The sequence below is a fragment of the Streptomyces sp. NPDC002130 genome (genome assembly GCF_040296465.1).
Lineage (GTDB): Bacteria > Actinomycetota > Actinomycetes > Streptomycetales > Streptomycetaceae > Streptomyces.
This window is the reverse complement of the sequence record NZ_JBEOXI010000032.1, coordinates 1-46,345: the sequence shown is the minus strand read 5'-3', so window position 1 is coordinate 46,345 and position 46,345 is coordinate 1. Positions and strand designations below refer to the sequence as shown.

Sequence of the window (46,345 nt, the reverse complement as noted above, 5' to 3'; positions counted from 1 at the left end):
CGCGGGCGGGGGGGCGTCGGGGGGGCGGGGTGGGCGGGGCCACCCGCGGCCGGGAGTTGCCGGGGCGCCGGGGGCGCGCCCTGCCCCGCGACCATGGTGGGCAGATGGTTGACCGGGGTGCCCTCGCCCGGCAGGCCCGGCGGGGGCGGGCCGGGGGTCGCCGCGGGCGCCGTCGCGGGGGCCGGGGGCAGCGCCGGGCGCGGTGACGACTCGTCGGCGGCGGGGGCGTGTTCGGGGGTGGGGCCGGGGCCAGGGTTCTCGTCAGGGCCGGAACCCTGTCGACCCGCGGGCGGCTCGGGAGCACCGGCTTCCTCGGCGGAACCGGCCCCCTCGGGGTCCTCCGCGTCCAGCAACCGCACCGCGTGCCGCCCCAGTTGGGCCACCAGTGCGCTCGGCAGCCACGGGTCGAGGGCGCGGCCGTCCGCGACGGTGTCGTCCACACCCGTGCGCTGCAGGACGCGGTCCAGGGAGGGCCGGGCGGCGGGGTCCTTGCGCAGGCAGTCCCGGACGAGGTCGGCGATGCCCTCGGGGACGCCCTCCAGGTCCGGCTCCTCCTGGGCGATGCGGAACATCAGGGCGTGCACGCCGCTGTTGGCGGTGCCGAACGGCAGGGCGCCGGTGGCGGCGTAGGCGAGGACCGAGCCGAGGCAGAAGACGTCGCACGCGGGGGTGATGCGGTCGCCCCGCACCTGCTCGGGCGCCATGAAGCCGGGCGACCCGACGAGCGCGCCGGTGCGCGTGAGCCCGCCGTCCGTCACGGTCTCCAGGGCGCGGGCGATGCCGAAGTCGATGACGCGCGGGCCGTCGATGGTGACCAGCACGTTGGACGGCTTGAGGTCGCGGTGGACGATGCCGGCCGCGTGGATGTCCTTGAGCGCGTGCGCGAGCCCGGCCGCGAGGATGCGGACCGTCCGCTCGGGCAGGGCACCGTGGTCCTGTCCGACGACCTGCTGGAGACTGGGCCCGGCGACATACCCGGTGGCGACCCACGGCACGGCCGCCTCGGTGTCGGCGTCCAGCACCGGCGCCGTCCAGTACCCGCCGACCCTGCGCGCGGCCCGCACCTCCTGCCGGAACCGCTCCCGGAACTCCTCCTGCGCGGCGAGTTCCTCACGGACCAGCTTCACGGCGACCGTACGGCCCCGCTCGGAGCGGGCCAGGTACACATGCCCCATGCCCCCCGCACCGAGCCGCGCCAGCAACCGGTACGAACCGATCTGCTGCGGATCCCCGGGCCCCAGCTTCTCCATCGCTCAGCCGCCTTCCCCCCACACGCGAGCAACAGACCGAGAATAGTGCCGGGCCGGGGGCGGGTGGCCTGGGCGATGTCTACGGTTCCGTAACAGGCGGAGGCGCCGTGCCGGGCGTCCCGACCTGGTCGAGCACCGTCGACAGCCGTTCGAGGATCCGTACCGCCTCCGCCAGTTCCGCCTGGCCGAACGCCTCGGCCAGCCGGTCGGCGAACTCCGCGTGCCCGGGGTCGATCCGGGCGATCGCCGCACGCCCCGCCGCCGTGGGCGTGAGGAACTTGGCGCGGCGGTGCGCCGGGTTCGGCCGGTACTCGGCGAGTCCCTTGTCGACGAGCAGGTCGGCGATGCGCTGGACGCTCTGCCGTGTGATGCCCATGGCGCGGGCGATGCCGGAGACGGGCAGCGGCTCCCCGAGGACCGCGCCGAGCACCTGCCACCAGGCGGCGGTGAGCCCGGCGGGCCGGGCCAGCTCCTCCGCGACGGCGAGGAACTGGCCGTTGAGCCGGAACACCCCGAGGGCGCTGCGGCTGAGCAGGTCCTGACGCTCCCGGCTCACAGCGCGCCGGCCTTCTCCAGCACCCCGTACGCCGCCGCGTCGGAGTCGTGGAACAGCCGGTACCAGGCGTCCAGCACCTCTCCGTCGTAGACCCCGAGCAGCCGGAGGATCTCCCGGGCGAAGGCGACGGGTTCGGTCGGGCCCGCGGTGACCAGGGTTCCGTCGGTGACGGCGTCGGTGTCGATGTAACGCCCGCCGCCCGCGTAGCCGGTCGCGGCCAGGTAGAAGGAGACCGCGCTGGTGTGGTCGCGGTCGTCGAGCAGGCCCTCGCGGGCGAGTCCGGCGGTGGCGCCGCAGATCGCGGCGACCGGGACGCCCGCGTCGAGGAAGGCCCGGGCGGTGCGGGCGAAGGGGGCGAGGCCGTCCGAGGTGTCCCAGAGGTCGGCGCCCGGGAGGATCAGCAGCGCGCTGTCCTCGGGGCGCAGGTCCTCCAGCGCCAGGTCGGGCCGGATGCGCAGTCCGCCGGTACTCCGCACCGGGGCGGTGGACGGGCCGACGGTGCGGATCTCGTGGCCGGCGCGGGCGAGATGGGCCGTGGCGTGGCCGGTCTCCCAGTCGGCGAGGGTGTCGTAGACGGCGAGATGGACGGGCTTGCGGCTCATGGCTCCTCCTCGGCTTCCTTGTATGACAACATACTGTCGAATAGACAGCATGTTGTCAATAGGTCCGTCGTGCGACACCTTCCCGTCGACAACCTGTCGCGGAAACCCCCGGACCTCACACACGACGCCGATTTCCCGCCACCGCCCCCCATGCCTACGCTCGCCCGCATGACCCCTCAGCCGAACCCCGAAGCCGGCGCCGCCGTCAAGGCCGCCGACCGTGACCACGTGTTCCACTCCTGGTCCGCTCAGGAGCTCATCGACCCGCTCGCCGTCGCCGGTGCCGAGGGGTCGTACTTCTGGGACTACGACGGCCGCCGCTACCTCGACTTCTCCAGCGGGCTCGTCTACACGAACATCGGCTACCAGCACCCGAAGGTCGTCGCCGCGATCCAGGAGCAGGCGGCGAAGATGACGACCTTCGCGCCCGCCTTCGCGATCGAGGCGCGCTCGGAGGCGGCCCGGCTGATCGCCGAGCGGACCCCGGGCGACCTGGACAAGATCTTCTTCACCAACGGCGGCGCCGACGCCGTCGAGCACGCCATCCGGATGGCCCGTCTGCACACGGGCCGCCCGAAGGTGCTCTCGGCGTACCGCTCCTACCACGGCGGCACCCAGCAGGCCGTGAACATCACCGGCGACCCGCGCCGCTGGGCCTCCGACAGCGGCACGGCCGGGGTCGTGCACTTCTGGGCGCCCTACCTCTACCGCTCGCGCTTCTACGCCGAGACCGAGGAGCAGGAGTGCGCCCGGGCGCTGGAGCACCTGGAGACGACGATTCGCTTCGAGGGGCCCTCGACCGTCGCGGCGATCATCCTGGAGACCATCCCGGGCACGGCCGGGATCATGGTCCCGCCGCCCGGCTACCTCGCCGGGGTGCGGGAGATCTGCGACAAGCACGGGATCGTCTTCGTCCTGGACGAGGTCATGGCCGGCTTCGGACGGACCGGCGAGTGGTTCGCGGCGGACCTGTTCGACGTCACGCCCGACCTGCTGACCTTCGCCAAGGGCGTGAACAGCGGTTACGTGCCGCTGGGCGGTGTCGCGATCTCCGGCGCGATAGCGGAGGCGTTCGGGAAGCGGCCCTACCCCGGTGGTCTGACGTACTCCGGACACCCGCTGGCGTGCGCGGCGGCGGTGGCGACGATCAACGTCATGGCGGAGGAGGGCGTCGTCGAGAACGCTGCCCGGCTGGGCGCCGACGTCGTCGGGCCGGAACTGCGGGCGCTCGCCGAGCGGCACCCGAGCGTCGGCGAGGTGCGCGGCACCGGCATGTTCTGGGCGCTGGAGCTGGTGCGCGACCGCGAGACGCGGGACCCGCTGGTGCCGTACAACGCGGCCGGTGAGGCGAACGCCCCCATGGCCGCCTTCGCCGCCGCCGCGAAGAAGGGCGGGCTGTGGCCCTTCGTGAACATGAACCGGACGCACGTCGTGCCGCCCTGCAACATCAGCGAGGCCGAGCTCAAGGAAGGCCTGGCGGCGCTGGACGCGGCGCTCTCGGTGGCGGACGAGCACACACGGTAGACACCGAGCACGCGCGGTAAACACCTGTAAACCCGTCAGTAACCGACATCCTCGGGCCTCATTCGAACGCGTAAGGTGGCGTGCTCGTAGACCTACACATACGCGCACGCCACCCGAACGCGACGAGGGAGACGCCCTGACCATGCCCGCCAGCTCCGGCAACGGCGCCGTGACGCGCAGCACCCTGCGACAGCAGATCGCCGACGCGCTTCGTGACGAGGTGCTGGCCGGGCGGCTCCAGCCGGGGCAGGAGTTCACGGTCAAGGAGATCGCCGAGCAGTACGGGGTCTCCGCGACGCCGGTGCGCGAGGCGCTCGTCGACCTCTCCGCGCAGGGGCTCCTCGACGCCGACCAGCACCGCGGCTTCCGGGTCCACGAGTACTCGGTCGACGACTTCCGCGGCATGATCGAGGCGCGCGGGCTGGTCATCGAGGGCATGTTCCTCGCGCTGACCGAGGGGCGTCCGGGCGCGGTGCGGCCCGACGATCCCGGGGCCGCCGCCCTGGTCGCCGGGGTCCGCAGGCGCGGCGAGGAGGCGCAACGGGCCGCCGCGGCCGGTGATCTCAGCGTCCTCATCGGTTACGACCTGCGCTTCTGGCGCGAGCTCGGCGCCTGCTTCGGCAACCCCTACCTCGCCGACTTCCTGAACCGGCTGCGCGTGCAGACCTGGGTCTGCGCGGTGCCGCACCTGCGCCGGCTCACCGATCTGCGCGGCGAGCTGTGGGCCGGTCACACCCAGCTGGTCGACGCCCTGATCGACCGCGACAACGACGCCGCCCGGGCGATCATCGCCGCGTACAACACGCACTCGCTCACCCTGATCGAGCGGCTCGCCACCGGATGACCCGCGTCGCCGCTGTCCGGATGGGTATGGGACATGCACGGCGGGAGCCGTGACCACGGCGCACCGCTACCCTTCTTGACCACCGCGCTACCCGACGACCGCGCTGAGCGAGGAGCCTTCTTTGGCCTGTGACCTGTGGCTGGTACCGCTCGTCGACGTGTTGTGCCACACGCCGGACAACCCCTTCGCCGAGGAACTCGCGCAATACAACAAGGTGCTCGCCGAGGCCGGTCTGCCACCGGTGCCGGTGTACCAGTACATGCCGGGCCTGACCGGTGACGTCGCCCCGGTCGCGGGCTTCGACTACGACGCGCTGCACTTCCTGCGCCGCGCCTATCTGCTCCAGGTGTGCGGCCTGCCGGTGACGCCCGTGGACGAGCTGGGCGGCGACTACGAGCAGTTGCTGGAGATGTTCGAGTCGACGGCCCAGCAGTCGCACCTGGTCTGGCACTACGACCACGCGGGCGCCTACGTCCCCGTCGACTTCCCCGGGCCGCTCGCCGACGACGATCTCCTCGCCGGCGGCGGCCCGCTGGGCTCCTCGCACGCCCTGCTGCGGGAGCTGGAGGTGGTCGCCCCGGCCATCGGGATCGACCCGGCCAACCCGCCGGCGGCCCCCCAGCCGCCGCTCGCCCCGACGGAACTGGAGGAACCCGCCGTTCCCGCCCCGTACGATCCGAGCCCGTTCGCCCGCGAGCGGCACGTCTGGCTCGGACTGCACGCGGCCGTGACCCGCAGTCTGGCCCAGGGGTCGATGATCGTCTTCAGCTGAGGCTCACCGTCCCAGCTGCGAGAGGCCCTTCTGCACGTCCTCCATGTTCATCACGGGCGTGTAGGAGATCTCCGCGCCCAGCTGGAGGAAGTAGGGCTCGCTGATGACCGGCATCTGCCAGCTGTCCTGCATGTCGAAGACCACGTAGGCGGTGCGCTTGCCGTGGTCGGAGGTGAAATAGGCCGCTTCGGGCTTGATCTGCTCCATCGACTCCTGGATCAGCTTCCCCAGGGTGCCGTTCCGGATGGCCTCGTTGGCCTTCTCCGTGTCCATGGACGCTTTGAGCAGTACGCGCATCGCACTCACCTTCTCCTGGCCGACGCGCATGGGGGTGTGGCTTCAGCGTATGCCCGTTCACGGGAAGTCTCCCGGCGGCAGAAAGCGGGCCGCCCCCCGTGTGCACGAGGGGCGGCCGGCGGACGTCGGGGCGGGTCAGAGGAACGAGTTGATCTCGATCGTCTCGTCCCGGCCCGGACCCACGCCGATCGCGGAGATCGGGGCGCCGGACATCTCCTCCAGCGCCTTCACGTACGCCTGGGCGTTCTTCGGCAGGTCGGAGAAGGACTTGGCCTTGGAGATGTCCTCGCTCCAGCCCGGCAGCATCTCGTAGACCGGCTTCGCGTGGTGGAAGTCGGTCTGCGAGTACGGCAGCTCCTCGACGCGCTTGCCGTCGATCTCGTAGGCCACGCAGACCGGGATCTGCTCCCAGCCGGTGAGGACGTCGAGCTTGGTGAGGAAGAAGTCGGTCAGGCCGTTCACGCGGGTCGCGTAGCGGGCGATGACCGCGTCGAACCAGCCGCAGCGGCGGTCACGGCCGGTGGTGACACCGCGCTCGCCGCCGATCCGGCGCAGCGCCTCGCCGTCCTCGTCGAACAGCTCCGTCGGGAACGGGCCGGCGCCGACGCGGGTCGTGTACGCCTTGAGGATGCCGATGACCCGGCTGATCTTCGTCGGGCCCACGCCGGCGCCGGTGCAGGCGCCGCCCGCGGTCGGGTTCGACGAGGTGACGAAGGGGTACGTGCCGTGGTCGATGTCGAGCAGCGTGCCCTGGCCGCCCTCGAACAGGACGACCTTGTCGTCCTCCAGCGCCTGGTTGAGCACCAGGACAGTGTCGGAGACGTACGGCGCGAGCTTGTCGGCGTAGGCCAGCAGCTCCTCGACCACTTGGTCCACGGCGATCGCGCGCCGGTTGTAGAGCTTGGTGAGGATCTGGTTCTTGACGTCGAGGGCCGCCTCGACCTTCTGCGTGAGGATCGACTCGTCGTACAGGTCCTGCACGCGGATGCCGACGCGGTTGATCTTGTCGGCGTAGGTCGGGCCGATGCCGCGGCCGGTGGTGCCGATCTTCCGCTTGCCGAGGAAGCGCTCGGTCACCTTGTCCACCGTCACGTTGTACGGGGTGATGATGTGCGCGTTTCCGCTGAGGAGGAGCTTGGACGTGTCGACGCCACGCTCGTTCAGACCGCTCAGCTCGGAGAGCAGGACCGACGGGTCGACGACGACACCGTTGCCGATGACCGGCGTGCAGCCGGGAGACAGGATTCCGGAAGGGAGGAGGTGCAGTGCGTACTTCTGGTCACCGACGACCACCGTGTGGCCGGCGTTGTTGCCGCCCTGGTAGCGCACTACATAGTCCACGGAGCCACCGAGAAGGTCGGTGGCCTTTCCCTTGCCTTCGTCACCCCACTGAGCACCGAGCAGCACAAGTGCGGGCACGCGCGTACACCCCTTCCGGGCGGGGCATGTCCATGGTCGAGGGCGAACGCGGATAATCGCAGCCGCGTGCACCGCGACCGCCGTTGGCCGCCAACCGTCGGACCGGATGCCCCGGAATAGACGAAGCCCCTGGCGCAATAGCGCAAGGGGCTCTTGCACAAAGATGCTACCCGAGGAAGCGAGGCATGGCCGAGGTGGCGACTTCCGCGACGTCCGAGCAGCTGCTGGTGGTGGTCGACCCGGTCGCCCGTAGGTCGGACGGCGAGTCCGTACGGATCGCGAAAGACGTGCTCGGCGCGGGTGCGGGCATGAAGCTGTGCCTGCCGGACGGGCCGGAGGAGTTCGCCCGGGCGCTGGCCCGGCGGGGCTCGCGGCGGCCGGTGGTGGTGGGCGACGACCGGACGCTGATCCGGGCGGTGGCGCTGCTGCACCGTCACCGGGAGCTGGCCGGATGCCCGCTGTCGGTGGTGCCGGTCGGGGGCGCGCTGTCCCTGGCCCGGTCGCTGGGGGTGCCCACGGGGACGGTGGCGGCGGCGCGGGCGGTCCTCGACGGGGTCGAGCGGCGCATGGACCTGATGGTCGACGACAGCGACGGGGTGGTGCTCGGCGCGCTGCGGATACCGCCGCTGCGGCCCGCCCGGGCCGGGGCGGTCCCCGAGACCGCGCCGGATCCGGACGACGTGCCGTACCGCCCCTGGCTGCGGACGTGTCAGTCCCTGGTCCGGACGCTGGTTCCGGCGGGCCGCCCGTCCCGGCTCGCCGCCGTGCCCGAGCCGGGCCCGTCCCGGCTGCGGGTCGAGGTGGACGGGGAGACCCTCGTCGATCTGGACCAGCCGGTGGAGGCGGTGTCGGTGGCACCGGCCGCGGCGGGGGTGGCGTCGGTGGAGGTCAGACCGGTGTCGGTGGGCGCGGAGGCCTCACCGCTGCTGGCCCAGGGCCGGACGGTGACGGTGTCCGGGGCGCACTTCCGCTACCGCGCGGACACGGTGGTGTCGGGGCCGGTGCGGACCCGGACGTGGGTGGTGCGGGAGGGGGCGTGGGGGCTGACGGTGCCGGCAGTGTCGTGAGTCAGTTATCGGGGGCGAGGAATCCGGCGGTGTCGAGGGTGCAGCCGAACGGGTCGGGGATGTCGAGCTTCTCACCGAAGGGCTTGGAGAGGCGCAGCTCGTACCCCTTCGCCGACGGGGACCCGTAGACGACCGCCTGCTGCTCCTGCATGTCGAGGATCAGGTAGACGGGGACACCGGCCTTGGCGTAGACCCCGACCTTGTCGGTCAGGTCGTCGGAACGGGTAGAGGGGGAAGTCAGCTCGGCGACGAGGGACAGGGCTTCGCCGTCGAGGTGGGTGCTCGTGGTCTCGAAGACACGCTCATGCGCCGCGTGGATGTCCGGCCCGAAAGCCCGCTCGTGCTCCGGGAAGACGTAGAGGAACGGCGAACGCTCGATCACGTGCTCTTCGGGGAGATGCGGCTCCAGTTGGCTGCACACCAGCCGCATGACGCGGCGGTAGTACCCCTTCGACCACGGCGAAGCGACGATGCTCCCTCTGACGATCTCGGCCTTGTAGCCGTTGGGCACGTTCAGCTCGTCGAGGAGGCCCAGGAGCTCCTCGAAGTCGCCTCGGGGCTCGGTGCCGTACATCACCGGTCGCTCTGCCATGAGTGTCATGATGCGCCCTCCCCTTGGATGCGAGCCATCCGCCACCCAGCGTAGTCAGTCGATCACCCCGGGCCAAACGGTCGTAGCGCTCCCGGCGCAAGCCCGGTTCCCGCTCGCGCGAGACCATGTGCGTCTGGGCCGGGCAACGCACCTCTCCGAACACCGCCGCGGGGCTGATCCGCAGCTGTTCCCCCAGCTCGGCGCAGGTCATCAAGCCCTCGTCGGAGGACAGCAGCGCGGCGAAGACGTACCGCAGGCGGTGCTGGACGTCTCACCGTTCGGGCACCTGCCGAAGCTGCCGGGCGGGTCCATGGAGTGGGGGCCGGTGCTGACCCTGACCGGCCCGGCGGTCGTGCTTGTGGCCGGAGGGCTCGCGGCCTTGCGGCGGCGGGACGCGGTCGCGTGATCAGTCCAGCTCCACGGTCAGCCCCTCCAGCCCCCTGATCACGAAGTTCGGCTTGCGCACCGGCTCCTCGGCCAGGCGCAGCGTCGGCGCCCTCTCCAGCAACGCCCCCATCGACGCCGCCAGTTCGATACGGGCCAGGGGTGCGCCGATGCAGTAGTGGATGCCGGCGCTGAAGGAGATGTGGGGGTTGTCGGCGCGGGTGAGGTCGAGGGCGGACGGGTTCCGGAACACCGCGGGGTCGTGGTTCGCGGAGCCGAACAGCATCGCGATCTCCGCGCCCCGGGGAATCGTCGTGCCGTCGATCTCGATCTCGTCCAGGACCCAGCGTTCGAAGAGCTGCAGCGGGGTGTCGTAGCGCATCAGCTCCTCGATCGCGGACGGGACGAGCGTGTGGTCGGCGCGCAGCAGCTCCAGTTGCGCCTCGTTGCGGAACAGCGCGTACCAGCCGTTGACCGTGGCGTTGACCGTGGCCTCGTGACCGGCGTTGAGCAGGAGGACGCAGGTGGAGATCATCTCCTGCTCGGTGAGCCGGTCGCCCTCGTCGTGGGCCTCGATGAGACCGGAGACGAGGTCGTCGCCGGGCTCCTTGCGGCGCGCCGCGATCAGCTCGCGCAGGTAGTCGGAGAACTCGACCGACGCGCGGACCGCCTTGGCCGCGGTGTCCTCGGACGGGTTCAGCTCGTACATCCCGCAGATGTCCGCCGACCAGGGGCGCAGCGGGCCCCGGTCGGACTCCGGGATGCCGAGCATCTCGGCGATCACCGCGACGGGGAGGGGCTCGGCGACGTCCTTCAGCAGGTCGCCGCCGCCCGCGGCGACCAGCTCGGACACCAGGTCGTCGGCCAGGCCCCGCACGTACGGCTTCAGCCGCTCCACCGTGCGCGGTGTGAACGCCTTCGACACCAGGCGGCGGATCCGGGTGTGGTCCGGCGGCTCCAGGTCGAGCATCCCGTGGTCGTTGAGCGTGTGGAACGGCTCCTGCTCCGGCGGGGGCGCCGTGCGGCCGAACTCCTCGTGGGTGAACCGGTGCTGGTACGTCCGCCCGAGGCGCCGGTCGCGCAGCAGGGCCGAGACGTCCGCGTGGTGCGGGACGAGCCACTGGTTCGTGGGCTCGAACCAGTGCACGCGGCCCTGGGCACGCAGGTCGGCGTAAGCGGGGTACGGGTCGGCGAGAAACGCCGGGTCCCACGGGTCGAACCCGAGGTCGGAAACAGCTGCCATGAACGGACGCTAGCCCGGCACCCCCCACTCTGACCAGGGGCGGCGCCCCCTGGTCACCCCGGGGTCACCAGCCGCGCCTCGTAGGCGAACACCGCCGCCTGCGTCCGGTCCCTGAGGCCCAGTTTCACCAGGATCCGGCTGACGTGCGTCTTGATCGTCGACTCGGCGACCACCAGCCGCTGCGCGATCTCCGAGTTCGACAGTCCCTGTGCGATGAGCACCAGCACCTCCGTCTCCCGGTCGGTGAGCTCCCCGTAGGCCGCCTGCGCGGAGGGCATCAGGCGCGGGGCCTCGGAGAGCTTGGAGAACTCGGTGATCAGCCGCCTGGTCACCGACGGGGCCAGCAGCGCCTCCCCCGACGCCACGACCCGCACCCCGTCGGCCAGCTGACGGGCCGAGGCGTCCTTGAGGAGGAAGCCGGAGGCACCCGCGCGCAGCGCCTGGTACACGTACTCGTCGAGGTCGAAGGTGGTGAGCACGAGCACCTTCGCCGCGCCGTCGGCGGCGACGATCTCGCGGGTCGCCTCGATGCCGTTCAGCTCGGGCATGCGGATGTCCATCAGCACCACGTCCGGGGCGAGCTCGCGGACCTTGGTGACGGCTTCCCGGCCGTTCACCGCCTCGCCGACGACCTCGATGTCCGGCATCGCGTTCAGCAGGACCGAGAACCCCTCGCGCACCATCATCTGGTCGTCCGCGATCAGGACGCGGATGGTCATACGTCACCCTCGTCCGGCAGGGCGACCGGCAGGAACACCGCCACCTCGTAACCTCCGTCGTCCGTGGCGCCCGCCGTCATCTCGCCGTTCAGCATCGACACCCGCTCCCGCATGCCCGTGATGCCGTGCCCGGCGCCCGGCGAGGGCTTGATCAGGCTCGGGTTCGGCGGCGGGCCGTTGACGATGCGCAGGCCCAGGCCGCCGAGAACGTACCCGATCTCGACGCGGGCCGTCGCGCCCGGCGCGTGCCGCAGGGTGTTGCTCAGGGCCTCCTGCACGATCCGGTACGCCGACAGCTCCACGCCCTGCGGCAGCTCGCGCACCGCGCCGGTCACCACCTTGTCGACCCTCAGACCCGCTTCCCGCACGTTGGTCAGCAACCCTCCCAGGTCGGCGAGCGTCGGCTGCGGGGCGTCCGGGACCTCGTAGTCCTCGGCTCGGACCACGCCCAGCACGCGGCGCAGTTCGGTCAGGGCCGCCACCGCGTTCTCCCGGATCGTGGCGAACGCCTTCTCCAGCTCCGGGGGCGGGTTCTCCACCCGGTAGGGCGCGGCCTCGGCCTGGATGGCGACCACCGACATGTGGTGGGCCACCACGTCGTGCAGCTCACGGGCGATCGTGGTGCGCTCCTCCAGCAGGGTGCGCCGCGAGCGCTCGTGCGCGGTGACCGTCTGCTGGGCGGTGACCTCCTGCACGGCGTCCCGGCGTGTGTGCCAGACGGTGACGCAGAGCAGGATCATCGCCGAGATGATCATCATGGCGCCGGAGTTGGTGCCGTACGTGCTGGTCGGGCCGATGCCGGAGTCCGCGAGGATGGCGTACACCCCCGTCAGCAACCACATCCACCCGGCCGCACGCGGCCTGGTGCGCATGGCCACGACCGTCAGCACGGTCAGGTGGCAGGCGAAGCCACCGGGCGCCCAGGGCCATTCGCCCCAGCGACTGCCGAGCACGGCGACTATCGGGGTGGAGACCATGGACACCCAGAACGCTCCCACCGGCCGCACCATGGTCAGCAGGACGGGAACCGCGCAGAACAGCCCCGTCAGCACGGCCGGTCCACCGGTGTCGACGGTGGCGAGTGCCAGGCTGATCAGGGCGGCCGCGACGATCAGGGCGTGCGGCGTCCAGGCCGTGTACTCCCGCAGCCGGCCGGGCAGTCGCCGGGCGAACCGCCCGTCCGTGCGCCGGCCCGGCAGCGGCCGGTAGGCGAAGGCGTCATGGATCAGGTCCTCCCGCAGCCCGCGCAGGGAGTCCACCGCCACCCGGTACTCGGGGCTGTGCTGCTTGGCCCCGTCGCCCGGCGGCATGGTCTGGATGTGAGTGGTCTCGGTCACGTACAGAACGGTAAGCGCGTCCCCGGCCCCGGTCGTCCCCAGTGAGAGGGGTTCCACAGGGTCCCTCTCAGGTACTACGGGGACCCGCCGCGCCGCCCCTCAGTAGCCCGACGGCCGCACCAGCCCCGATTCGTACGCGAACACCGCCGCCTGTGTCCGGTCCCTGAGGCCCAGCTTCACCAGGATCCTGCCGACGTGGGTCTTCACCGTCTGCTCGGCCACGAACAGGTGCCGGGCGATCTCCGCGTTCGACAGTCCCTGCGCGATCAGCGAGAGCACCTCCGTCTCCCGCTCGGTCAGATCGCCGATCCGTTCCTTCAGCGGGGCGCGGGGCTTGCCGTCGAGCCGGGAGAACTCGGCGATCAGCTTGCGGGTGATGACCGGGGCGAGCAGCGCCTCCCCGGCCGCGACCACCCGGACCGCCTCGGCGAGCTGCTCGGACGAGGCGTCCTTCAGCAGGAACCCGGAGGCTCCGGCGCGCAGCGCGTCGTACACGTACTCGTCGAGGTCGAAGGTGGTGAGCACCAGCACCCGCATGTGCGGGTGTGCCGCGGTGATGTGCTGGGTGGCCTCGATGCCTCCGATGCCGGGCATGCGGATGTCCATCAGGACGACGTCCGGGGCGAGCTCCGCGGCCAGGGCGATGCCGCCCTCGCCGTTCTTGGCGTCGCCGACGACCTCTATGTCGGGCTGGACGCCGAGCAGCACGGTGAAGCCCTGCCGGACCATCGCCTGGTCGTCGACGATCAGAACCCGGATGGGTTCGCCGGTGCCGCTCGTCATGAGGTTCTTCTCCGGGGGGCGGTGGATGGGTGGGTGCCCGGGGTGTCGGCGGGCGGGGTGTCCGGGAGGAAGGCGGTGACCTTGAAGCCGTCCCAGTGCCACGGGTGGGCCGTCATCGTGCCGCCGAGCATCGCGACCCGCTCCCGCATGCCGAGCAGTCCGTGTCCCGCGCCGGTCGACGGCGGGGGCGGGGCGGTCGGGCGGCCGTTGACGATCTCGACCTCCAGGCCGTCCGGTTCGTAGGCGAGACGGACCGTGATCCTCGCGCCGGGCGCGTGCCGCAGGGCGTTGCTCAGCGCCTCCTGCACGATCCGGTACGCCGACAGCTCCACGCCGGGCGGGAGCGGGCGCCGCTCGCCCCTGATGTCGGTGACGACCTCGCGGCCGACGGCCCGGGTGTTCTCCACCAGGGCGTCGAGCCGGTCGAGCGTGGGCTGGGGGGCGTGCGGTGTGGTCTCGTCACCCGCGTCGCCGAACGGCACTCCCGGCCCGGGGTGCTCCGAGCGCAGCACGCCGAGCACGCGGCGCAGTTCGGTCAGTGCCTCCAGCGCGTTCTGCCGGATGCCCGCGAGGTTCTCCCTGAGCTCGTCGGGCGGGTTCTCCACGAGGTGCGGGGCGACCTGCGCCTGGATGGAGATGACCGACATGTGGTGGGCCACCACGTCGTGCAGCTCCCGCGCGATGCGGCTGCGCTCCTCCAGCAGGGTGCGGCGGGTGCGTTCCTCGGCGGTGAGGGTGGTCTGCTCGACCAGTTCCGCCCGGGCCTCGCGGCGGCCGCGCAGGGCGGTGCCGAGGACCACGACGACGGCGGACAGGGAGACGGCGATCGTGCCTGTGGCGTCGTAATCCACCCCCCTTACCAGGCCATCGAGGACGTACGTGACCAGCGCGGTGACGACCAGTGCCGCTATCGCCGCCCGGGTGGGCACCCGCAGGGCGAGCAGCAGCAGCACGAGCAGCAGGCCGATGATCCCGGCCGCGGTCCAGGGCCATGTGTAGGTCTCCAGGTCGAAACCCAGTCGCCCGCGCAGCGTGACGGCGCCCACGAGGAAGGCGCCCAACGCCACCCACCACGCCAGAACGGGCCGCCAGAGCCCCAGCACCACGGCGCCGCCCTGCGCGACCGCGATCAGGAGGGCCAGACCGGCGGCCAGATGGCCGTTGTCGTTCATGTCGCCCGTGCCGCCCAGGATGATCCCGAACGCGGCCATGCACAGCACGCCGTGCGGCAGCCAGCGCAGCCAGGTGGAGGGCGGCAGCGGATCGACCCGGACGGTCCACAGGTCCTGGCGCAGCATCCGCAGCCAGCCCCCGACGCGCGCCCGCAGCGCGCGGCCCACCCCCGTGTCCGTCACACGGCCCAGCCTAGACATGACGCGCCTCCGTCGCCGCGCCTCGGTCGGACGGACGGTGCGCCCGCACCACCCGCGTCCTGCGGCCCCGGCCGCCGCCGCCTCGCTCGAAGGAGCGGAAGGCGGCCCAGCAGGCCGCGAGGGCCAGCGCGAACACGGGCAGCCAGAGCAGCCGGGCCCCGACCCAGCCGAGGTCGTCGGGCCGCGTGTGCAGCCCGGGGAGCCGGCCGACGAGGAGGCCGCTGGCCGTGGTGGCCATCAGGGCCGTCTGGTGCCAGAGGAAGACGGTCATCGCGGAGAGGTTGACGAGCGCCACCGCCGCCCACGCCACGGGCCGGCACATCGCCCGCCGCAGCCGCTCGCGCAGCAGCAGGGCGCCACCGCACTGGGCCAGGCCGAACGTGACGACGGCCAGAGTCGGCGGATACAGGTTGGACATGGCCTCGCCCGGGACGCCGACCATGGCCGCCGGATAGCCCGCCCACGCCACGAGCGCCGCGGTCGCCGCCGCCCCGGCGCCCAGCAGGACCCAGCCCGCACGCCGGTGCTCCAGTTCGCCCCGGGTCCAGGCCGCGCCCAGCGTGTAGGGCACCGCCCAGGCGGCCGCCACGTTCACCCAGCCCAGCCAGGAGGGGCCGCCGAGGCCGAAGCGCAGCAGGTCCACGTGCAGGACGACGGCCAGCGGCCAGAGCGGGCTGAGCCGGGTGAGCAGCGGGGTCGCCGCCGTCAGGCCCGCGAACACCACGAGGAACCACAGGGGGGACAGGGCCAGCTTCACCAGTGTGCGGACCGTGCCGAACTCGGTGCCCGACAGCAGCAGCGCGACGGCGGCGACCGTCCACAGGGTGACGACGGCGGCGACCGGCTTGAACAGCCGGGACAGCCGGGCCGTCAGCCACTGGTGGTACGGGATTCCCCGGGCCCGGGCCGAGGCATGACTCCGGGTGGCGACATGGCCCCCGACCAGGAAGAACACGGCGAGTGTCTGGAACATCCAGGAGACGGGCGTCAGCCAGGGCATGTGCTGCAGCGGGCTCGCCGTGCGCAGGACGCGGCCGTCGGAGACCAGGGCCGTGACCAGCCAGTGCCCGAGGACGACACCGAGGACGGCGACGGCCCGCAGGGCGTCCACGGCCCGGTCGCGGCCGGGCGGGGTGGCCGCGCCGACGCGACCGGCGCCGCGGCGCACTGTCTGCCGCAGGGCGCGTACGCCGATGTCAGTCATGGGTCACCGCCTTGGTCTCGCCCAGGACGATCCGGGCCAGGTTGGTCAGGGAGGCCGTGCCGGGTCTGAAGTAGTCGCTGTGGCCGCCGTCGCCGGCCGTGAAGACCCGGGCGCCGAAGGCCGGGGAGACGGGGTCGGTGCCGAAGCCGACCGTGGTGCCGAACAGGTCCAGGTCGACGTGCGGGACGTTCTCCACCCAGTCGTCGCCGCCCCGGGCCGCCCAGACGCGGGCGCGGGTGCGCAGGCCGGCGGCGGTGTCGGCACCCGTGCCCGGGCTGCCGACGAGCGCTATGTCGTCGACGGCGAGCCCGGCGGCGGCACGGCCGCAGACCACCGAGCCGTAGGAGTGGCACAGCAGCGAGATGCGCGATCCGGTGCCCGCTATGGCCCGCAGGTCGGCGACGAGCGTCCGCAGGCGCGGGGCCGCCTGCTCCGCCCTGCCGGTCGTCGTGACCGTCGTGCTGACCGTGCCCGGCGTCTCGTAGCCCAGCCAGGCCACGACCGCGGTGCGGGTGCCCGCCGGTGCCTGCCGGGAGAGCTGCCGGTGCAGGGCGGCGGCCGCCGTGTGGAACCGGCCGTAGGTGTCGAGGCTCGTGTCGGATCCGGGGACCAGGACGGCGATGCGGTCGGCGTGGGCGAGGTCGCCGAGGACCTCCGTCACCCGGCCGGAGCCGCGCCCGTCGAACCGCAGGAGGTGCCGGGCCGGGGCGGCCAGCCGACGGTCCGTAGCGGCACGGTCCCGGTCGTGGTGGACGGCGGCCGTACGGGCCGCCTCGGCGGCGTTGGCCCGGTTGGCCGCGTACGCCTCGTCGAGCGTCGACGCGGTGAGGGGGGCGAGGTGGGCGGGGGCCGGTGCGGGGGTCTGCGGTCGTACGGCCCCGGAAAGGGGGACGACCACCGCACCGGTGATGAGGGCGGCGAGCGCGGCCCGGCGCCATCGGCCGGCGCGGCGCCTGCCGCCGCCACGGCGGTACTGCGGTGCGGACCCCATGGTCGTCCCCCTCCAGCGCACCCGGCCATCGGGTCTGCATGGAAGGGAAGTTACGGAGGGGGACGCCTCGTCCGCGTCACACCGGGGAACTCACCTGCGGTGTAGCTCTCAGGTACTACGGGTATGACCGGGGACCCCTCCTTACGGGTCCTCCGGACAGGCTCTCGCGAAGCCGCGCCGCACGCCCCTCACCAGGCCAGCTGCGCGATCTCCTCCACCACCACCGCGCACGCGTCGGCCGCCGGGTCGATGAGCGGGAAGTGCCCCACGTCCTCCAGCAGCGTCACGCCCACCATCTCCCCGGCCTTCGCCGCCGCCTCCGCGTACGACTCGGCGACGGCCTGCGGCACGTCGAGGTCCGCGCGGCCCTGCACGAGGGTGGTGGCGATGCCCGTGGGCAGCAGCAGCGCCGGGTCCGCGTACGGCTGCCGCTCGGCGAAGTGCTCGTCCCCGCCCAGGAGTTGACGCGCGGCGCCGCCGCACACGTCCAGCTTGTCGGCGATCGCCAGGTCCGCGATCGGCGCGAGGGCGACGACGCCGCGCAGCGTCACCGGACCGCCGCTGCGCCAGGGCGAGTCGGCCGGCAGGACGTGCCGGGCGGCACCCCACAGGGCGAGGTGCCCGCCCGCCGAGTGGCCGGTCAGGACCGTACGGCGCGGGTCGGCCTGCGGCAGCAACTCCCGTACCAGCGCGGGCAGGGCGTCCAGTGCCGCCGCGACGTCGTCGAAGGTGTCGGGCCAGCGGCCCGCGAGGGAGTCGCCGTCCCCGCCGCGCCGGTACTCGACGCTGGCCACGGCGAACCCGCGGCGGGCGAGGAAGTCCGCGAAGGGGCTGATGTGCCACCGGTCGTACGGCGCCCGCCAGGCACCGCCGTGCAGCACGACGACGACCGGGGCCGGCCCGGGGCCGCCCGCCCGGCGCGGCGCGAAGAAGTCGATCACCTGGTCCGGGTGGTCGCCGTAGGCCGCGGTGGCGTCGGGGTCGACGGGCGCGTGGGAGAAGGCGGACTTCTCCTCGGCAGCGGCCCGTGCTGCTGCGACGTCGTCCGTCATGCTCCAACCTTCCAGCGATGAACCGTACGGGGCGGACCAGTTGAGGGGTCAGCCGTTGGCCGGGACGGTACCAGGCGCGTGACATGCGCGGACATGCGGATGTCACGCTCGGTGAAGACCGGACGGACACTGCGGGGCCGGGACACCACAGGGGCGTCCCGGCCCCGCCGCCGCTCAGGCCAGCGTCTGCGCCAGCACCCGCGCCGCCCGCTCCACGTCGGCGAACCCGACGTACAGCGGTGTGAAGCCGAAGCGCAGCACGTCCGGGGCCCGGAAGTCACCGACCACACCCCGCTCGATCAGCCGCTTCATCACGTCACCGGCGTCGTCGCAGCGCAGCGCGATCTGGCTGCCCCGTTCCCCGTGCGCCACCGGCGTCACACACTCGACCCGGCCCTCGGGCACGTACGCCGCCACACACTCCAGGAAGAAGTCCGTCAGCGCCAGGGACTTGGCCCGCACCGCCTCGACCGACACCCCGTCCCAGACCTCCAGGGCCGCCTCCAGGGCGAGCATGGAGAGGATGTCGGGCGTGCCGACCCGGCCGCGCAGGGCACCGGGGGCCGCCTCGAAGTCGCTGCGCATCCCGAACGGCTCGGCGTGCGAGTTCCAGCCGGGCAGCGGCGAGTCGAAACGGTCCTGCAACTCCCGCCGCACATACAGGTACGCCGGTGAACCGGGCCCGCCGTTCAGGTACTTGTACGTGCAGCCGACCGCGAGGTCCACGCCGTGCTCGTCCAGCCCGACCGGCAGCGCGCCCGCGCTGTGGCACAGGTCCCAGACGGCGACCGCCCCGGCCTCGTGCGCGGCGGCCGTCAGTCCGGGCAGGTCGTGCAGCCGGCCGGTGCGGTAGTCGACGTGGTTGAGCAGGACGGCGGCGGTACGGTCGCCGAGCGCGCCCGGGACGTCCGCCGGTGCCACGGGCCGCAGGGTGCGGCCGGTCATGCGGGCGGCGGACTCTGCGATGTACCCGTCGGTGGGAAAGGTCGTCGCGTCGACGAGGAGCTCGTCACGGCCCTCCCCGGCCATCCGAACCGCCCCCACGAGTGCCTTCAGAACATTGACACTCGTGGAGTCGCCCACGACGATCTGCCCGGGCGCCGCCCCGACCAGCGGGGCGATCCGGTCACCGATCCGCTCGGGCGCCGTCCACCAGCCGCTCTCCTCCCACGACCGGATGCGCAGCTCGCCCCACTGGCGGCGTACGACGTCCTCGACCCGGCCGGGGACGACGGCGGGCAGGGCGCCGAGCGAGTTGCCGTCGAGGTACACCACGTCGTCGAGGACGAACTCGGCACGCTTGCCGGCCAGTTCGTCGACGGCGTCCAGCTTCTGCGCGCGTTCCGCCGGCTCAGACATAGGACCGCGCCGTCCACAGCTCGGGGAACACGTTCTTCTGCGCGCGCTTCTCCAGCCAGGCCACCCCGGCGGAGCCGCCCGTGCCGGTCTTGGCGCCCATCGCGCGGCGGGTGGCGACCAGATGGTCGTTGCGCCAGCGCCACACCAGCTCGGCGACGTCGCTCAGCGCCTCGCCCAGCCGGGCGACCTCGTCGCTCTCGTCACCCGAGTAGACGGCCGTCCAGGCCGCCTCCACCTCCGGCGACGGCTCGTAGCGCTTGGAGACGTCGCGCCGCAGCACGGCCTCCGGGATGTCGTGCCCGCGCCGCGCCAGCAGCCGCACGACCTCGTCGTACAGGCTCGGCTCGTGCAGCGCCTTCTCCAGCTCGGCGTGCACGCGCGGTGCGCCCCGGTGCGGGACGAGCATCGACGCGGCCTTGTCGCCGAGCAGGAACTCCATGCGGCGGTACATCGCCGACTGGAAGCCGGAGCCCTCGCCGAGGGCGCTGCGGTACGAGTTGAACTGGGCCGGCGTGAGCTGGGCGAGCGGCTTCCAGGAGTGGTTGAGCGCCTCCAGTTCGCGCACCGACCTCTTGAGCGCGGCGATGGCGGTGGGGATGTCGTCACCCCTGAGCGCGCCTGCGGCCGTCTCCCACTCGTGGACGATGACGGTGAACCACAGCTCCATCACCTGGGTCGTCACCAGGAAGACCATCTCTCCGGGGTCGTCGGAGAGGGTGTGCTGGAGGTGGGTGAGTACGTCCGCCTTGACGTAGTCCTCGTACGGCGTCGTGCCGTGGAAGTCGAGATGCGGGGTCTCGGGCTCGTGAGCCTCGTGGGACATCGCTGTCTCCTGCGTATAACTCCGGGTAGCGGTCCGCCCCTGCCGAATCCGACACGGGGGCCCCGGTCCCCGAGGGCATCTTCCGCAATCGTCCCCCGAAATCGCAAGGCCCGCCTTTCGCGGACGGGCCTCGCGTACACCGGCCGTGTCTCAGCCCAGGACCTGCGCCGCCGTCGGCGAGGAGTCCTTCAGGAACTGGGAGCAGCGCTCGTACTCCTCCTGCTCGCCGATCGCCTGCGCGGCGCGGGCGAGGGCGTGCAGGGCGCGCAGGAAGCCGCGGTTCGGCTCGTGCTCCCACGGCACGGGGCCGTGGCCCTTCCAGCCGTTGCGGCGCAGCGCGTCCAGGCCGCGGTGGTAGCCCGTGCGGGCGTACGCGTAGGACTCCACGGCCGCGCCCCGCTCGAACGCCTCGTCGGCGAGCTGCGCCCAGGCGAGCGAGGAGGTGGGGTGCGCGGCAGCGGCGTCGACCGGCGACTTGCCCGACGCGAGCATTTCCCGCGGCCCGGGGTCGTCGGGGAGGTGGGTCGGGGGCGGGCCCCCGAGAAGGTTCTCGTGAATGGACATGCCCCAAGTCTGCGCCATACCGCTCGGCCGCGGGCACCGGTCCCGCCGAGGACCGGACCGGGCACGCCCTACCCCAGCCGCTTCCGCACCGGCTCGCCCTCCAGCGGTGGCGCCGTGACGCCGCCGTGGCGCAGGCATTCCGGCCGCTTGCAGTCCGGCGGCGGCCTGCGGACCACCGCCGCCGCGATCACCGCCCCCGCCACCAGCGCCCCCGCGCACCACCCCATGGCTTTCCCGAACGCCGTCTCGAAGGCGGCCGGCTCCCGGTACGCCTCCTCCCCCATGCCCGCCAGCAGCGGCAGCGCCGCCACCGCCATCAGGCCCGCCGCCCGGGCCGCCGCGTTGTTGATGCCGCTGGCCAGCCCGGCCCGGACCACGCTCACCGAGCCCAGCACGGTCGCCGTCAGCGGTGCCACCAGCGTGACCATGCCCAGCCCGAGCACCAGCAGCGCCGGCAGCACATCGGCGAGGTAGGACGCCCCCGGCCCGACCCGCAGCATCAGCAGCATCCCGGCCGCGCACAGCAGCGGCCCCACCGTCAGCGGGATCCGCGGCCCGATGCGGTCGGCCAGCTCCCCGGACCGCGCGGACAGCAGCAGCATCAGCACGGTCGTGGGCAGCAGCGCCGTACCGGCGGCGAGGGCCGAGTAGCCCACGACCACCTGGAGCTGGAGCGCGGCGAGGAAGAAGAACCCGCCGAGCGCCGCGTACACGCACAGTGTGACGAGGTTGACGGCCGTGAACTGCCGGGACGCGAAGATGTCCGGCGGCATCATCGGCTCGGGCCGGCGCCGCTCGACGATCACGAACGCGACGGCCGCGGCGAGCCCGGCCACCGCCGAGACAGCCACCACCACCCCGCCCCCGCCGGCCTCGATCAGGGCGTACGTCACCAGCGCGAGCGCCAGCGCCCCCAGCACGGCCCCGAGCACGTCGAACCGCCCGTGCGCCCGCTGTTCCCCACCCGACTCGGGAACGTGCCGCAGCGCGACCGGGACGCACACCAGGGCCACCGGCACGTTCAGCAGGAACACCCACCGCCAGCCCGGCCCGTCCACCAGCCAGCCGCCGACGAACGGCCCGACCGCCGCCCCGATCCCGCCGAAGCCGGACCACAGGCCCACCGCCCGCCCCCGGTCGTCGGGGTGGAAGGACGCCTGGATCAGGGCCAGCGACCCGGGGGTCAGGAGCGCGCCGCCCACCCCCTGCAGGGCCCGCGCGGCGATCAGCACGCCCGCGTTCGGCGCGATCCCGCACAGCAGCGACGCCACCGCGAACCACACCACACCGACGACGAACACCTTCCGCCGCCCGAACCGGTCCCCGAGCGCCCCGCCCAGCAGGATCAGCCCGGCGAGCGTGACCATGTACGCGTTGACCGTCCACTGCAGGGCGGACAGGTTCGCGTCGAGGTCGCGGCCGATGCGCGGCAGGGCGACGTTGACGACGGTCGAGTCCAGCATCGCCATGCTGGAGCCGAGGACGGTGGTGAGCAGGACCCACTTGCCCTGCGGTGAGGCCAACCGGACATCGGGCATGCAGGGAGCATAGGAGCATACGGAAGAGCCCGGCACCCCAGGAGGTGCCGGGCTCGACGCGAGCGGAACCGGGAACTACTTGATCTTCGTGCCGGTCGAGCGCAGGTTGCCGCAGGCCTCGACGACACGCGCGGACATGGAGGCCTCGGCCAGCTTGCCCCAGGTGCGCGGGTCGTAGGTCTTCTTGTTGCCGACCTCGCCGTCGACCTTCAGGACACCGTCGTAGTTGCGGAACATGTGGTCCGCGACCGGGCGCGTGAACGCGTACTGGGTGTCGGTGTCGATGTTCATCTTCACGACGCCGTTCTCCAGGGCGGTGCGGATCTCCTCCTCCGTGGAGCCGGAGCCGCCGTGGAAGACGAAGTCGAACGGGGAGCCCTTGCCGAACTTGGCGGCGACGCCCTCGTTCAGCTCCTTCAGCAGCTCGGGGCGCAGGACGACGTTGCCCGGCTTGTACACGCCGTGCACGTTGCCGAAGGACGCGGCCAGCAGGTAGCGGCCCTTCTCGCCCAGGCCGAGGGCCTCGGCGGTGCGGATCGCGTCGTCGACCGTGGTGTAGAGGGAGTCGTTGATCTCGTGGGAGACGCCGTCCTCCTCGCCACCGGTCGGCGTGATCTCCACCTCGAGGATGATCTTCGCGGCGCGGGCCTGCTCCAGCAGCTCCTGCGCGATGGAGAGGTTGTCGGCGAGGGTCTCGGCCGAACCGTCCCACATGTGCGACTGGAACAGCGGGTTCAGACCGGCCTCGACGCGCTTCTGGGAGAGCGCCAGGAGCGGGCGTACGTACCCGTCGAGCTTGTCCTTGGGGCAGTGGTCGGTGTGCAGCGCGATGTTCACCGGGTACTTCTCGGCGACGATGTGCGCGAACTCGGCCAGGGCGACCGCGCCGGTGACCATGTCCTTGCTGTACTGACCGCCCAGGAACTCGGCACCACCCGTGGAGATCTGGACGATGCCGTCGCTCTCCGCCTCAGCGAAACCGCGCAGGGCCGCGTGCAGGGTCTGGGTGGAGGTCACGTTGATGGCCGGGTAGGCGAACTTTCCTGCCTTCGCCCGGTCCAGCATCTCGTTGTAGACCTCGGGAGTTGCGATGGGCATGCGTCCGCTCCTTGTATCTGCGGGTTGACGTACTGCTGTGTCTAACGGCCCTGACCTAGACCTTGGGGTGCGACGTCATCGTCGGCCCCATCTTTCCAGACTTGGCCGGAAGGTCCAGGCCACCGTCCACGCCCTGGTCAGTCCTCGGTCAGTCGAGGCCCAGCTCGTCCTTGGAGAAGGCGAAGAGGTACGGCACCCCGGCGCCCTCCTGGATCTTCTCCGCGGCGCCGGTCGCCCGGTCGACGATGGTCGCGACGGCGACGACCTCGGCCCCGGCCTCGCGCACGGCCTCGACGGCGGTCAGCGGGGAGCCGCCGGTGGTGGAGGTGTCCTCGACGACCAGCACGCGACGGCCGGCGATGTCCGGGCCCTCGACACGCCGCTGCAGGCCGTGCGCCTTGGCGGCCTTGCGTACGACGAACGCGTCCAGGCGCTTCCCGCGCGCGGCGGCCGCGTGCAGCATGGCTGCGGCGACCGGGTCGGCGCCCATGGTGAGCCCGCCGACCGCGTCGAACTCCAGCTCGGCGGTCAGGTCCAGCAGCACCTGCCCGACCAGCGGCGCGGCCTCGCCGTCGAGCGTGACGCGCCTCAGGTCGACGTAGTAGTCGGCTTCCAGACCCGACGACAGGGTCACCTTGCCGTGCACCACGGCCTTGTCCTTGATCTGCTGCAGCAGCGCGCCGCGTGTGTCCGTCATGCCGCCCAGCTTAGAGGCGGCGCCAGCGCCAGGTCGTCGAGGCCTCCAGCGGCTCCAGGGGCGTGACCAGGTGCGGCAGGGTGTTGAGGCCGTTGGGCGGGCCGGTCTGCGGCTCCACGCACACGGCCTCCTGCTGCTCGTCGTAGACGACGACCCACTCCTCGCCGCTGGTCACCTTCAGCTCCAGCTGACCGGGCCAGGTCAGGGTCGCCTCGACGCCACCGGGCATGCCGAAGCAGTCGTCCCAGGGGCCGGGCTTGGGGGCGAGGCGGTTGCCGGTGGGCAGGTGGTCGTCGCCGCGCTCCTCCTGCCAGGCGGGGTCGAAGTCGAGGCGCACGTCCTGGCCGCCGAGGTTCCGGTTGAACCAGGGGTGCCAGCCGATCTGCGCCGGGAAGGACGACTGGTACGTCTCGACGGACATGGTCAGCGTCAGCGCGTCCTCGGTGAGGGCGACGACCTGGGTGACGAGGCCCGGGTGGGGCCAGGGCTCGACGAGCTCGCAGGTGAGGACGGCCTCGTCCGTGCTGGTCCGGGCGGTGCGCCAGACGCTCTCGCGGACGGTGCCGTGGATGGCGTGGGGCGGGGCGTTCAGCGGCAACTGCCGCACCTCGGCGCCGTCCAGGAAGCGTCCGTCCCGGGTCCGGCCGCACCAGGGCACCATCAGGAAGCAGCCGAAGCGCTCACCCTGGCGCAGCAGTTCGACGCCACCGATCCGCAGTCCTTTGACCCGGCCGCCGTTGCCCGGCTGCACGGTCACCTCCGCGTCACCCGCGGTCAGCGTGATGTCTTCGTCACTCACGGGACGACCCTACTGCGGTGATCAAGAGGGCCTCACCGCTCGCGTACCGCTTCGGCCGTATGTGCCCGGGGCGGGGCCGCCCGGGCCCGGCCGCCGCGTGGTTCAGCGGCGTCTGCGCAGGGCCCGGACCGCCACGATGGCCGACGCCAGAGCGAGGGCCGCCGCGGGGGCCGCCCAGCGCAGCGGGGTGGGGGCCGTCACGGTCTGGGGCGCGGGCACCGGGGCGTACCGGCCACGCGGCGGGGCGTGGTCGACCTCCTCGGCACTGCGTCCGATCATGGTCCGTCGCGCGTGCGCCGCCTCGGCGATGTCGTCGTCCTCCTCGTCGTCCTCGTCGTCCTCGACGTCCTCGTCGTCCACGGGTCCGGGAGAGGAGGACGGAACGTCGGCGCCGAAGCCGGAGGGGCGCTCGGGGGCCGGGGGTTCCTCGGTGAGACCGGGGTCGGTGGGGGCCTTCTCCGCGGCCTCCGCCCGCGCACCGTCGTCGCCCGCGTCCGTGGCCACCAGGGCCAGGTGCTCCGCGAAACGGTTCAGCAGCCGGGCGACCGCCCCCTCCACCGCGTCCGCCGGGAGGTCCTTGATCCGTCCGTCCGCGGCGGCCGTGCCCTCGTACACGACGGTGCAGCCGTCCTCCGCCTCGCGCAGGGCGATCCGCAGGGCGATCTTGACCGAGCCGCTGCCGCGCGACTCCTCCGCCTCGCCCTCGACGGCGTACGCGCCCTCGCGCCGGGACACCCGCAGGGCTCCCCGGTAGGTGACGGAGTGGCTGCCGACGCGGATCTTCAACCGCCCGGCGACGGGCTCGGCGCCGGCGTCCTGCTGGAGCCCGGGAACGGCCCGGGCGACCCGCGCGGGGTCGTCCAGCACCTCCCTCAGCCGCTCGGCCGGAACCGGAACGAACACCTCGTGCTCCATGTCGACGGACTCTACCCAGCACAGCGCGGAACGCACCCCCGGCTGAGGGATTCGCCCCCGATCCACCCCCACCAGGCGTATCCTCCCGACCCGCCGGAGGGGTCGCGCGAGGGCGGGTCCCGCGAGGACGTCCCTCTTGGGGCGGGTCCCGTGAGCACGGCCCTTCGAGGACGGTCCCGCTCCTCAGTAGCGCGGGTGCACCAGCGTCGACGCCGGCAACCCCGCGATCCGCGTCCTGCGCGCCGCCCGTTCCCCCGCGGTCAGGGACGCCTCCGTGAGGACGCGGGGCCGCGGGCCGTCCGGGTCGAGCCGCAGCCGCGGGTCCGTGCGGGCGGCCAGGACGAAACCCCAGTCGCGGGGCGCCCGGGAGCGGTCGGCAGGGGTGCGGTCGGGTCCGGCGGCGAAACCGGCGTGGCGGCCGCCCGTGCCGTACGGGGCGGTGCGCAGCCCGGCCGCGCGCAGGGTCGCCTCCACCGTCCAGTAGACCCGGGGGCCGGCCGCGACCGGCCCGGCGTGCACCACCAGCCGTCCGCCGGGGGCCAGCACGCGCCGCGCGAGGCCGTAGAACTCCTGCGAGTACAGCTTCGTGCTCGCCGTGATCCCCGGGTCCGGCAGGTCCGAGACGACCACGTCGTACGTCGCCGCAGTCGCTCCGCGCAGCCAGCCGAAGGCGTCCTCGGTCGTCACGTGCACGCGCGGGTCGCCGAACGCGTGCCGGTTGAGCGCGGACAGGGCCGGGTCGGTGCGGGCCAGGCGGATCACCTCGGCGTCGAGTTCGACGACGTCGACCCGGTCCACTCCGGGGTGGTGCAGCACCTCGCGCGCGGCCAGGCCGTCCCCGCCGCCCAGGATGAGCACGCGCGCGTGCGGCCCGCTCATCGCGGGGTGGACGAGGGCCTCGTGGTAGCGCGGCTCGTCGCGTCCGCTGACCCGCAGCCGGCCGTCGAGGAACAGGTCGAGGGACCGCCCGCTCGTGCCGCCGGTGAGGACGACCTCCTGCACCCCGGTCCGGAGCGCCACGCGGACGTCGTCGCCGTACACCGCCTGCCGCGCGGCCCGTTCGAAGTCGTCGACGAGGACGGCGGCCGAGGCGAGGACCGTGAGGACGAGGGCGTTGCCGACCAGCAGCAGCCAGCGGGCGCGCCGGGTCAGGTCCCGGCGGAACAGGCCGAGCACCAGCGCACCGCCGACGACCGCGTTGACCGCGCCGGTGAGCAGCGCGCCGGTCAACTGCCCGAGGAACGGCAGCAGGAGGAAGGGAAAGGCGAGGCCGCCGACGAGGGCGCCGACGTAGTCGGCGGCGGACAGGTCGGCGACCGCGCCGCCCGCGTCCTGGCGGCGGATCCGCTGGATCAGCTCCATCAGCAGCGGGACTTCGGCGCCGATGAGCAGCCCGGTGGCCAGGGAGAAGGCGACCAGCAGGCAGCGCGGCCCGTTGGCCCACATCCCGCCCCAGTCACCGGTCCAGGCGAACACCGCGTACAGAGCCATGGCGCTGCACCCGCCGACGAGCGCGAGGGTGGCCTCGACGGCACCGAAGCCGGCCGCGGCGAGCGGGCGCAGCCGCTTCGCGGCGAGGGAGCCGATGCCCATGGCGAAGACCATGACGGAGAGCACGACGGACGCCTGGGTGACGGAGTCGCCCATCAGGTACGAGGCGAGCGCGACGAGTTCCAGTTCGTACACGAGTCCGCAGGCCGCGCAGACGAACACGCCCGCGAGGACCAGGAACCGTCCGGTGCCGGGCCGCACGGGCAGTCGCGCCGGGCCGCCGGGGCCGCCCGGGGCGCTCCAGGGCGGCGGGCAACCGGGCGGGGCGGGCGCGTGCGGCTCGATCACGCTGCGACGTTACGTCACGTCTCGACTGCGGTTCGTCACCCACACGTGTGGTGCTGGTTTACCGGGGTCGGACATCGGTACGAGATCGGTTCGCCGCACGTGGTTCGGCGGGCCGGGCGGCGGTCGGCAGCCGGATGCCGAGTCGCCGTCGAGGCGGGGTCAGTTGGCGAGTACCGCCGCCGGTACGCGCACGCCCACCTTCGTGCGGGTCGCCACCAACTGCCCGTCCTGCGGGTAGGCGTGCCAGGTCCGCCAGTGGATCTGGCCCTCGTGGTGCTGGGCGAGCAGGGCCGTGAAGGCGTACGGGCTGCCGGGGAAGACGCCGACGAGGCCGTGCGGATGGTCGGAGACGAGGGCCAGCAACTCCTGGGCGCGGCCCGCGAAGGAGCCGGGCGAGAGGACCTCGACGCGGGCCGCGAACTCGTACTCCCAGTCGTCCACCCGCTTGGCGACGCCGAGCGGAAGCGGGGTGCTGCTGCCCGCGATGCACGCCACCGTCTCCGAGCAGATGCCCCGCTCCTCCTCCAGCAGGACCTGGTGGGACGCGCCGAGGAGCCGCAACTGCAGTTTGGTGTCCGCCAGTTCGAGGTCGAGCACGGCCAGTGCGGGAAGCGGCTCGCGCCCCAGGGCCCACGCGAGATCGGCCGCGCGCGTGTCGGTGTAGGAGGTGTTCAGGGTCGTGAGCATGGATCGGCTCCGCAAGCACACAAGGAGAGGGAGAGGGGTCCGCTGCGCCCCGGTGGCACGGCACCGGGGGATGTCGGCCCGGGGCAGCCCGGTCGGCCGGTTTCAGGAAGGTGTCCGCAGATCGTCCGAGAGGCTGCGTCGGTGACTTAGAGGGAATCATGAAGAGTGGCGCCGCCACAGCGTTTTTACCCAAGTTCGTAGGGTTTCCATCCCTCAGAGGGCTCCACAGCTCAACTGTTCAACCACGGCGTGCGCCGGAGCCGGGGAGGCGTGCGCCGGTGCGCCGTGTCTCACGCCCGCAGCCGGGACGCAGGGGTGCCCGGGATTCCGGGAGATCCCGAAATGGCCGTTCGGGACGCGCAGTTGCCGGGGTCGCACCATGCCGGACGCGAGTTGTCCTACAGACATGGGACGCTGCGGACAGCCGCGCGAAGCCGCCCGACAGGCATTCGACGGGTCGTCCGTCCGGGAACCCCTGCCCCTCTCCCCCCTGGCTCCCTGCCCCCTCGGCATGAAAACGCGGGGCCCGCCCAGGTGTGGACCCCGCGTTCGGTGGATGCGGCTCCCCCGTCGTGAGGACGGCCGACGTCAGTCAGCTGCCTCCGCCGCCGCAGCCACCACCGCCCCCGCAGGACGACCCGCCGCCGCAGGAGTGTCCCCCGTGGTGTCCGCCGCCGGACGAGCCGGAGTCTCCCCCACCGGCCCACCAGCTGCCACCGGTGCTGCTGCTGCTCGAACCGGTGGACGCCCACGCCCCACGACGCGTCGTCCCCCGGGAACCGCCCCTGCGGGCCTTGGAGACCAGCGCCCCGACCAGGACGACTCCGACCACCGCCAGGATGATGCCGACGACCATGACGTCACCCTCCTTCCATGTCCCCCGAAGCGGCCCCCCGTGGGCGCCTCGCTCTTGCGTGAGGCGGTGATGCCCTCCCCGCTCCCGGCCCAACACAGAGTTGAGGAACTCCAGAGCTTCGGCGCAGGATGACCGGCATGACCTCCAGCGCGCGCCCCCTCCTGAACCGTCGGCTCGCCGAGTTCGGGACGACGATCTTCGCCGAGATGTCCGCCCTCGCTCTGAGCACCGGCGCGATCAACCTCGGGCAGGGCTTTCCCGACACCGACGGCCCCGAGGAGATCCGGGAGGCCGCCGTACGGGCCCTGCGGGACGGCCGCGGCAACCAGTACCCGCCGGGCCCCGGCGTCCCCGAGCTGCGTACCGCGGTCACCGCCCACCAGCAGCGCCGTTACGGCCTGGCCTACGACCCCGACACGGAGGTCCTGGTCACCGCCGGCGCCACGGAGGCCATCGCCGCCGCCCTGCTGGCCCTGGTGGAGCCGGGGGACGAGGTGATCGCCTTCGAGCCGTACTACGACTCCTACGCGGCGTGCATCGCGATGGCCGGCGGGCGCCGGGTGCCGGTCACGCTGCGCGCGCAGGAGGACGAGGGCCGTTTCCGTCTCGACCTCGACGAGCTGCGCGACGCCGTCACCGAGCGCACCCGGCTGCTGCTGATCAACACCCCGCACAACCCGACCGGCACGGTCCTCACCCGCGAGGAGCTGGCCGCGATCGCCGAGCTGGCGGTGGAGCGGGACCTGCTGGTGGTGACGGACGAGGTGTACGAGCACCTGGTCTTCGACGACGCCGAGCACGTGCCGCTGGCGACGTTCCCGGGGATGCGGGAGCGCACGGTCACCATTTCGAGCAGCGGGAAGACGTTCTCGTTCACCGGCTGGAAGGTCGGCTGGGTGACGGCGGCCCCGGAGCTGGTCACGGCGGTGCGCTCGGCGAAGCAGTACCTGACGTACGTCTCGGCCGGCCCGTTCCAGTACGCGATCGCCGAGGCGCTCTCGCTGCCCGAGTCGTACTTCACGGACTTCCGCGCCGACATGCTGGCCAAGCGGAACCTGCTCGCGGCGGGCCTGGAGGAGGCCGGCTTCCGGGTCTTCCGGCCCTCGGGCACGTACTTCGTCACCACCGACATCCGCCCCCTCGGCGAGAGCGACGGCTTCGCCTTCTGCCGCGCGCTGCCGGAACGCGCGGGAGTCGTCGCCATCCCCAACGCCGTCTTCTACGACCACCGGGAGGCGGGCGCCCCCTTCGTGCGGTTCGCCTTCTGCAAGCGGACAGAGGTACTTCAGGAGGCCGTGAAGCGCCTGAAGTCGTAGCCGCCCGGCTCGACGACGGGCCTCCGGCTGCCGTGGCGCCCGTCCGAAGCGCGCCGCATGATCGGATGACAGGTTCTTCAAAGGTTCTTCATCACCTCCGGCCTACGGTCGGGAGGCTCGCCGCGCCCGCGGTCGGGCGCGACAGGAGGCGGGAGAACCGATGAGGACGAACCGGGTGCTGATGGCCATGGTGACGGCGTCGGTCATGGCGATCACCCTGGCCGGCTGCGGGGGCGAGGGCGACACCCCGAAGGTCCCGACTGCCGGCGGCGACAAGGCGTCCGGCAAGACGACCGCGCCGAGTGGCGGCGACGACGTGGCCGCGTACGTGAACGCCCAGCGCGAGTGGGTGAAGTGTCTGCGGGAGAACGGGGTCGACGCCCCCGATCCGGACGCCAAGGGGCAGGTCGAGTTCGGCGACAACGCGGCGCTGAAGAAGAACACGAAGTTCCTGGACGCCTCCGAGAAGTGCGCCTCGCTCAAGGCGGCCGTCCCCGAGGGCCTCGAGAACGCCAACCAGCCCACGCTCAGCCCCGAGCAGATCAAGGTCAAGCGTGACTACGCCGACTGCATGCAGAAGAACGGCGCCCCCGACTTTCCCGATCCCGGCCCCGACGGGACCGCGCAGGGCTCCGAGTGGAACCAGACGTCGGCGGGAGCCAAGCGTGCCACCCGTGTCTGCGCTCCGATCATCGGTGACCCGGCGGACCAGCCCGCGGGCAAGGGCTGATGGTGGCGGAGACGGTTGTGCAGACCGATCACGAGCACGGGGCGGCTCCCGCGCCGCCGCCGCGTGGTCGGCGCGGACGGCGAACGGTCCTGGTGGCGTCGGCTCTGGTCGTCGTGGCGGCAGTCGCCGTGGTCGGTGCGCTGGGCCTCGGCGGAGGCGGGTCTCAGGCGGGTTCCTCCGCCCCGCCCCGCTCCGGCTCCACCGTCCCGGTCACCCGGACCACACTGACCGAACGCACCACGGTGGACGGCCAGTTGGGCTACGGCGCCGAGATACCGCTGCCCGTCAAGGCGACGGGCACCGTGACCTGGCTGCCCGCGGAGGGCACGACCGTGAAGCGCGGCGGCACTCTGCTGCGCGTCGACGACCGGCCGGTGGTGCTGCTGTACGGGACGCTGCCGATGTACCGGGAGCTGGGCCTGACCGCGGGCACCCGGCAGGAGACCGGGACCGCGGGGGACACCGAGGGCTCGGGCGACCAGGGCCGCACGGACGAGACCTCCGGGGCTCCGGACCCCTCCGGATCGCCGACGCCGGGCGGCGCCGGGGCCGGAGGGACCAGGGCCGGAGGGGCCGGGGGCACGCTGCGCGGGATGGACGTCCTGCAGTTCGAGAGCAATCTCGCCGCTCTCGGCTACACCGGCTTCACCGTCGACGAGGAGTTCACCGACCTCACCGCCCGCGCGGTCAAGCGCTGGCAGAAATCCCTCGGACTTCCCCAGACCGGCACGGTCGGCATCGGGGACGTCGTCTACTCCGCCGGCAAGGTACGGATCGGCCACGCGGGTGTCCGGCTCGGCTCGCCGGCCACCGATGACGTCCTCAGGTACACCGGCACGTCCCGGAAGGTCGTCGTCAACGCCTCGGCGGCGGAGGACTCCTGGGCCGTGCGCGGCGCCGCCGTCACGATCGGGCTGCCCGACGGGAAATCGGTGAAGGGCGAGGTGGCGTCGGTGGGGAAGAGCGCGACCGCGCCCGAGGGGGGAGGCGGGGAGGGTGACTCCGCGGCACCGACGGTTCCGGTGACCATCACCATCAAGGACCAGAAATCCGTGGGACGGCTGGAGAGCGCGCCGGTCACCGTCGAGTACGTGGGGCGGGAACGGGCGGACGTCCTCACCGTCCCCGTTGCCGCGCTGGTCGCCCTGGCCGAGGGCGGCCATGGCCTGGAGACCGCGGACGGCCGGTTCGTCGCGGTGAAGACCGGGCTCTTCGCGGACGGCCGGGTGGAAGTGAGCGGAAGCGCGGTTCGCGAGGGCATGAACGTGAGGATCCCGGAGTGAGCGGAGCATCGGCGGTCGTGGAGTTCGACGCGGTCTCCAAGACGTACCCCGGTGGTGTGGCGGCGGTACGGGACGTGACCTTGCGCATCGGGCGCGGCGAACTCGTCGCGGTCGTCGGCCCGTCGGGCTCGGGCAAGTCCAGCATGCTGAACCTCATGGGCAGCCTCGACCGGCCCTCCGCCGGGCGGGTGCTGGTCGACGGGCACGACGTGGCGAAGCTGACGGACCGTGAGGTGTCGGCGCTGCGGGCCACCCGGATCGGCTTCGTCTTCCAGCAGTTCCATCTGGCGGTAGGGGTTCCGGTCCTGGACTCCGTGGCCGACGGGCTGCTGTACGCCGGAGTACCGCTGCGCCGCCGCCGGTCCGGCGCGGCGGCGGCGCTGGAACGGGTCGGCCTCAGCCACCGCGTCCACCACCTCCCGCACCAGTTGTCCGGCGGCGAGCGCCAGCGGGTGGCGGTGGCCCGGGCGGTGATCGGCGAACCGGCGGTCCTGCTGGCGGACGAGCCGACCGGCAACCTGGACTCCGCTTCCGGAGAGGCCGTACTCGGTCTGCTGCGCGAGCTGAACGCCGCCGGGACCACGGTCGTGGTCATCACCCACGACCGGGAGATCGCGGCCGGGCTGCCCCGCCGTATCGAGATGCGCGACGGCCGCGTGGTGGCGGACACCGCGACCGATGCCGCGGCGGACGAGGCGGTCCGATGACCGACGTCACGTCGAACGGCCCGCCCATGGACGACGCCCCGCCGACCCCGCCGTCCGGCCCCAGCAGGGGCGGCGGACGTGGCCGCGGACGAGCGGGCGATGACGCCGGTGGCACGGGCGGCCGGCTGCGGGCCGCCCGCCTCGGTCCTCAGGACATCGTGCGGCTCGGCGGGACCGGGCTGCGGACTCGTCCCCTGCGGATCTTCCTCTCCGCGCTCGGGATCGCGATCGGCGTCGCCGCCATGATCGCGGTGGTCGGAATCTCCGGCTCCGGCCGGGCGGAGGTGGACCGCCGACTCGACGCGCTCGGCACCAACCTGCTGCGGGTCGCCCCCGGCGACTCACTCGACGGCACCGAGGCCGAACTGCCCCACGAGGCCGTCGCGATGATCGGCCGCATCCCGCCCGTGCAGCAGGTCGCCGCCACCGGCGCGACCGACGCGCACATCTACCGCAATGAGCACATCGCCATCGGACGCACCGGCTCCCTCGAGGTCCTCGCGGCCGACAGGCACCTGCTCCCGGCCGTCGGCGGGCACGTCCGCCGGGGCCGCTGGCTGGATTCCGCGACGGAGCAGTACCCGGCGGTCGTGCTCGGCTCCACGGCCGCGGGCCGGCTCGACGTGTACACACCGGGGACCCGGGTCTGGCTCGGCGACCGCTGGTTCTCCCTCGTCGGCGTCCTCGATCCCGTACCGCTCGCGCCGGAACTCGACAGCGCGGCGCTGGTCGGCTGGCCGGCGGCCCGGACGTACCTGCGCTTCGACGGCCATCCGTCGACGGTCTACGTCCGCGCCGAGGACAGCCAGATCGCGGAGGTGCGGGGCGTGCTGCCGGCCACGGCGTACCCCGAGAAACCGGGACAGGTCCGGATCTCCCGGCCCTCCGACGCGCTCGCCGCCCGCGAGGCCACCGAGTCGGCGCTCACCGGGCTGCTGCTCGGCCTCGGTGGCGTGGCGCTGCTCGTCGGCGGCGTCGGGGTCGGCAACACGATGGTCATCTCGGTCCTGGAGCGGCGCCCCGAGATCGGCCTGCGCCGGGCGCTGGGGGCGACCCGCGGCCAGATCCGGACCCAGTTCGTGACGGAGTCGCTGTTGCTGTCGCTCATCGGCGGCCTCGGCGGGACGGTGCTGGGGACGGCGATCACGGCGGTCTACGCCCTCAGCCGCGGCTGGCCGACGGTCGTCCCGGTGTGGGCGAGTGCGGCGGGGATCGGCTGCACTCTGGTCATCGGCATGATCGCCGGACTGTATCCGGCGGTACGGGCGAGCCGGCTGTCACCGACGGAGGCCCTGTCCGGCTCCTGAGCGGCCCGCCCGTCGTACGAGTCAGGGGCGGCCTCGGTGAGACCGCCCCTGACACACCATCAGTCCTGCTGGCCCGGCACTCCCGCGGGAGTGCCGGCGAACGTACTAGAAGCCGCAGTAGACGAGGCTGCCGCCGTCGCTCAGCAGGTCGTCGCGGACCCAGCCGGACGTACCGGTGGTGTCGTTCCGGAGGTACGTCCAGGTCTCACTGGTGTTGCCGATGCGCGTGTAACAGTGGTAGTCGAGGCGGTGGGTGTTGTAGGCGATGCCGTTGCTGGCGCAGTTGGTGCTGGAGCCGCTTCTCTCGTTGGCCCCGTTGGCCGTCCTGTTCCAGGCGCTGCTGTCCATGTCGGAGGCGGTCCTGCCGCAGGACGCGGCTGCGGTGGCCGGGGTGGAGAGGGCGAGCGGGACGGCCATGGCCACCGCCGCCAGGGCGGGTACGACAGCCGCGATTCGACGCTTCACTTTTAACCCCCATGAATGCGCACTCTGTCGGCACTGCTTCCCCAGGCCGTTGGACGACACCTGAACGAAACAGCGACCACTGCACCAATCGGTGTGCAAGTGGCGTCAGTACGATCACAGTCAAAAAGATGCTGACGAAATCATTCCGCCCGCAACCGTCCAATTACTGCCCATGAGAGACCGAAAACACCGGAAGAGGAAATGCGCCATTCCACAGTCCTTTCGGCGGGAAGCGCCCCCTTGACGAGTATCCGAGTCCCCTTGAGCACACACGTTCCGGCAGATGGGCGGGGTGGCACGCGATGAGCTTCCGGCTTCGGGTACTCGGCCTGCTGATGCTGGTCGCGATGGCCGCCACCGCCGCCACCGGCTGGCTGACCCTGCGTCAGGCGAACCGCCAGGTCCAGGAGAGTGTCACCGCGGGACGGCAGGAGGTCTCCCGGATCACCGGCGACCTCCGCGCGTACGGGTTCGCGCACAGCACCTGGGAAGGCCTCTCGCCGACGGTGAGCCGCCTGGCCAAGGACACCGGCCAGCGCATCCGGGTCGCCACCGAGAACGACGTCCTGCTCGCCGATTCCGACGCGCTCGAGGGCCGTGCCCCCCGCCCGGTGAGCAACCAGCCGCCCGTGCTGGTCGACCCGCGTCCCCTCCTGCGGATCCCCGCGCGACAGCTGCCGCGGACCTCGATGAAGCTGACGGCGACCGCGATCGCCCAGTACCGCGCCGTAGCGGTGTACGCGGCCTGTCTGACCCGGGCGGGGGCCGAGGTGACGGCCCGGCCGGACGACACCGGCGTGCCGCGGATCAGCACAGAGCGCCGGCCGGAACAGTGCGAGGAGCCGAAAGGCGAACCGGACCCGCAGACGCCGCAGGACCTCGAGGTGATCCGGACATGCGAGTCGGAGCAGCAGTTCACCACCTGCCTGCAGCGGGTGTTCAACGAGCGCATGGGCTCCGCCGCCCCGCCACGCCTGGTGATCCGTCTCGGCGTCCGGGACGAGTCCCCGCCCACCCTGGCCGCGGCGCCCACGATGGCCGTCGCAGGCGGCGTCGCCCTCGCCGCCGTGCTCGGCGCCCTGCTCCTGAGCCGGGCGGTGCTGCGCCCGGTCCGTGCCATGACCCTGGCCGCCGGGGGGCTGGGCGAGGGAGACCTGGGGCGGCGGGTGCCCGTCTCCGGCCGGGACGAGATCGCCCAACTCGGCCGTGCCTTCAACCGGATGGCTGAGTCCATACAGGCCGGCGAGGAGCGCCAGCGCCGCCTCACCGGTGACATCGCCCACGAGCTGCGCACCCCGCTGGCCAATCTGCGCGGCTATCTGGAGGCCCTGCGGGACGGGGTCGTCGAGCCGACCCCGGAGCTGCTCGATTCCCTCCACGAGGAGGCGCTGCTGCAGCAGCGGATCGTCGACGACCTGCAGGATCTCGCGCTGGCCGAGGCCGGTGCGCTCACCTACCACCGGGTGCGCGTCGACCTGCGCGAGCTCCTCGAAGCCGCCGGCACGGCTCACCGTGCCCAGGCCGACGCGGCGGGTGTCGCGCTGCGGCTGGAGGCGCCGCGAGCCGTGGACGTCGTCGCCGACGCCGACCGACTGCGCCAGGTCGTCGGCAATCTGGTCGCCAACGCGCTGAGGGCCACGGCACCGGGCGGCACGGTGACACTGGCGCTGGCCCGGCACGGCGATCTCGCGTCCCTTCAGGTGCGGGACACCGGAAAGGGGATACCCGCCGAGGACTTGCCGCATCTCTTCGACCGCTTCTGGCGGGCGGACGCGGCACGGGGCCGCGCCACCGGAGGAAGTGGCCTGGGGCTGTCCATCGCCCGCCAGATCGTGACCGACCACCAGGGGACGATCGCCGTGGAGAGCACCGTCGGCGTCGGCACGACCTTCACCGTCACGCTCGCCACGACCGGACCGTCGGCGGACACCGGCTGATCGACCCCGGTCAGGACCCCGCGCGCGCTCGGGTGGGCGCCAAACGACAGACCCTAGCCGTCCACCAGGCGGTATCCCCGGCCGTACACGGTCTCCAGATGGCGCGGCCTGGCGGGGTCGTCCCCCAGCTTCCGGCGCAGGTTGCGCACATGGGCGTCCACCGTGCGCTCGAGCACGTCGCTGTCGAAGCCGAAGGCGCGCTCGATGATCTGGGCCCGGGTGAACACCCGCCCCGGCTCGCGGGCCAGAGCCTCCAGTATCGAGAACTCCTTGGAGGTCAGCGCCACCGGGCGGCCTGCCACCCGGACCTCGAAGCGGGCGGTGTCCAGTTCGACCGCGCCGACCCGCAGTACCTCGCTCCCGGCCGCGCCGGCTTTCCTGGAGCGCCGCAACAGCGCCCGTACTCGCGCGGTGAGTTCGCGGGGACTGTACGGCTTGGTGAGGTAGTCGTCGGCCCCCAGGTCGAGGCCGAGGAGCATGTCCTCCTCGGTGCTGCGCGCGGTCAGCAGCAGAATCGGTACCTCGTGGGCCTCGGCACGCAGAATGCGGCATACGTCGAGTCCGTCGACGAGCGGCAGCATCACATCGAGAACGATGAGATCCGGCCCCGTCGAACGCGCCCGTTCCAGCGCTGCCCGGCCGTCGGCCACGACCTGCACGGCGTTGCCTTCCCGTTCCAGATAGATCCGGATGAGACGAGATTGTTTTTCGTCGTCTTCGGCGATCAGGATGCGCGCGCTCAACGATTCTCCTCAGCGAGGCCCTGCACGATTCCAGCGCCGTTGATATCAACGCGCCTCCGGAATTCCCACCTCCGGAAAATCCCGGGCCGACCGCACTCGCTGCACAGTACCGGTTGTCACTCGTCGGTCAGGTGCCAGCCCTGGAGGCCGGGCTGGGACAGGATGTCGGTGGCGGTCCGGGTGGCTTCGGACCTGGTGGTTCCCGGCGGGGCCGTGAGGTGGAGGCGGGCGAGATTCTCCTCGAACCCGCCGACCTCGGCATGCCATCCGGCCGGGAGAAGGGATACGAAACGGATCGCTGCCGTCTCTGGCGGCGCCCCGGACGGTCCGGTGATCGACACCTGATGGGGGGAGTTCATGGACAGCTCCGCAGAGGAAGAGAAGGGACGTCGGTGAGGCAGGCTGTCTTCCCACTCACGTGGGAACCACGGGCCGACGGGGAGTCCGTGTCCGGGGCCGGCGCGGCAGGGCCGGCCCCGGACACGGGCCGCGCCCGTCAGTCGGAGGAGCCGCCCTTGGCGAGCCGGGCGACCAGCACGAGGATCGCGACGGCGACAGCGGCGCCGACGCCGTAGCGGACACCGTCGGCGGCGTCGCTGGCGAACAGCACCACCTCCACGCAGGCGAGCACGGCCAGAAGGGCGGCGAGGGAGGTGGTGGAGCGGGAGGCGGTCATCGGATTTCCTTCCGGTGGGGGGTCGGGTTTCTGGCTGTACCGGCGTGTGTGACCGGCGGTTCTGCTGGTACGGGAACGTCAGTCCGTCAGCTTCATGGCCTGGCGGAACGAGAGCTTGCGGTCGGTCTGCAGGAGCGCCCGGCGGTACACGCGGCCGCTCACCCCGACGATGAACACCGCCGCGGCGATGGACAGGACGAGCGCGACGGCGGGCTCCCACCAGGCGGTCTCTCCCGCCAGGACGCGCGCCGGCATGGTGACGGTCGAGGTCAGCGGGAGGAACGAGAGGATCTCGCGCACACCGCCGGACACGGTGACGCCGAGGATGAACACGAGCGCGGTGATCGCGTTCACCGGCGTCGTGGTGGACTGGATGTCCTCGCTCCTGGTGGCGAGCGCGCCCGCGGCGGCGAACAGGCAGGCCAGGACCGCGATGCCCACGACGTAGAAGACGAGGAACCAGCCCAGGCCGGAACTGATGTCGGCGAGGAACTCCTGCTCGCCCGTGAACATCAGGCCGCCGACGCCGACCAGGCAGAACAGCCCCATCTGGGCGAGCGCCAGGAGTGTGGAGCCGACGATCTTGCCGACGAGCAGGGACCGCAGCGGGACGGAGCTGGCGATGAGCTCGACGATGCGGTTCTGCTTCTCCTCCACGACGCTGGTCGCGAGCGCCGCGCCGAGCAGGACCGCGGCCAGGTAGAAGAGGAAGCCGAAGAAGTACGTGGTCATCCGGACCGCGCCCTCGGGCGTCTTGTCGGCCGAGAGCAGCACGTGCTCGACCTGCGCCCCCTCGCTGAGGGCCGCCAGGCTGGTGCCCGCGGCCTGCGCGTTCCGGTCGAGGGCGTTCGTCTGCACCGCGGCGCCGATCCAGGTGGCGGCGATGTCGTTCTGCCCGGTGTCGCCGAGCAGGACCCAGCGGCCGCCCTCGGACAGCAGCCCGGCCTCGGCGTCACCGGACCGCACGGCCTCGCGCACCTGCTCGGCGGACGTCTTCTGCCGGACGGTGATCTCGACGTCCTGGTCCGCCCGGACGGCCAGCTGCTCGGCCTGGCCGGCGATCTGTCCCGCCTGCCGGTCGGCCACCGCGACGGTGATCTTCCCCATCGAGTCGGCCAGGTAGAGCTGGAGTCCGATCGCGCCCACGATCAGGGCGAGGGTGACCAGCGTCGACACGAGGAAGCCGCGGTTGGTGAGCTTCACCGAGATCTCGCGGGCGGCGACGATGCGCCAGGCGGCGGGCGTGGCCGCACGGGAGGGGCCACCGGAAGCCGTGGGCGTGCCCTTCGGGCCGGGCGACGTCTCGGCCCGGTCGGCGGGGTTCGAGGTCACGGTGCTCATGCGGAGGTCATCTCCCGGTAGACGTCGGCGATGCTGGGAACGAGGGGGGTGAAGGCGTGCACGTCGCCCCGGCTCAGGGCCTGGGTCAGGAGCGCGCCGGGGTCGGCGTCGGCGGCCAGCTCGACGCGGGCTCCGTCGGGGAGTTCCTCGACGTCGGTCACGCCGGGCACGGCACGGACCCAGCCGGCGGGCGCGCCGGTGACGAGGTGGTACCGGGGCCTGTCGCGGTGCCGGAGCTCGTCCGCGGTGCCCTTGGCGACGACGTGGCCGGAGGCCATGATCACCAGGTCGTCGCAGAGCCGCTCGACCAGATCGAGCTGGTGGGAGGAGAACAGCACCGGGATGCCGGCGGCGGCGTACTCGCGCAGCAGCTCGGCCATCGTGTCGACGGCGTGCGGGTCGAGTCCGGAGAAGGGCTCGTCGAGGACGAGCAGTTTCGGGGAGCCGAGCAGGGCGGCCGCGATCTGCACGCGCTGCTGGTTCCCCAGGGACAGGGACTCCAGCCGGGCCTGGCTCTTCTCGGCGAGCCCGAGGCGTTCGAGCAGTTCGAGGGTGTGACGGCGGGCCTCGGCGTTGCCCTGGCCGCGGAGCCGGGCCAGATAGACGAGCTGGCCGAGGACGGTCTGCTTGGGGTAGAGGCCCCGCTCCTCCGGCATGTAGCCGAAGTCCCTGCGGTCGGCGGCCGTGACGGGGGCACCGTCCCAGCGGATCTCGCCGCCGTTCGTGGCCAGTACGCCCATGATCATGCGCATGGTGGTGGTCTTGCCCGCGCCGTTCCCGCCGACGAACCCGGTCAGCCGGCCTCTGGACACGCGGAAGGACACCTGGTCGACGGCACGGTGATCGCCGAAGTCTCGTACGAGTTCTTCCAGTTCCAGCATCTGTGTCTTCTCTCAGCTCGGTTGATCGGTGGTTCACGGTGGGGGGACGAGCGGCGGCGGACCACCGCGGGGTCAGGGCAAGGGGTGCGGGGCCGCTTCCCGTGGGTCGTCCAGGCGGGCGGGGCAGCCGGTCCGTTGGACCGCCGACGCCAGCCGGGGCAGGTGCCAGCTCCACGCATGGGTCTCGTCCATCCGCAGGTTCTGGTAGCCGGGGGCCAGCACCTTGACGACGTGCCAGCCCATGGCGGTGACGGCCGGCGGGAGGCGCGGGGTGAGGTCGACGGCGAGCAGGCCGGCGCCGTCGGCGGTCAGGGCCCGCCGGATCTCTTCCGCCCCCAGGTCCCGCGCGGTCGTGGGAGCGGGAAGCGTGCTCGGCTCCTGGAAGCCCGCGACCCAGTCGCGCACGGACGCGTAGGCGGCGCCGGTCAGCATGTGGCAGAGCCGGTCGTGCTCCGTGACGATCGGGGCGCGGTTTCCGCTCTCGCCCTGGGCGCGCAGCGCCCGCAGCGCGGCCCGTACCTGCCACGCCTCCTGGAACGCCTTGGCGGCGGCTTCGGCCGGCCGGGTCGACGCCTTCATGCCGACGGCGGCCAGGGCGCCCGGGCCCTCCGGGTCGATCAGGCAGGCGGTCATGCACCAGAGTCCGGGTACGGCGGTGGGGATGCGGGCGAGGACGGGGGTGAGCCCCGCCGCGCGCGCCCGCTCCCACACCGCCCGGAGCCCGGTGTCGGCGGGCGAGGGGGTGTACGTCGGCAGGCGCAGCTGCCGGCCCCAGGCGACGGTGAGGGCGTCCCGCTCCGTCACCTCGGTCATCGCGGCGGCCAGGGCTGACTCGTGGCTCGCACCGGCCGCCGCCCCGGACGGGCTCGGGTCGAACAGGTCGGCCCGGTGGGCGGGCCAGTCGACGAGGTCGGCGGGGACCAGGACGGGGGTGTCCGAGTCCAGGGCACGGGCCTCGTACCAGGACAGGTCGCACGCCTCGGCGTCGGGGTGGGACAGGGCGTGGCCCGGGTGGTGCGCGTACAGCGTCGTGCCGTCCAGGCGGGCCGCGGTGCCGGAGCGGGCGGGGTGGGCGGCCGAGGGGTGCAGGGCGCGCCGCTCGACGGCCTCGCCCGCTCCGCGCAGCAGGGCGTCGACCCGGGTGGTACCGCTGGCCCCGGCGAACCGGGCGGACAGCGGGGGGTCCAGGAGGAGGGCACCCGGGCCGGCGGTGGCGGTGGTGGTGGTGGAGCCGACCGACCCCGCCGGGCCCGGGGCCCCGGCCGAGGCCGGGTAGCCCGTGGAGCCCGCAGACCCCACCGAACCCGAAACCCCAGCCGAGGCCGCGTAACCCGCGGAGCCCACCGTGCCCGTGAAGCCCTCCACCGCGTGGAGTTCGACCGCGCTGCTCCACAGCGGATCGTCGTCGTGCGGGGGCGTCACCGCGTAGCGCAGGGCGATGCCCGACGCGGGGGCGAGGGTGGCCGGGATGTCGATCACCCTCGCACCTCGACGACCGCGGGGGCGAGGAAGGGCAGGGCGGGGGTGCCGTCCCGCAGGGCGGCGAGGGCCACGAGGACACCCGCCGAGCCGGTGCCCAGGTCCGTGGAGAGGCGGTAGCCGTAGTTGCCGAGGAAGTCGACGCGACCGGGTTCGGCGGCGATCGCCTCCCAGCCGAGGGCTTCGAGGTGGAAGCCCAGGACGTCCCGCTCGGAGGTGCTGCCGCCGTCCTGGAGAGCGAGGATCTCGCCCGCACGTCCGTGCAGCAGGCTGCACGACGTGGCGAAGCCGCCCCGCCGCAGGTCCACGAGCCGGTTCACCGCGGTGCGCAGCCGCTCGTCGTCGGGGGTGTGCCGCAGCGCGGCCCGCAGGGCGAGCACGATGCCGGCGGAACCCTCGAGCCCGGGGCTGAGGAGACGGTCGTCGAAGTCGGTGCGCTCGATGAGCTCCAGCTCCGCGTGGAGTTCGGCCACGGCCCGGTCCAACAGGTCGGTGCGGCCGGTGTGTTCGTACAGGCGCAGCAGCAGGAGCGCGCTGCCGCAGCGGCCGTGCAGCAGGCCGATGCGCTGGGGCGCCGGCGCGTCGGGCAGCCGGTCGGCGAGCTGGAGCGCCCGGCGCAGGCCCTCGTCGTCCCCCCGCCGGGCGGCCAGGTGCAGCGCCGTCAGTCCGAGGCCCGACAGGCCGGTCGCCAGAGTCGTCGTCACGTTGGCGTCGCACCCGGCGAAGGCACGCTCCATGACCGCGTCGGCGGCGTCGGCGTGGCCGAGTTCGTCCAGGGTGTACGCGATGCCGGCGAGGCCGGTGAAGAAGCCGGGGCCGTCGCCGGTGACCTCCCCGGCCTGGGCGAGCAGCCACTCGACGTGCTCGGCGGGCACCTCGGCACCGGCGCGGTGGAGCGCCCAGAGCACGCCGGCCGCCCCGTACGCGAAGGTCACACCCCCGTCGGCGACGATGAACTGCGAGACGTCGCCCGGGTAGAGGCGGTCGGTCCGCTCGGGGGTGGCCGCCTCGACGATGGACGTGGCGATGGTCGCGATCAGGTTCCCGGTCTCCTCCCCGGCGGCGGGCCAGCGCACGCCGAACTCCGTGCGGGCGCCGAGGACATCGTCGCCGAGGCCGCGCTCGATCTGCCGGGCGAAGGACTCGGGGAGGGGAAAGTCACGGACCGCCGCGTCGATCAGCGTGCGGATCTTCTGGGTGCCCCACGGCACGACGTGCGGCATGGGGACGAACATCGTCAGCCGGAGCACGTCGAGCGCGAACAGGTCGACGGCGGGGCCCCGGAGGTGGTCGGGGGCCCGGAAGCCGAGGGAGCCCATGGCCTGCGGGCGCATCTCCTCGGCGGGGGTGGCGGTCTCCATGTCGATGAAGGCGACGGTGTCGTCGGGGCACACGAGGATGTTGCCCGGATGCAGGTCGCCGAAGACCACACCGCGTTCGTGCATGGCGTCCACGGCCTCGGCGACCTGGCCGATGATGTTCAGCGCCCAGTCCGCGTACGCCGCCCTGGCCTGCGGCGTGTTGTCGGTGGTGCCGTAGGGGTGGCGGAGGCGCACGAGGTCCGTGAGCGGGGTGCCGTCGACGAAGTCACGGGCCAGGAAGTGGTGTTCGTTGCCCTTGCGTACGTCTCTCAGCGCGGGAACGGACGCGAGCCCGGCGAGCCGGGACAGCGCCCACTGCTCGCGGTCGAGACGGGCGACGGCGTCGTCCCCGGCCGCGTCGAGGCCGGCGAACGGGCGGGCCTCCTTGAGCAGGACCTCGCTCCCGTCGCGCTTGTCGACGGCGCGGTAGACGCCCCCGCCGTTGGAGAAGTGCAGGGCCTTGTAGACGCGGAAGGGGAAGTCGCCGAGGGTGCGGGCGCGCCGTTCGGCGAGTGCCTCCTGCAGGAACGACGGCATCGTGACCCAGGAGGGGGTGTGGAACCCGGGGCGCCGCTCGTCGGGGACGAGTTCGCCGTCCGGGGTGGTGATCGCGGGGGTGAGGGTCCCGTCCTTGAGCCGGGTGGTCTTCAGGACGAAGCCCCCGTACCGCACGTGGAGCGGGCCCTCCCGCCAGCGCAGGTCGCTCAGGATCGACGGGGCGCGGGTGCCTCCGACGAGCTCCTCCAGGCCGTCCAGGGCCTGCTTCAGCTCCGTCTCGTCGGCGGGGTAGATGGTGATGAACTTGCCGCTGGCGCTGCGGTCCCCGTACTTGCTGCCCCGGCGGGCGAGCGTCTCCGGGTCGGATATGTACTTGTACATCAGCCCGTGCTCGACGCAGTACGGCGCGACGGTGTCGAGGAGTCCGGCCGCGTTGTCGGGGGACGCCGCGACGTGGATCTTCCATCCCTGGTCGGGGACCCGGGAGTCGGGTGGGACGCAGACCGTCCACTCCCGCCCCCGGGTGGCCGTCCAGCCCTCGGGCAGGTTCCGGCCCTCGTGGAAGTCCGCGCCGACGGACTCGGTGGCGGGGGCGTCGTAGAAGAGCGAGTCCGCGCGGCAGAAGTTGATGAACCGGGTGTCGAGCACGGTGTCTCCAGGGTCAGAAGGGCAGGAACGGAAGCACGTAGGTGCGGTGGAGGGACTTCCACAGGGGCACGCTGCCGAGCTCGACCTCGGCGGTGCCGGCGGCCGGCGTGGGGGTGCGGGCGAGGTCCAGTGGGTAGGCGGTCGAGTCCATGACCACGGCATCTCCCATGTCGACGGGGAAGTAGGCGGAGACCGGGACCTCGGCCTTGCCGGACCGGGCGGCTCCCACCTGGGCGGTGGCGACGGTGTCGTTCAGCACCAGGCCGTTCGTCCGCAGCGTCACGCGCTGCCCGGGGCGTATCCGCTCGTCCGCGGAGCTCTGCGGCAGGACCAGGCGGGTGCCGGCGGCGTCGGTGACGTAGGCGGCGGCCACCGTCTGGCCGACCGGCAGGAACAGTGCGGCGCACGCTAGGGCGGCCAGCAGGGTGCAGACGGCTCCGACCCGGACCGGGCGGACGCCGGCGGCTTTCACCTCGGCGGAGAGCCGGACGGCGCCGCGGATCACGATCCACGCGAGGTACGAGAGCCCGCAGGCGGCCAGCAGGAGCCCCACCCAGCCGACCCGCTGGAGGGTGCCGAGCCAGGTGTGGAGGGCGGCGCTCAGGAAGTACACGGGGAAGGCGAGGCAGGCGAAGCCGTACACGACGGTCCAGCGGGTGGGCAGTTCGCGCTGGTACGTGCCGCCGAACAGGAACCGGGCGAGCGTGCGGCGGGCGTCGGCCATGGCGCGGTCGCGCAGGTACGGGACGTCCACATGGCTCATGAGGGCGATGTAGCCGTCGAGCTTGATGAACGGCGTCAGGTTGAGCAGGGCCGTTCCGTAGCTGGTGACCGCGAAGAAGAGCAGGCAGGTCTTGGCGGTGCCGTCCGGCAGGGGCCAGGCCGCGAGGGCCGAGGCGGCCGCCAGGGACGTCTGGACCGCGGGCCCGGCGAGGGCCGTGTGCACGCGCTGCCGGCGGGCCGGGAGGCGCCAGGCGTCCGACACGTCGCAGAAGAACGCCGGCATCAGGTAGAAGAGCATGACGCCGATGCGTGAGGGGCGGCCCCCGTAGCGGATGAGCACGGCGGCGTGGCCCAGCTCGTGGATGGACACGCCGAGCAGCAGGGCGAAGAGCACTCCGGCGAACGTGCCCGCGGACATGGGGCTGTTGAGCGTCACCGCGACCGCGTCCCACTGGGCGGCGAGGGCGGCGACACCGAGCAGGACGCAGAGCATCCCGGCCGCCACCGCGCCCCGGGAGAAGAGGCGGGCGAACAGCGGGCCCATGGCCTGCATCGTGCGTCCCGGCCGCAGCAGCGTGAGCTGGAGCGTCATCGGCGGGACGATCTGGAAGCGGGGGGCGACGGGGGGCGCCGGGGTCTCACCGTCGTCGAGCAGCTTGAGGGAGTCGAGCCGCGAGATCGCGCTGCCCACCCGCTCGGTGTTCCAGGCACCGCCCAGCCGGGCGGCGAGGGCCTCGTGGTCGCGCTCCCCGTCCAGCTCCTGGACGAGATCCGCGACCCTTTCGTTGATCCGTACGTAGCGGGCGCCGTGCTGGAGGACCCAGTCGCCCTGGCCGTCGGCCGGCGAGTGGACCTCGGCGCTCGGGGCGAGGCGGGGGCGCCGCGCGTGGGCCGGGATGGTGGGCGGCGGTGGACTCGTGACAGCGCTCATGGAGTTTCCTTAACGGGACGGCGGCGGGGAGTGGGAGAGCGCGTTGCACCCTTGCGGGGGTCCGGCCGGGCGGGCCGGCCGGACCGCCCCCCCCGACAGCGCTCGCCCCCCGCGGCGCGCCAGGGGGGGCCGAGC

The 46,345-nt window shown here is 72.8% G+C and carries 44 protein-coding genes and 2 pseudogenes; 11 read left to right on the top strand and 35 right to left on the bottom strand.

Features of this window, described 5'->3' with window-relative positions:
• From ABT116_RS08915 to ABT116_RS08905, 3 genes are all read right to left on the bottom strand, one after another.
• Nucleotides 1–1,250, bottom strand: a 1,250-nt coding sequence (locus tag ABT116_RS08915; protein WP_351629867.1) for a serine/threonine-protein kinase, incomplete at its 3' end; no start/stop codon positions are given.
• A 79-nt stretch (nucleotides 1,251–1,329) separates the two neighbouring features.
• Nucleotides 1,330–1,806 carry a MarR family winged helix-turn-helix transcriptional regulator gene (locus tag ABT116_RS08910; protein ID WP_351629864.1) on the bottom strand — a complete coding sequence of 159 codons (477 nt, stop codon included), beginning with the start codon at nucleotides 1,804–1,806 and terminating at the stop codon, nucleotides 1,330–1,332.
• Entirely contained in the window at nucleotides 1,803–2,408 is a 606-nt protein-coding gene (locus ABT116_RS08905) for a DJ-1/PfpI family protein (RefSeq protein ID WP_351629861.1), read from the bottom strand. The genes ABT116_RS08910 and ABT116_RS08905 overlap by 4 nt, the downstream gene beginning before the upstream one ends.
• Nucleotides 2,409–2,576: 168 nt before the next feature.
• On the opposite strand from ABT116_RS08905, the gene ABT116_RS08900 reads away from it, so the two are divergent.
• The 3 genes from ABT116_RS08900 (at nucleotide 2,577) to ABT116_RS08890 (ending at nucleotide 5,548) form a co-directional block, all read left to right on the top strand.
• Nucleotides 2,577–3,932, top strand: a complete 1,356-nt coding sequence (locus tag ABT116_RS08900; RefSeq protein WP_351629858.1) for an aspartate aminotransferase family protein — start codon at nucleotides 2,577–2,579, stop codon at nucleotides 3,930–3,932.
• 142 nt (nucleotides 3,933–4,074) lie between these two features.
• Entirely contained in the window at nucleotides 4,075–4,776 is a 702-nt protein-coding gene (locus tag ABT116_RS08895; protein WP_351629856.1) for a GntR family transcriptional regulator, read from the top strand.
• Between the two features lie 121 nt (nucleotides 4,777–4,897).
• The gene (locus ABT116_RS08890) at nucleotides 4,898–5,548 is read left to right on the top strand and encodes a putative DNA-mimic protein (protein WP_351629854.1); all 651 of its coding nucleotides are present in this window, start codon (nucleotides 4,898–4,900) and stop codon (nucleotides 5,546–5,548) included.
• A 3-nt stretch (nucleotides 5,549–5,551) separates the two neighbouring features.
• Here ABT116_RS08890 and ABT116_RS08885 read toward each other — a convergent pair whose 3' ends face one another.
• Both ABT116_RS08885 and ABT116_RS08880 read right to left on the bottom strand, forming a co-directional pair.
• The gene (locus tag ABT116_RS08885; RefSeq protein ID WP_053670518.1) at nucleotides 5,552–5,845 is read right to left on the bottom strand and encodes a hypothetical protein; all 294 of its coding nucleotides are present in this window, start codon (nucleotides 5,843–5,845) and stop codon (nucleotides 5,552–5,554) included.
• A gap of 135 nt (nucleotides 5,846–5,980) precedes the next feature.
• A complete protein-coding gene (locus ABT116_RS08880; RefSeq protein ID WP_351629851.1) occupies nucleotides 5,981–7,264 on the bottom strand; it encodes an adenylosuccinate synthase in 1,284 nt (427 codons plus the stop codon).
• A gap of 185 nt (nucleotides 7,265–7,449) precedes the next feature.
• Between ABT116_RS08880 and ABT116_RS08875 the strand changes: the two genes are divergently transcribed.
• Nucleotides 7,450–8,331, top strand: a complete 882-nt coding sequence (locus ABT116_RS08875) for a diacylglycerol kinase family protein (protein WP_351629848.1) — start codon at nucleotides 7,450–7,452, stop codon at nucleotides 8,329–8,331.
• 1 nt (nucleotide 8,332) lies between these two features.
• On the opposite strand, the gene ABT116_RS08870 is transcribed toward ABT116_RS08875, so the two are convergent.
• Nucleotides 8,333–8,932 (bottom strand): Uma2 family endonuclease, encoded by a 600-nt coding sequence (locus ABT116_RS08870; RefSeq protein WP_351629845.1) that lies wholly within the window; start codon nucleotides 8,930–8,932, stop codon nucleotides 8,333–8,335.
• 73 nt (nucleotides 8,933–9,005) lie between these two features.
• Nucleotides 9,006–9,134: pseudogene (locus tag ABT116_RS08865) on the bottom strand (MarR family transcriptional regulator); the annotation flags it as partial.
• A 30-nt stretch (nucleotides 9,135–9,164) separates the two neighbouring features.
• On the opposite strand from ABT116_RS08865, the pseudogene ABT116_RS50840 reads away from it, so the two are divergent.
• Nucleotides 9,165–9,329 (top strand): annotated as a pseudogene (locus ABT116_RS50840) (efflux permease Rv1217c-related protein); the annotation flags it as partial.
• Here the strand turns inward: ABT116_RS50840 and ABT116_RS08860 are convergent.
• The 19 genes from ABT116_RS08860 to ABT116_RS08770 form a co-directional block, all read right to left on the bottom strand.
• A complete protein-coding gene (locus tag ABT116_RS08860; RefSeq protein WP_351629843.1) occupies nucleotides 9,330–10,550 on the bottom strand; it encodes a cytochrome P450 in 1,221 nt (406 codons plus the stop codon).
• A gap of 53 nt (nucleotides 10,551–10,603) precedes the next feature.
• Entirely contained in the window at nucleotides 10,604–11,269 is a 666-nt protein-coding gene (locus ABT116_RS08855) for a response regulator (RefSeq protein WP_351629840.1), read from the bottom strand.
• Entirely contained in the window at nucleotides 11,266–12,606 is a 1,341-nt protein-coding gene (locus ABT116_RS08850) for a sensor histidine kinase (protein WP_502983842.1), read from the bottom strand. The genes ABT116_RS08855 and ABT116_RS08850 overlap by 4 nt, the downstream gene beginning before the upstream one ends.
• Before the next feature lie 99 nt (nucleotides 12,607–12,705).
• The gene (locus ABT116_RS08845) at nucleotides 12,706–13,389 is read right to left on the bottom strand and encodes a response regulator (protein WP_351629838.1); all 684 of its coding nucleotides are present in this window, start codon (nucleotides 13,387–13,389) and stop codon (nucleotides 12,706–12,708) included.
• A complete protein-coding gene (locus tag ABT116_RS08840; RefSeq protein WP_351629831.1) occupies nucleotides 13,386–14,762 on the bottom strand; it encodes a sensor histidine kinase in 1,377 nt (458 codons plus the stop codon). The genes ABT116_RS08845 and ABT116_RS08840 overlap by 4 nt, the downstream gene beginning before the upstream one ends.
• Entirely contained in the window at nucleotides 14,755–15,966 is a 1,212-nt protein-coding gene (locus ABT116_RS08835; protein WP_351629828.1) for an acyltransferase family protein, read from the bottom strand. Before ABT116_RS08835 ends, ABT116_RS08840 begins: the two co-directional genes overlap by 8 nt.
• Nucleotides 15,959–16,957 (bottom strand): alpha/beta hydrolase, encoded by a 999-nt coding sequence (locus ABT116_RS08830; protein ID WP_351629826.1) that lies wholly within the window; start codon nucleotides 16,955–16,957, stop codon nucleotides 15,959–15,961. The genes ABT116_RS08835 and ABT116_RS08830 overlap by 8 nt, the downstream gene beginning before the upstream one ends.
• 188 nt (nucleotides 16,958–17,145) lie before the next feature.
• The gene (locus ABT116_RS08825) at nucleotides 17,146–18,009 is read right to left on the bottom strand and encodes an alpha/beta hydrolase (RefSeq protein WP_351629823.1); all 864 of its coding nucleotides are present in this window, start codon (nucleotides 18,007–18,009) and stop codon (nucleotides 17,146–17,148) included.
• A gap of 174 nt (nucleotides 18,010–18,183) precedes the next feature.
• Complete coding sequence (kynU, locus tag ABT116_RS08820) at nucleotides 18,184–19,368, bottom strand: kynureninase (protein ID WP_351629819.1); 1,185 nt, start codon at nucleotides 19,366–19,368, stop codon at nucleotides 18,184–18,186.
• On the bottom strand, nucleotides 19,361–20,191 hold the full coding sequence (locus ABT116_RS08815) for a tryptophan 2,3-dioxygenase family protein (protein ID WP_351629817.1): 831 nt from the start codon (nucleotides 20,189–20,191) through the stop codon (nucleotides 19,361–19,363). Before ABT116_RS08815 ends, kynU begins: the two co-directional genes overlap by 8 nt.
• 150 nt (nucleotides 20,192–20,341) lie before the next feature.
• The gene (locus tag ABT116_RS08810; protein ID WP_351629814.1) at nucleotides 20,342–20,755 is read right to left on the bottom strand and encodes a DUF3151 domain-containing protein; all 414 of its coding nucleotides are present in this window, start codon (nucleotides 20,753–20,755) and stop codon (nucleotides 20,342–20,344) included.
• Nucleotides 20,756–20,823: 68 nt separating this feature from the next.
• Complete coding sequence (locus ABT116_RS08805; RefSeq protein ID WP_351629813.1) at nucleotides 20,824–22,293, bottom strand: MFS transporter; 1,470 nt, start codon at nucleotides 22,291–22,293, stop codon at nucleotides 20,824–20,826.
• Nucleotides 22,294–22,368: 75 nt separating this feature from the next.
• Entirely contained in the window at nucleotides 22,369–23,391 is a 1,023-nt protein-coding gene (gene fbaA, locus ABT116_RS08800; protein WP_033310132.1) for a class II fructose-bisphosphate aldolase, read from the bottom strand.
• Nucleotides 23,392–23,539: 148 nt separating this feature from the next.
• The gene (gene pyrE, locus ABT116_RS08795) at nucleotides 23,540–24,088 is read right to left on the bottom strand and encodes an orotate phosphoribosyltransferase (protein WP_161361521.1); all 549 of its coding nucleotides are present in this window, start codon (nucleotides 24,086–24,088) and stop codon (nucleotides 23,540–23,542) included.
• A 10-nt stretch (nucleotides 24,089–24,098) separates the two neighbouring features.
• On the bottom strand, nucleotides 24,099–24,887 hold the full coding sequence (locus ABT116_RS08790; RefSeq protein ID WP_351629809.1) for an aldose epimerase family protein: 789 nt from the start codon (nucleotides 24,885–24,887) through the stop codon (nucleotides 24,099–24,101).
• Nucleotides 24,888–24,989: 102 nt separating this feature from the next.
• A complete protein-coding gene (locus tag ABT116_RS08785; RefSeq protein WP_351629807.1) occupies nucleotides 24,990–25,802 on the bottom strand; it encodes an SRPBCC family protein in 813 nt (270 codons plus the stop codon).
• Nucleotides 25,803–25,985: 183 nt separating this feature from the next.
• Nucleotides 25,986–27,641 carry a polyamine aminopropyltransferase gene (locus ABT116_RS08780; protein WP_351629806.1) on the bottom strand — a complete coding sequence of 552 codons (1,656 nt, stop codon included), beginning with the start codon at nucleotides 27,639–27,641 and terminating at the stop codon, nucleotides 25,986–25,988.
• A 159-nt stretch (nucleotides 27,642–27,800) separates the two neighbouring features.
• On the bottom strand, nucleotides 27,801–28,328 hold the full coding sequence (locus tag ABT116_RS08775; RefSeq protein WP_351629804.1) for a DUF2617 family protein: 528 nt from the start codon (nucleotides 28,326–28,328) through the stop codon (nucleotides 27,801–27,803).
• A gap of 592 nt (nucleotides 28,329–28,920) precedes the next feature.
• The gene (locus ABT116_RS08770; RefSeq protein ID WP_351629800.1) at nucleotides 28,921–29,184 is read right to left on the bottom strand and encodes a hypothetical protein; all 264 of its coding nucleotides are present in this window, start codon (nucleotides 29,182–29,184) and stop codon (nucleotides 28,921–28,923) included.
• Nucleotides 29,185–29,312: 128 nt separating this feature from the next.
• On the opposite strand from ABT116_RS08770, the gene ABT116_RS08765 reads away from it, so the two are divergent.
• From ABT116_RS08765 to ABT116_RS08745, 5 genes are all read left to right on the top strand, one after another.
• On the top strand, nucleotides 29,313–30,500 hold the full coding sequence (locus tag ABT116_RS08765; RefSeq protein WP_351629795.1) for a pyridoxal phosphate-dependent aminotransferase: 1,188 nt from the start codon (nucleotides 29,313–29,315) through the stop codon (nucleotides 30,498–30,500).
• A gap of 160 nt (nucleotides 30,501–30,660) precedes the next feature.
• Nucleotides 30,661–31,230, top strand: coding sequence for a hypothetical protein (locus ABT116_RS08760; RefSeq protein ID WP_351629793.1), 570 nt, complete (start codon nucleotides 30,661–30,663; stop codon nucleotides 31,228–31,230).
• 17 nt (nucleotides 31,231–31,247) lie between these two features.
• The gene (locus ABT116_RS08755; RefSeq protein ID WP_351629790.1) at nucleotides 31,248–32,513 is read left to right on the top strand and encodes a peptidoglycan-binding protein; all 1,266 of its coding nucleotides are present in this window, start codon (nucleotides 31,248–31,250) and stop codon (nucleotides 32,511–32,513) included.
• The gene (locus tag ABT116_RS08750) at nucleotides 32,510–33,220 is read left to right on the top strand and encodes an ABC transporter ATP-binding protein (RefSeq protein WP_351629788.1); all 711 of its coding nucleotides are present in this window, start codon (nucleotides 32,510–32,512) and stop codon (nucleotides 33,218–33,220) included. The genes ABT116_RS08755 and ABT116_RS08750 overlap by 4 nt, the downstream gene beginning before the upstream one ends.
• Entirely contained in the window at nucleotides 33,217–34,527 is a 1,311-nt protein-coding gene (locus ABT116_RS08745) for an ABC transporter permease (RefSeq protein WP_351629785.1), read from the top strand. Before ABT116_RS08750 ends, ABT116_RS08745 begins: the two co-directional genes overlap by 4 nt.
• Before the next feature lie 105 nt (nucleotides 34,528–34,632).
• Here ABT116_RS08745 and ABT116_RS08740 read toward each other — a convergent pair whose 3' ends face one another.
• Nucleotides 34,633–34,992: an SH3 domain-containing protein gene (locus ABT116_RS08740; RefSeq protein WP_351629784.1), complete on the bottom strand. Its 360-nt coding sequence runs from the start codon at nucleotides 34,990–34,992 to the stop codon at nucleotides 34,633–34,635.
• Between the two features lie 302 nt (nucleotides 34,993–35,294).
• On the opposite strand from ABT116_RS08740, the gene ABT116_RS08735 reads away from it, so the two are divergent.
• A complete protein-coding gene (locus ABT116_RS08735; RefSeq protein WP_351629782.1) occupies nucleotides 35,295–36,929 on the top strand; it encodes an ATP-binding protein in 1,635 nt (544 codons plus the stop codon).
• A gap of 53 nt (nucleotides 36,930–36,982) precedes the next feature.
• Here the strand turns inward: ABT116_RS08735 and ABT116_RS08730 are convergent, their stop codons facing one another.
• The 8 genes from ABT116_RS08730 to mpaP form a co-directional block, all read right to left on the bottom strand.
• Complete coding sequence (locus ABT116_RS08730; RefSeq protein ID WP_351629780.1) at nucleotides 36,983–37,672, bottom strand: response regulator transcription factor; 690 nt, start codon at nucleotides 37,670–37,672, stop codon at nucleotides 36,983–36,985.
• Between the two features lie 116 nt (nucleotides 37,673–37,788).
• Nucleotides 37,789–38,031 (bottom strand): hypothetical protein, encoded by a 243-nt coding sequence (locus ABT116_RS08725; protein ID WP_351629777.1) that lies wholly within the window; start codon nucleotides 38,029–38,031, stop codon nucleotides 37,789–37,791.
• 137 nt (nucleotides 38,032–38,168) lie between these two features.
• Entirely contained in the window at nucleotides 38,169–38,348 is a 180-nt protein-coding gene (locus tag ABT116_RS08720; RefSeq protein ID WP_351629776.1) for a hypothetical protein, read from the bottom strand.
• 78 nt (nucleotides 38,349–38,426) lie between these two features.
• The gene (locus ABT116_RS08715) at nucleotides 38,427–39,689 is read right to left on the bottom strand and encodes an ABC transporter permease (RefSeq protein ID WP_351629773.1); all 1,263 of its coding nucleotides are present in this window, start codon (nucleotides 39,687–39,689) and stop codon (nucleotides 38,427–38,429) included.
• A complete protein-coding gene (locus ABT116_RS08710; protein ID WP_351629770.1) occupies nucleotides 39,686–40,570 on the bottom strand; it encodes an ABC transporter ATP-binding protein in 885 nt (294 codons plus the stop codon). The genes ABT116_RS08715 and ABT116_RS08710 overlap by 4 nt, the downstream gene beginning before the upstream one ends.
• Before the next feature lie 72 nt (nucleotides 40,571–40,642).
• On the bottom strand, nucleotides 40,643–42,049 hold the full coding sequence (locus ABT116_RS08705; protein ID WP_351629767.1) for a YcaO-like family protein: 1,407 nt from the start codon (nucleotides 42,047–42,049) through the stop codon (nucleotides 40,643–40,645).
• A complete protein-coding gene (gene lanKC / locus ABT116_RS08700; protein WP_351629765.1) occupies nucleotides 42,046–44,556 on the bottom strand; it encodes a class III lanthionine synthetase LanKC in 2,511 nt (836 codons plus the stop codon). Before lanKC ends, ABT116_RS08705 begins: the two co-directional genes overlap by 4 nt.
• Nucleotides 44,557–44,569: 13 nt before the next feature.
• Nucleotides 44,570–46,210: a daptide biosynthesis intramembrane metalloprotease gene (gene mpaP, locus ABT116_RS08695; protein ID WP_351629762.1), complete on the bottom strand. Its 1,641-nt coding sequence runs from the start codon at nucleotides 46,208–46,210 to the stop codon at nucleotides 44,570–44,572.
• Nucleotides 46,211–46,345 lie beyond the last annotated feature (135 nt).

What these genes read in the sequence shown, in the direction of transcription:
- ABT116_RS08905 (WP_351629861.1), bottom strand. Translation starts at nt 2,408, where the DNA reads ATGAGCCGCAAGCCCGTCCATCTCGCCGTCTACGACACCCTCGCCGAC.
- ABT116_RS08900 (WP_351629858.1), top strand. Translation starts at nt 2,577, where the DNA reads ATGACCCCTCAGCCGAACCCCGAAGCCGGCGCCGCCGTCAAGGCCGCC.
- ABT116_RS08895 (WP_351629856.1), top strand. Translation starts at nt 4,075, where the DNA reads ATGCCCGCCAGCTCCGGCAACGGCGCCGTGACGCGCAGCACCCTGCGA.
- ABT116_RS08885 (WP_053670518.1), bottom strand. Translation starts at nt 5,845, where the DNA reads ATGCGCGTACTGCTCAAAGCGTCCATGGACACGGAGAAGGCCAACGAG.
- ABT116_RS08875 (WP_351629848.1), top strand. Translation starts at nt 7,450, where the DNA reads ATGGCCGAGGTGGCGACTTCCGCGACGTCCGAGCAGCTGCTGGTGGTG.
- ABT116_RS08870 (WP_351629845.1), bottom strand. Translation starts at nt 8,932, where the DNA reads ATGACACTCATGGCAGAGCGACCGGTGATGTACGGCACCGAGCCCCGA.
- ABT116_RS08860 (WP_351629843.1), bottom strand. Translation starts at nt 10,550, where the DNA reads ATGGCAGCTGTTTCCGACCTCGGGTTCGACCCGTGGGACCCGGCGTTT.
- ABT116_RS08855 (WP_351629840.1), bottom strand. Translation starts at nt 11,269, where the DNA reads ATGACCATCCGCGTCCTGATCGCGGACGACCAGATGATGGTGCGCGAG.
- ABT116_RS08845 (WP_351629838.1), bottom strand. Translation starts at nt 13,389, where the DNA reads ATGACGAGCGGCACCGGCGAACCCATCCGGGTTCTGATCGTCGACGAC.
- ABT116_RS08840 (WP_351629831.1), bottom strand. Translation starts at nt 14,762, where the DNA reads ATGTCTAGGCTGGGCCGTGTGACGGACACGGGGGTGGGCCGCGCGCTG.
- ABT116_RS08835 (WP_351629828.1), bottom strand. Translation starts at nt 15,966, where the DNA reads ATGACTGACATCGGCGTACGCGCCCTGCGGCAGACAGTGCGCCGCGGC.
- ABT116_RS08830 (WP_351629826.1), bottom strand. Translation starts at nt 16,957, where the DNA reads ATGGGGTCCGCACCGCAGTACCGCCGTGGCGGCGGCAGGCGCCGCGCC.
- ABT116_RS08825 (WP_351629823.1), bottom strand. Translation starts at nt 18,009, where the DNA reads ATGACGGACGACGTCGCAGCAGCACGGGCCGCTGCCGAGGAGAAGTCC.
- kynU (WP_351629819.1), bottom strand. Translation starts at nt 19,368, where the DNA reads ATGTCTGAGCCGGCGGAACGCGCGCAGAAGCTGGACGCCGTCGACGAA.
- ABT116_RS08815 (WP_351629817.1), bottom strand. Translation starts at nt 20,191, where the DNA reads ATGTCCCACGAGGCTCACGAGCCCGAGACCCCGCATCTCGACTTCCAC.
- ABT116_RS08810 (WP_351629814.1), bottom strand. Translation starts at nt 20,755, where the DNA reads ATGTCCATTCACGAGAACCTTCTCGGGGGCCCGCCCCCGACCCACCTC.
- ABT116_RS08805 (WP_351629813.1), bottom strand. Translation starts at nt 22,293, where the DNA reads ATGCCCGATGTCCGGTTGGCCTCACCGCAGGGCAAGTGGGTCCTGCTC.
- fbaA (WP_033310132.1), bottom strand. Translation starts at nt 23,391, where the DNA reads ATGCCCATCGCAACTCCCGAGGTCTACAACGAGATGCTGGACCGGGCG.
- pyrE (WP_161361521.1), bottom strand. Translation starts at nt 24,088, where the DNA reads ATGACGGACACACGCGGCGCGCTGCTGCAGCAGATCAAGGACAAGGCC.
- ABT116_RS08785 (WP_351629807.1), bottom strand. Translation starts at nt 25,802, where the DNA reads ATGGAGCACGAGGTGTTCGTTCCGGTTCCGGCCGAGCGGCTGAGGGAG.
- ABT116_RS08775 (WP_351629804.1), bottom strand. Translation starts at nt 28,328, where the DNA reads ATGCTCACGACCCTGAACACCTCCTACACCGACACGCGCGCGGCCGAT.
- ABT116_RS08770 (WP_351629800.1), bottom strand. Translation starts at nt 29,184, where the DNA reads ATGGTCGTCGGCATCATCCTGGCGGTGGTCGGAGTCGTCCTGGTCGGG.
- ABT116_RS08765 (WP_351629795.1), top strand. Translation starts at nt 29,313, where the DNA reads ATGACCGGCATGACCTCCAGCGCGCGCCCCCTCCTGAACCGTCGGCTC.
- ABT116_RS08760 (WP_351629793.1), top strand. Translation starts at nt 30,661, where the DNA reads ATGAGGACGAACCGGGTGCTGATGGCCATGGTGACGGCGTCGGTCATG.
- ABT116_RS08745 (WP_351629785.1), top strand. Translation starts at nt 33,217, where the DNA reads ATGACCGACGTCACGTCGAACGGCCCGCCCATGGACGACGCCCCGCCG.
- ABT116_RS08735 (WP_351629782.1), top strand. Translation starts at nt 35,295, where the DNA reads ATGAGCTTCCGGCTTCGGGTACTCGGCCTGCTGATGCTGGTCGCGATG.
- ABT116_RS08725 (WP_351629777.1), bottom strand. Translation starts at nt 38,031, where the DNA reads ATGAACTCCCCCCATCAGGTGTCGATCACCGGACCGTCCGGGGCGCCG.
- ABT116_RS08720 (WP_351629776.1), bottom strand. Translation starts at nt 38,348, where the DNA reads ATGACCGCCTCCCGCTCCACCACCTCCCTCGCCGCCCTTCTGGCCGTG.
- ABT116_RS08715 (WP_351629773.1), bottom strand. Translation starts at nt 39,689, where the DNA reads ATGAGCACCGTGACCTCGAACCCCGCCGACCGGGCCGAGACGTCGCCC.
- ABT116_RS08710 (WP_351629770.1), bottom strand. Translation starts at nt 40,570, where the DNA reads ATGCTGGAACTGGAAGAACTCGTACGAGACTTCGGCGATCACCGTGCC.
- mpaP (WP_351629762.1), bottom strand. Translation starts at nt 46,210, where the DNA reads ATGAGCGCTGTCACGAGTCCACCGCCGCCCACCATCCCGGCCCACGCG.